Origin of the sequence: Trabulsiella odontotermitis (assembly GCF_001297775.1) — a bacterium.
GTDB lineage: Bacteria > Pseudomonadota > Gammaproteobacteria > Enterobacterales > Enterobacteriaceae > Trabulsiella > Trabulsiella odontotermitis.
Map to the genome: position 1 here is coordinate 229,502 of NZ_LIFX01000012.1, position 52,416 is coordinate 281,917.

Consider the following 52,416-nt stretch of genomic DNA (forward strand, 5'->3'; position numbering starts at 1 on the left):
TATCGCAAGCGCGATATTTCGCTGCATGACACGCTGGAAATTTTGCGATCACCGGGGATCCGCCGCGTGCTTAACGGCAACCTGCGCGCCGGGTTACATGAAATGAAGAACTCGCTGTGTAAAAGCGGTTATCTGCGTCAGGTGCAAAAGTATTGCCCCAGCCTGCGTGCCGACGATTTACAGCCCTGTCCCGCGGGCGTCAGGGCACAGGCGGTTTCACCGGACGGGAAGCTTATCGACGATTTCTTGTTCGTTACGACGCCACGCTCGATTCATACCTGTAACGCACCGTCTCCGGCTGCGACATCGGCCATTCCTATCGGCGCGCACATTGTCAGTAAAGTGCAGAGCCTGCTCGACAGCCAGCAAACCACGACGCTCGGGAGAAAAAAACATGGGACAGACAGCCTCGATCCCTTCAACCGCGTTTGACGGTTACCGGCGGCTTAAGAACGACATCATTCGCGGCGTCTGGCAGCCGGAAGAGAAGCTACGGATGAGCCTGCTGACGTCTCGTTACGAACTGGGCGTTGGGCCGCTGCGGGAGGCACTGTCGCAACTGGTGGCCGAACGACTGGTCACCGTGGTGAATCAGAAAGGCTACCGCGTGGCGCCGATGTCAGAAACGGAGTTGCTCGATATCTTCGATGCGCGCGCCAGTATGGAGGCGATGCTGGTGGGGCTGGCGATTGCACGGGGCGGGGACGCGTGGGAAGCGGAAATTCTGGCGCGGTCGCACATGCTGAACAAACTCTCCGCCAGCAAAGCCAGCGAAGGGATGCTGGAGGAGTGGGACCAGCGGCATCAGGCATTCCACACGGCGATTGTGAATGGCTGCGGATCGCAGTATCTGTTGCAGATGCGCGAGCGGCTGTTTGATCTTGCGGCGCGCTACCGGTTTATCTGGTTGCGTGAAACGGTGTTGTCGGTCGAAATGCTGGAAGACAAACACGACCAGCATCAGGAACTGGTCGAAGCGATACTGGCGCGTGACGCCAGCCTTGCCAGCGAGCGGATGCGCCAGCACTTGCTGACGCCCATTCCCATCATCCAGCAAGCGATGGTGCAGAAGCGCCAGCAGAGTGCGGTATGATTCCGGTTAGCAAATAAGCAATAGCGCAGCAGAAACGCCGGGTTGGGGGAAAAGCCATTGACTCAGCAGGCGTTGACCGTATAATTCCAGGCGTTTCACACCGCGAAGTTCCTGACTTCTCAGTGCGCCCTTAGCTCAGCTGGATAGAGCAACGGCCTTCTAAGCCGTAGGTCACAGGTTCGAATCCTGTAGGGCGTGCCATTTCCTGGTCAACGCTATTATTCCCCAGTCAAGCGGTTTCAGTTTGCCTTCAGAAAATCCCCGACGGTTTGCATACAGCGTTGTCGCTCTTCGATATGGGGCATATGGCTGGAGTTCTCAAAAATGACCCACTGCGCGCCGGTTATCTTGTCCATAAAAGGCTGCACAACTTCCGGGGTTGCCTCGTCGTAACGCCCGGAAATGAGCAGGGTTGGCACCGCAATTTTCCCGAGCCGGTCAACAATGCTCCAGTTTTTCAACGAGCCAATAATGTTAAATTCCGAGGGACCGTTCATGGCCAGATACACACCAGGGTTGGACTCCAGCGCTGCAAAGGTACGCAAGAGTTCTTCTGGCCAGGGATCAACGCGGCAAACATGGCGCTGATAAAAAACCATACTTGCCGCTTTGTATTCCTCACTGTCGAGCGTTCCCGCTTTTTCATGTTCCAGCAACGTGGCCTGCACTTCCGCTGGCAGCTCAGCGCGGAGTCTGGCGGCGGCCTCCATCCACAGCGCCATGGACGCCGGAGTGTCGGCGAGGATAAGCGCTTTCAGGCCTGATGGCTGCGTGACGGCATGTTCCGCCGCCAGCATTCCGCCCCAGGACTGACCGAGCAATGCGTAGTCGTCATCAATCTCCAGCGTCCGGAGCAGGTTAGTCAGCTCGTCAAGAAAAAGGGATGGTTGCCAGAATGTAGGATCGACATCCGGCAGATGGGTAGAACGCCCGTTTCCCAGTTGATCGTAATGGATAACGGCGCGTCCGGTTTCGGCAATATATTTAAACGCATCAACATAATCATGAGTACAACCTGGACCGCCGTGAGCTACCACCAGCGGCGTCTGCCCATTATGCAGATCACCGCAGATGCGAAACCAGGTCTGATAGCCCTGAAAGGGGGCAAAGCCTTCGCGAATGGTGTACATGGGACGTTTTCCTTTGAAGTGAACCAACTCTCAGGGTAGAACGTCCTGGGCCGCGTTGAATACTAGTAAAAATGCTAGTTCTTAACTGTCGAGCAGGCGGTAGTGCATCGCGCGTACCACAGCCTGTACGCGATTTGTGGCGCCGAGTTTTTTCGCCGCCGTGTTCAGATGTAGCGTGACCGTTGCGACCGATCGATGCAGTTTACGGGCGATCTCTTTTGCCGTCAGCCCCCTGGCGGACCACGCCAGGCACTCGCGCTCACGGTTGCTCAGTCGGATGTGGTGACAGGTACGCATTGAGGCGTCAAACAGCGGAAAAGCCGTCTCCTGAAAGTGATGTGCAAGAAACATCATCTGGGCGAGGGTATCATTGATACCAGGTGGCGGATGCTGGCTGGTTAAAATGCCTGTCAGGGTAACAAATCCGCCATTCGGTAGATGCAACGGTACGGTTGCGCCACTGGACATGTTGTTCTCGCACATGTAGCGGCTGACTTCACGCGCGTTATTGTCCAGCATATGGCGCAGCACGCTGCTTGCCGGGTATTGATATGACCAGACAAAAGGCGCGCAGCTCTGCAATGCGTAATGTTGCACCGGATCGGCCTGATAATAGCCGCGCTCGCACCATAACTGGTGCATATCGTCCGGCGCATTACGCATTTCCAGTAGCGAAGGGGTAATCAGTTCACCCTCAGGCGAACGCGGAACCGGCGTATAGTGGTAAATCACTGCATCAAAACCCAATGATTGCGTCCGGGCAAACAGCCTGGTGAACGCCTCTTTAAGCCTGGTGGAATCCGTGTTTCCAGGGCGCTTGATCTCAACTTTCATGCTTATCCCCTCACGTTGAACGGTGCCACGCCACGGGCATGGTTAGTGCAAACTCATACTGAATTATGCAATTTTGGTGCCGCTCAGGGCGCTGGTAAAAACGCGTACTTTTGCTGATTACCCGGCTCCTATTGATAATGTAAGCGTAACTGAATTCTTCCGAACCAAAGCCGATAACGGGGGGATGATGTTGCACCTTGCGGGCGCGCGCAGCGCAGCAGTCATCGCAATAGTGGCGATGATGAACTAGTTGGCGCGGAATGAGTGGGGGATAGCGGTCAGAGTGATGATAAAGACGGTAAGACCGTGTCAGCGAATCTTGTAGTGGTCACAGCTCTGAATACAGAGCTGCAACGACTCACCAATGTCGGAACAACAGAAGTCGATCCGGATATTCCAGTTTAACCTGGCACTGTTTTCAGGGATGCTTACAACAGGTTTAGGCGCACCGGTGATCTGCCAGTGTACAAGCGTTGGGACGGATATTGTGGGTAAAGGCTGATGAAACAATCCCGGCTCGGTGGCTGGGATAAATATTCAGTTACTGTTTGTTAAATGCTCGTTTCGCCTCATTTAAACTCAGAGAGTTTGCCCCGCCAGAAAAATCTGGATCAGCCGATTGTACAGGGTCATCTTCCCACCCACATACAGGGCAAATTTCATAACAACCCGGCTCATCGATTTTCTTATTTCCACAGCACGGACAAGGATAAGAGCTATTATTCATCATTGCTTGTTCCAATATTCGAGACCTTTCTCTGGTTTAAACATTGTACGTGGTACACCATTTATATCTTTTGAAGCAAAGACATTAGTCGCAGGATTATAATACAGCGAGTCTCCGTTAGGGCGAGTTTTAGTTAAAGTGCCTTGCGGTGGGGTTGTCATAAAATTATGGGCTGCATCAACATATTGCTTAGCATTCTGATACTCAGGAAACTCTTTCCCATGTTTTGTCCAGTGCCCATAGGCATTACCCACAGGTTCTGCCTTCTTGGTTTCTGTCCAAATCTGAGTATCTTTAGATTTACCACCCTTAGCTATCCCACCACCACCTTTCAGTGGATCGCCATTCTCATCAAGAACTTTGGCAGGTCGCAGTCCAGGCCGCTTTTCTTCTTCCTCGCTGAGCGAGTTATTCTCAACAACAATCCCAACTGTATGAATTGAGATTAATCGCAGATTTCAGTAACGCTGCATCAGCGTATCATGCCAATTAAACATCCGAGGTACCCAGCCCGGCTTAACCACAAAAATGGGCTGGTGAGGCCAGACCGACGAATATTGGTTAATTCCCTCATGGGTGCAAGGCCATCATTTTTGATAACAACATCCTTTGCACCATAGCGGCAATGCATTATCAGAAAGAAAATCCCAGCAATCCCTAAACCAAAATAACTTTCAGGGCTACCCCAAAAATTGGTCCGTAATTTTAAATAGGTGAGCCCCCAGATGCTCAGTAAAAAGACCATAAAAGAACATGCAGCAATATTCATATCACGTTTACTGCTCAGTCCAAAAAAGAGCGCATCAAAAAAACACATCGGGGTAAAAGGTGATTGGACGCTTCTTCCTGTCGCTTTACTAAACCGATAAAACATAACCGTTCCGACCGCAAAAGCGGAAAGTGCAATACCTAACAACACATAAATCATTTGGTTAGTCCTTTTTGATAGGCCAAGAGATTAGTTCGGTACTACCAGAGCCGTTAAGCTCTGGCTGGTTGTTACTGTTTTCACTTTGTCGGATACTCGTACCAATCCCTCCACCAACTCTGAAAGAGCCACCAATGCCGTCTTTACCAATACTCCCTTCAAGTGAAAAAATACCAGCCGATATGGCACCAGAATAATCATAGGTAGGATTGAAATCTTTAATCGGGTAAGGTCCAAAAGTCAAACCGGCAGACGCATCTGTACGCCACCCTAACACCTTCGTAACCCCACCATTAATTGCAAATTTATCCTCTGAAAGTACACCTTCCAGATACCCTCCTGCGACATAACCTCCAGCGACCTGGCCTTTTATATCTCCATGAATTTTTGCAGTATCCCCTACTGACGGGCCGATATGTGATTTGTCTACCGCTTTGATAATTTCATCGTTAGTGACCCCTTTATCGCCGAGATCAAAAGCCAGAGATGCATCCTGCTGTACGCGAGGCGGCACAAACTCAGACATTGAGTTATTCTCTGTCGAGTTTTTCCCCGCCTGAGCCCCAGTCAATGCACCGGCTGTACTGTTGCCAGCAATCCCCCCTGCAAGACCAGACGCTACGGTGCTGAGTGCCACAATCAGCTGTTTCTGTTCTTCGCTCAGCTTATCTTTCGGGATATTTGGGAAGAGCTGGTGCGCAATCAGTTCTCCGGTTACCGCTCCCGCTGCACCTGCGGCGGCACTGCCACCGTTCAACTGAGCGGTGACTGCACCCAGGATGGCATGAGCAACGGCTTTTGCTGCCTCATTATTGTCAATCCCCATGCCATGACCGATAAGGTATGCCAGCTCCGGTGCAGATGCCCCGGCCAACGCCCCGGCGATATTTCCGCCCGCCAGCCCCTGAAGCGCCGCGGTCGCTGCCTGAATACCACGCTGCAAATCACTACCGGTACCATAATCCTGCATGGCAGTCCGGCCTGCCTGGTCTGCAATTTGCTCTTGCGTCGGGTTGCTGTTACCTTCCTTCAGCAGCTTGTCTTTCGCCGCCGCCAGCGCTGCAGGATCTTTCATTGCTTTCGCTTTAGCAATCTCCCCCTGCGTCCTCGCAATGTCCATGGCCTGACTGCCAATCTCTCCAATCAGCTGAATTTCCTGCAGGCGGTTCTGTTCTTTCTCCTTGTCAAATATCGGGCTGATGCTGCCGTTGGCATGTTCCGTGTCGCGGCTCAGGTCCGCCACATCCTGTTTCTGGTTGTCCTTGTCACGGATGATGATGGTGCCGTCGCTTACTGCTGCCTGGGTGGTACCTTCTGCATGACCGCTGTTACCACCTCCAGCCAGCAGGGTGTTTGCCATGTTTCCGGCGAGCTGCTTGTCGATACCGCTACCCGTACTGAAGCCAGCCCCCTGGTGCTCGGTTTTGTAGTCGGCTTTGTTGTGAATGTCGCTGAAACCCAGCGTGTCGGTATCCAGCCGGTTTTTATCTGCCGGACCGGTGGAGGCTATCACGCCGCCATCCAGTTGGGTGTGGTTAGGTGATACCAGCGGTAAGCCCGGTTTTGATGTCGCCATTGCGGAATACCACCCACGAGCCGGTGAGGCGGTGAGTTTCGCTGTCACCAGTGGAGCGCCACGGCCAGCCGTTGTTATCAATGGTGCTGAGGTAATTGCTCCAGCTGTAGCTGTAGTCGAGCAGGCCGTAGCCGTACGGCACGCTGACGCCCGCGGCAAAATTTTGCGCGTCTTTCGAGTCTGAAAAATCGCTGCTGCGCCCGCCGCTGACGAACCATTTATCCGCCAGACCGAGCAGGTTATTGCCGGTCAGCGCGCCGCTGAACTGGCCGGTGCCGGTGCTTTTCTGCCCGCTGTTGTCGAAACTTACCGAACCACTAAGCGGAAATTCCGGGGCAGCGGTGAGATTGACAATCGACCAGCCCTGCGACTCACCCGGCTGGATTTCAATCTCCACCGGAACCTGTCGCACGCGGTTCAGTTGCTCCATACCCTGTTCGATGTCGCGCAGGTTAAGGATTTTTCCTTCCAGCCCGGGAAAAGTCATGGCGAGCGTCCGCTGCGGCACGCCTTCGAGGCGGATTTGCTGCAACCGGCCTTCCAGCACCGTGAGGTACAACACGCCGGAGGAGAGGTCCTGCTCAGTCAGAAAAGCGCGGCTGGTGATATACCCGCGGCTGATGTACCAGTCGGAGACGGCGTTAGTGACCTGCGTCAGTCGTGCCATGTCCAGGCACTGGTTCAGCCACGGGGCGGTAACGGTATCGGCGTCGCGTGAAGAGAGCAGGGTGGCGCCACGCACCTCAATACAGGAAATGGTAAAGCACGGGCCTTCTGTGGTCGGCGTCACGGCAGGCGCTGACGAGCGGGGCAGCGGGGTGCTGCGCTCCAGTTCATCACGCTGACGCTGGTTCTGCTCAAGCAACTGTTGTTGCTGCTGCTGAATAGTATCGCGGTCAGCAGGGGAAAGCGGAGCCGCCGTGGCACGAGAGAAAGCTACCGCCAGAATGGCGACACAGAAGAGGCACCTGACGCCGGAAAATCCGCGTAGTGGCTTCCCGTCCATTGCTTATCCTTAAGATTAATTTCGTATGAAATGTGGGCGCAAAATAAGACAGAAAAATATATTTGTAAATATCTGCAAAGTGACACCATTCGCATTACCAGGGACATCAACATATTGTTCGGAATATTTGACATTATTCAGGTGGCAAACGTGCTTATTAAAACCAGCGTGCGCTGAGTCCTGGCACTCGCGGCCTTGTCACTAACTCCACCTTCAGGTTAATCCTTTCCCGTCCCGGAAAAATACGTTTTACTCCGCGAGTAAACTATGATATCACACGTTAAATATGGGTGATTAATTTGTAAAATAAGCATCATGCCAACATTCAAAAATGTAGATTATTTTTTTGAAAAGCTGGAGACCCAGACCGGGCTTGATTTCATATTACGTGCCAGGGAAGGTGTGCCGGAAAAAGGGATGTATATAAAACCCCATGTTCATCTTGAACACGAAATTATGTGGTTTTATAAAGCCAGGGGCAGTTATAGCATTGGCAGGGAAAAATTTAACATCCAGAATAATACATTAATCTACGTCAGCCCATTAACGCTTCATGATATGGAACTGGAGTTCACCGGCGATCATGAGCGTTTTATTTTGCAGTATGATCACACCGTACTCAATAGTTTGCAATATCCAGTCCCGACGATGGAGCCGCATATTGGTATTGTTGCTTATCTGGAAGGGAAGGACGCTGACAGACTCCATTTTTTATTCCGCTGGTTTGCTGAGATCTATGAGACAGGGCATGCCGGGGATGAAATTAAGCCACTGATGATCCTGTTGCTTAACACCGTGCTTCAGCACGCGGCTGTCTCTGATAACGTGTCGGCGGAGACTGATCGCCAGTCCATCTTTGGCCTTATAATCAATTTTATCATTGAGATGGAAAAACGCACGTCGTTTAACATTAGCCTGAATGACGCAGCTGATTTTGTCGGGTTGTCACCGACTCATTTTTCAAGAGTATTTAAAAAAGTGATGCAGGTCAGTTTTAAGGAGTATCTGTTGAGGAAAAAAATCTCGCTGTCAATTCACCTGCTTCGCAATACCGATCTCAGCATCACCGACATTGCCTATAAATGTGAATTCACCGATGCCGCTTACTATTGCTATCAATTCAGAAGATTTATTGGTGTTACCCCGAAGAAATTCAGAGAGGGTAGCCTTACCTCAGAACAACTCAAAATGAACGAAACCTCCTCGCTGAAATAAACATGGTAGATCCCGTCAACATGATGATCTTGCTGAAAGTGTGATCGTCATACATCGCTCCGCGCAAAAAAATTATATAAACGACACGTTTACATACATTTTTTAGGGTGCGTTGTACTTATCTTTTATATTGAGGCCGGCCCCTCGTTCTTATGAACTCTTAATCCTCTTATGTAAAAGGTATTTTTATGAATAACCCAGGATTCAAAGAAAAGATCGGTTATGGATTAGGTGATGGGGCATCCAATATTATCTGGCAGACCATAATGCTGTTTATGGCCTACTTTTATACAGATGTGTATGGGTTAAGCGCGTTTCACATGGGAACCATGTTTCTCCTTGTGCGGGCTTTTGATGCTGTCGCAGATGTGTATATAGGCTATCTCGCTGATCATACGCAAACCAAGTATGGTCAGTTCAGACCGTATATTCTCTGGTTCTCCCTGCCTTTTGGCATTTTTGGTGCGTTAACTTTTTATACGCCTGATTTCGGGGAGACCGGTAAGATTATTTATGCTTATGTATCTTACACCGCGTTATCGATTTTTTACTCCCTCGTCAACGTCCCGTACTGCGCATTGATCAACAATATCTCTAATGATGCCAAAGAACGTGTATCAATGCAGTCTTATCGTTTTGCCTTTGCCGCGCTGGGGGGCATTATTGTTTCCGTCGTTGCGCTGCCACTAACGAAATTGCTGGGCGCAGGTGATCTGCAGAAAGGCTATTTTCTTGCCATGATTATCATGGGCGGGATCAGTACCATCATGTTTTTTCTTTGTTTTTCCATGACCAAAGAGCATTACACGAAAGAGGTGGATAAAAGTCGTAAGTTCCGGGGAATTTATGATGAACTGCTTATTGTGGTTAAAGATCATAACTGGCGTTGCATCTTCGCCCTTAACATTGCAAGTCTTATTGCAGGAATATTAAAAACGGGCGGCGCCATTTATTTTGTCAGCTACTACATGAAAAAGCCCGATCTGGTCAGTATGGTGCTGGTGATTATCCTGTGCACCCGATTTATCGGCGCCATGTCAACGACATTACTCTACAAGAATCTTGATCGCGTATTTGCTTATAAAGCATCGCTGGTGCTGCAGGCGATTATTCTGGTCGCCCTTTTTGCTGTCCCTTCCGAATACTCGCTGGCGATATGCGCCATTATCTGTTTAATACATTTTGTTGACTCCAGCTCCGCGCCCCTGCAATGGAGTTTACTCAGTGACATCATCGACAATGTCGAGAAAAAAGCGAATTTGTCGTTAAGTGGCCTGGTTTTCTCAACGAACCTTTTTGCTATCAAGATTGGTATTGCCGTCGGCGGTGCCATCATCGGTTGGCTGTTGACCTTCGGTGGTTATGTCGGCAATGCGGCAACGCAAACCGATCTCGCGACGCTGATTGTCAGGTTAATTTTCACCGTCATCCCTGCCGTTTTCGTTCTGATCATGTTCTTCATCATGAATCAATATCGAACCTGTGCACAGCAAACCCAGTGAAGCGCCCCCGTTATTACGCCACCAGTATGACTATTACAGGATGAGTTTTATGACCACAATCGTTAATCCCATTATCCCAGGATTTAATCCGGATCCTTCAATAATCAGAGTCGGTGATGCATGGTATCTGGCCACGTCGACCTTTGAATGGTTTCCAGGCGTCTGTCTGTATAAATCATATGATCTCAAACACTGGCGACTGATTTCCTGCCCGTTGAACCGGAAAAGTCAGTTGGATATGAGAGGAAATCCGGATTCAGGCGGGATCTATGCGCCGTGCCTGAGCTATGACGCGGGAACATTTTATCTCGTTTATACCGATGTAAAAAATGTGACCGGCCGTTTCTGGGACACAAATAACTACATCGTGACGACGGATAATATCGAAGGCGAATGGTCAGAACCGACGTATCTTAACAGCCGGGGAATTGATCCCTCTCTGTTCCATCACAGCGATGGCACGAAATGGCTGGTGAGTATGGAGATGAGCTACATGGATGGCGGGGAAGCCGGTTTCCCGAAATGGAACGGTATCATCATCCAGCAATATGACGAGCAGCAAAAGACCCTGATCGGAGAGTGCCGCAAAATCTACGCCGGAACTTCGCTGGGGATCACCGAAGGCCCGCATATTTATGAGCTCAACGGCTGGTACTATCTGCTGGTGGCGGAAGGCGGCACTTTTTATAATCACGGCGTCACGCTGGCACGTTCAAAACAGCTGTTCGGCCCTTATGAAACGGACCCCATCGGCCAAATGATGACATCCCGTTATGACTGTCGTCAGCCGTTACAGCGTGTCGGGCATGCCGATTTGTTTGAAAACGGTCTGGGGGAATGGTTTATCGTGCATTTATGCGGTCGACCGTTGCCCTCGAAAGGACGCAGTCCGATGGGGCGTGAAACCGCTATTCAACAGGTGTACTGGACCGATGATGGCTGGCTGCGGTTAATCAATAATAAAATCACACCGGATGTAAACGTCCGGACACGTCTGGAAGAGCGCCCATGGCCTGAACAACCTGCAAGGGATGATTTCGACAGTCCGGAAATACCGCTTCACTATCAGTCGTTACGCATTCCGTTAAGTGAGGCGATGTGTACGCTAAAAGAACGACACGGATGGCTGCGATTACGCGGGTATGAATCCCTGAGTTCGCGCCACTATCAGAGTCTGCTGGCGAGAAGACAAACCGATTTCACCTTCACTGCGCAAACCTGTGTGGATTTCAGCCCTCGTTCCTTCCAGCAAATGGCGGGTCTGGTCTGTTATTACGACACGACAAATTATATTTATTTAAATATCTCCTGTAATGAGCAGGGGGAAAGAACCGTCAATCTGATGATCAATGACCTTAATAAATTTTCATTGCCCACTGGGGAGGGAATACAGATACCCAGCGAAGGTCTTGTTTATCTCAGAGTCTGCGTCAAAGATGATGCCGCTAATTTCTACTATTCGCTGGATGAGGAAAAATGGTTCCCGGTCGGGGGGCATATCGAATACAGCAAACTCTCGGATGAGTATTTTAAAGAGAGAGGTATCGAACGCTTCACCGGCGCCTTTGTCGGCATGTGTTGCCAGGATTTCACCGGTGAACATATCTGCGCGGATTTCGATTACTTCGACTATTCAGCGACAGTTTCAGACCATGAACATTCTGCCCCTTTGACGCCGGGGAGTTTTAGCGCCTGATTTGACGTAGTGCAAAGATGAGCGGATAACACAGGCTGGCGTGAGCCAGCCTGAATGATGCGGAATTAAATCACCATGCTGGTCAGTAAAATAAAGATCAGCCCACAAATCGACAGCAGGGTAGACATCAGCGTCCAGGATAATAAGGTCTCTTTCGTCGTCAGCCCGAAGAAGTCTTTAATCATCCAGAAACTGGCATCGTTCACATGCGAACAAATGCATGAACCCGCGCCTGTAGCCAGGGTGATCAGCGCCAGATTGGTCGTCGGATGCGCCGCCAGAAGCGGGATCACCAGCCCTGCCGTCGAGATCGCCGCAACCGTTGCGGAACCCAGGCAAATCCTCAGGAACGCGGCCACACCCCACGCCATCAGAATCGGGTTAATATCCATGCCCGAAACCATCGTGGAAATAAACTGGCCGACACCGGAGTCGATCAACACCTGTTTGAACGCACCGCCACCGCCAATAATTAATAACAGGCCCGCGATCCCTGCAATCGCTTTACTGCACGAATCCATCAGTTCAGGGATGGTTTTTCCGCGCCCCACGCCCATGGTGTAAATGGCGAAAAGTAAAGAAATTAGCATCGCAATGGTGGAGTTGCCTAAAAACAGGAACACGTTATACAGCATGCCAGGTTCACCGGCATTCGCCGGGCGCGCCATCTGCATAATGGTCACCAGCGCCATTAATATCACCGGCAACATCGCTGTCAGGAAGCTGATACCGAAACCAGGCATTTCGCTTTCACTAAAGCTTTTGGTAGCACCAAGTGAGGCGATATTCCCTTCTTTTTTAAACGCATCCGGGATTAAACGCTGGCAGACTTTATTGAGCAATGGGCCACAGATAATAAACGTCGGAATACCTACCGCAATACCGTAAAGGAGAACGACACCGACGTCGGCACCATATTCTCTGGCAATAACGGTCGGGCCCGGATGCGGAGGCAGGAAACCATGCGCCACCAGTAAACCCGAGAGCATCGGTACGCACATATACATGGGCGAAATTTTGGCTTCACGCGCGATCGCAAATAAAATCGGTACCAGCAGAATCAAGCCGACTTCAAAAAACAGCGCGATCCCGACAATAAAAGCTGAACACACCACCGCCCAGTCCAGTTTTTTAGCGCCAAAATATTTCAGCATGGTCAGGGCAATACGCTGCGCGCCACCTGCATCGGCTAATAAGCGCCCCAGCATCACACCGAAGCCAAATATCAGGCCGATATGACCCAGTGTGCCACCCAACCCCGATTCAACAGAAGTAACTACTTTATCCAGTCTCATGCCACTGGCGATGGCGACGCCAATAGAGACGATAATTAAGGAAACAAAAGTGTTCAGTTTAATTCTTATAGTTAAAAGCAGGAGTACAGCGATACCTGCCACAACAATCAATAGCGGCATAATGTCCTCTCATTCTTCAGAAAATTATCCACCCTAATCCAGACTGAATGCGTATTATTGTTGCACTCAGTCTGAATTATTCAGGATAAAGGTGTTATTTATTTCAGGACTTTTTAATACATTGCTGTAAGGCCTGATTTATTTTGTTGACATCATATATACATCCCGCCCATGTGCCCCCACTGACCGCCTGGAGCGTGGCCCACAACCTTGTGTCATCTGGCAGGTCAGGGTCGGGCATTAAATCAGGATGTGTATCCCTGGTATTTAAAATAACGGTAGCCTCCTCTCGTGAGAGCGGTTTTTCATCGAGACTGGTTCCCAGGAAATTAACCTCACCCAGGAGTTGTTTGCAGTCAATGTTGATTTCAATAATATCGCCAGTGCGTAATTTACCAATAGCGCCGCCAGCAAGTGCTTCCGGGCCAACGTGACCAATACACGCACCTGTCGATACGCCAGAGAATCGGGCATCGGTGATTAATGAAACATGTTTGCCATACGACAGATGCTTCAGCGCGCTGGTCACCTGATAAGTTTCTTCCATCCCGGTACCGGATGGACCGGCACCCATAATAACCAGAATATCGCCCGCTTTAATTTTTTCGTGTTTGATATCGTAAATCGCCGCTTTCTCTGAAAGATAAACTTTTGCGGCGCCTTTGTGATAATAAATGCCCTCCGCATTAATCACTGACGCGTCAATGGCGGTTGATTTAATCACAGACCCTTCAGGCGCAATATTCCCGACAGGGAAGGTAATCGTCGAGGTTAAACCACGGGCGGATGCCTGCTGCGGCGACATAATAACGTCTTCCGGCTCAACGTGTTCTTGTTTACGCAGAAGATCTTTAAACATCTGCCGACGCTCAGAATGCTCCCACCAGTCGAGGTTTTCTTTCAGCGTATTGCCGGTCACGGTCATCACATCTTCATGCAACAAACCGAGATCACGCAGATGCAGCATGACTTCCGGGACACCGCCCGCCATGAACGCATTTACCGTCGGGTGATACACCGGGCCGTTGGGTAATACGCTGACCAGACGGGGCACCTGCTTGTTGATGCGGATCCAGTCATCGACGGTGGGCAGGTGGCAACCCGCCTGATGGGCAATGGCCGGGATATGCAGCAGCAGATTTGTCGATCCGCCAAAAGCGGCATGCACCATCATGGCATTCTCAATGGCTTTGTCCGTGAGGATATCTTTGGTCGTAATCCCTTTTTTGACCAGTTGTAACGCCGCACGCGCCGAGGCTCTGGCGATCTCTTTCCATACCGGTTCCCCGGAAGGGGCCAGCGCGGAATGCGGAATGGCCAATCCCAGACCTTCAGCCACCACTTGCGAGGTGCCTGCGGTGCCGAGGAACTGGCAACCGCCGCCAGACGATGCACACGCCTGGCATCCGGCGCGGCGAGCGGCCTGTAGCGATAACTCACCATTGGCAAAACGCGCGCCAATGGTCTGTACTTTGCCGTTATCCTCACCATGCTGTGCGGGCAGGGTGGCGCCGCCGGGGATGAGCACCGTGGCTTTATCATGCTGGGACGCCAGAGCCATCATGGTGGCGGGCAACCCTTTATCACAGGTGGCAACGCCGATCACCGCCCGGGCGTCCGGGAGAGAACGGATCAACCGGCGCATCACCATCGAGGCGTCGTTGCGATACGGTAAGGAATCAAACATGCCGTTTGTTCCCTGCGTGCGGCCATCGCACGGGTCAGAAACATACACGGCATACGGCAACGCTTTACTGGCGGTGATGGTTTCCGCCGCCGCTTTCATCTGGATATCCAGCTCGTAATGGCCCTGATGCAACGCCAGGGCGACAGGTTTGCCATCTGCACCACGCAACCCGCCCAGCGTGCTGAGTAGCAGAATACTGTCACGATCGAGTTCATCCGGCTTCCAGCCCATCCCCGCATTCATTGTCATACCGAAGATGTCACCGCTCGGTCGATTGATGAGCATCTCTGCGGTCAACGGGAGTTCACCTTCCGGGCCTGAGGCATGGGTTCTGACGCAATAAATATCGCGGTTATCGTCATCAAAAATATCATGAACAGACATATTGCCTCCTCAGGCGTTTACGATCCCTTGCGCGACGAGTAATGCACGGACTTTCTCTTTTGCCTCTTCTGAAGCTTCCAGTATCGGCGGCAGACAATAAGTCTCAATCGGAAGCCCGACGCATTGCATGGCATGTTTTATCAGCGAGACGAAAGGGGTTTCCAGCGCATAGATGGACGGCAGTTGCAGCAGTCGTTTATTAAGAGACGCCGCCCGTGCCAGATCGCCTTCCTGCCAGGCGTTGTAGATGCCAACAGAGAGTTCAGGGGCGAAATTCGCGCTGGCGGTAATGGCACCATCACCGCCCAGCAGCAGAGTATTCAGTAAATGGTCATCGTAGCCGCAGAAGACGGAGAATTCCGGGCGCACCGCTTTCACGGTATTGATCATCGCGCGCAGATGCCCGACGCTGTCGATCGTGTCTTTGATCCCGACAATATTTTCATTCTGCAGGACTAACCGTTTAACAATCTCCGGGCTGAGATCCTGGCCGGTAAGATCCGGGAAGTTATAAATGATGACAGGGAGTTCGACATGGCTGGCGATCTGGTGGTAATAATCGTCCAGGTTGCGGGATGCCACTTTCCAGTAATACGGGTTAATGGCGACAATACCGTCCGCACCGCAGGCCTGCGCGTGGCGCGCCAGTTTTACTGCTTCCTCGGTCGAGGGGGAACCCACGCCAATTAACACCGGGACGCGTCCGTCTACGACCGAGACCGCCGCTTCGGTAAATGCCATTCGCTGGCTGGCATTCATCTGGCTAAATTCGCCGCCGGTGCCTAAATAAAAAAGACCATCGACGCCTTTATTAATCAAAAAGTCGGCAACCTGTTTCATTGCCACTTTATCGATAGCACCGTTACGGTCGAAAGTGCTGGAGACCGGCGGAATAATCCCCCTGAATTTTTTCATTACATCAGTTTCCTTTTCTTAAAGATTCATTTCGGTACCCCAGCCCACTGGAAATTTGCCCGGCGCATTGCCTTAGCAGTTCAAGGTACTTGTCAACATTATTTCCTGAATACACTTCTGGATCCCCCGACAGGGAAATCGCATAGTTCACCCGGTGATACATATTAAAAACCGGCATACTTAAACAGACGGCGCCATGCGTGGATTCTTCATTATCAATGGCCCAGCCGCGTAAACGTGTTTTTTGTAACTCTTCCCTGAACGCTTTTTTGTCGGTAATCGTATTTTCCGTGTGTTTTTTCAGCGTCAGGACATCCATAAAATAATCGAGTTCATCCGGCGTCTTCCACGCCAGCAATGCCTTACCCAGCGCGGTAATGTGTAGCTCCAGCGTTTTACCGATCCAGCTTTTCCGTGTCGGCACAGAGTCGTGGCTTTCCACTTTATCGAGGTAGATAGCAGAATGACTCTCCATCGCCCCGAGATGGCATACCAGCCCACTTTTTAATGACAACTCATGCATTGGCCGTTTGGTGACTTCAAAAATGTTTTTCCGGTGTAGCGCCTGGCATCCGAGTTCATAATTTTTAATTCCCAGCGCGTACTGGTTATTTTCACTCTTAATTAAAAAGCCACATTCAATCATAACATTTAATAAATTTAACAAACTGCTTTTGGGATACTGGAATTCTCTGAGCAGTTCCATATAGCTCGCGACACCGACGTAAGCGATATGTGTCAGTATTTTTTCGGCACGGACTAATGAATTACACCCTCTGCTACTCATGGCGGCCTCGTGTTGAACTGGTATTGAGTTTATAAATATCGGAAGGGTGAAAATACCCTTAGTTCAACAGGCTGAACCATGTTATCGCCGAAAAGTGTGATCAGAGGCGTATTTCAGCAATGAAAGAGAGTCGGGCGGATTATTCGCAGGAAATGATATTTATGGATAATTTTCGGGTTTACTAAAAATCGAAAAAGCACCGCGTTAGTGAAAGATCATCTGAGTATTTTCATCATGTTATACTCTGCCATTCAGCCGTCATCTCTCTGTGTTATACCCGGAGCTCTCCCATTGTGATGGATGCGTTATGACTGACACTTTGTACCTCTTCGATTTAGACAACACCCTGATTGAGGGCGACAGCAGCACGTACTGGAGCGAATATCTGGTTCGCGAAGGCCTGGTCAACGATGCTGGCTATCTGCAACAGGAAGCGCAACTGATGGCCGACTATGCCGTCGGTAAAATGGACATTCATGCCTATGTGGCGCTGACGCTGGCACCGCTGGCGGCGATGACCAAAGAGGAGGTTGATCGGCGCGTCACGCAGTGGGTCACCGATACCATCATGCCCCGCGTGTACCCACAGGCGCGGGATCTGATCCAGACATTACGCGCTGAACAGCAGCAAATGATGATTATTTCCGCCTCGGTAAGCCTGCTGGTGAAACCCATCGCCCGCGCACTGGGTATCGATCACGCGACAGGGGTTGATGTTCGTATTGACGACGGTTATTACAGCAACGTGATTAGCGGTACGCCGAGCTACCAGCAGGGAAAGGTGACCCGTCTGAAGGCGTGGCTGGCGATGCATCCGCAGAGGAACGGCAGGATGGCGTTTTACACCGATTCCATCAATGACCTGCCGTTATGCCTTGTCGCTGACGAGGTGGTTCTGGTGAACCCCTGCCCACAATTACAGGCTCAGGGAGAGATTCACCAGTGGCCCGTGGTGAATTGGGCACGATGAATGAACAGGGGAGAGCAAATATTAAATATTGAATAAACTCTCCCGTCAGTTATTCCTTTTTACATGCCGCCAAAAAGAATTATTATTTCCGGGCTCCGGCATGCTATTGGTTAAGCTTCACTGATGTTACCGAATGTAATTTCAAATACATTTATACAGGTGACATTATGTTCAACGTTTATGTTGTTAATTTCTCATCGCTGAGTCATGAAAAGTCAGAAGAGTTTTTTATGTTAAGGAAGAATATTTTCAAAGATCGTCTGCAATGGGCTGTGAGTTGTTTTGATGGAAAAGAATACGATCAGTTTGATAATGAAAAGGCGGATTATTTATTCGGCGTTAAAAACGGAATGATAATCTGTGGAACACGGATTATAGATATGAAATACCATAATATGCTGGATGACACATTTTCAGTATTTTTTAATGACGTTAACATCCCGGAAGGGAATTTCCTTGAGTCCACACGTTTCTTTGTCGATAAAGACAGGGTAAGCGAATTTCTTGGAAAACGCTATCCGGTGACGCTGGTGCTGTTCCTGTCATTAATTAACTATGCGCGGCGTCATCATTATGACGGTATTCTGGCCGTGGCAAGTCATCCCATGATGCATATTATCAGGCGTTCCGGCTGGAATGTGACGGTACTGAAAACGGGAATGTCTGAAAAAGAGGAACCGGTTTATCTGCTGCTTGGACATACCGATCCGGCAAGTCAGACCGCATTAAAAGACAGAATACGCCGTCAGGATGACAGTCAGGACGAAAACAGTCTTAATGACTGGCCCCTGTCATTTGGCACTCAGTTATAATCATTCAACCGGTTTAATCAGCTGAAGCTCCGCGCCAAGACGTACAGCATGCCGGGCATTGGCGACTCCCATTTTTTTAACGATATTGGACATATGAAATTTCACCGTGCGCACGGTGATCCCAAGGATCATGCCGGTTTCCTGATAGGTTTTGCCCACGCTTGTCCAGTAAAGGATCTCATTTTCCCGGGAGGTAAACTGGCTCTGTTTTTCCGGCTTATCGGTGTTTTTCTCAGATAATGAGGTTAACGTCAGGTAGGTTTCGTGTACTGAGGCGAGTAAGAGGGAGATGTCTCCTTTATTCTGAATCAGTGTCTGCATAACTTCTGTTCTTGTTAATTCCGGCACAATAAACGATAGTGTCACAAGGTTATTATTATAATCATGAAGTACGAAGGTATATCCGTTAATCAATCCAAACTGACTGGCCTGGTTGAACAATTTGGCGAAATTATAATCTGAATGCGCCATCAGTTTTTCATCCCAGGGGAAGGGCGTTAATTTGTTCAGCGCGGTGATGACTACCGGGTCCGTATACTGCAGTCCTTTTTCCCTGTAATGGGTGACCCACTCATCCGGATAATTTGTGACACCGAAGATACATGACATATCCTTTTTAGAGAGAACCACATACGCCCAGGTTAATTCACCTAAAGTGTTCAGCGTGGCTTCAAGCTGACTTCGTATAACAATTTCTACATTTTTTTCTCTTTCCATTAACATTTCGATCTCCATGCCAGCACGAACGGCGTTTGACATAAATATAACACATCCTGGAGAGCATGCTCCCTGCCGCCATTTACTTCTGTTAATTAGGGTACAGGTCGAAGGTACAGCAAATGAACTGTACCTACAGACAGATGTTTTTTTCGAAATTTCGCACTATTATCAGTAATTAATGAACTGCAAAGCACTTATTACAATAAAAAAAACCCGAACATCAGTTTACAGATAGTTCGGGCGGCCAGCGGCCAAACACCAGGGAATATTACTCCACTAATAATCATACAAAAGTACAGACGGCACAACATAATTTGTTGTGCCTTTTTTTATATCTGTCAGCCTGCGATAGTTTAATATTATTTATTAGTGATCATGGTGAATGATATTGCTATTTGCTGAACCATATATTTACTGAGATAAAGAAGCCGGAGATCCCGGCTTCTTTGTCACTTCAGGTCAAAACGGGCGATGGTCACTTACCAGCTGTATTTCACCCCCAGCATGCCCTGGGTGTTGCTGTAGCCTTTATCACCCATCTGCACCCCTACGTTGCCCCACACGCTCAGGCGGTCGTTCAGCTTGCCTTCCACCCCGGTGCGGATTTCGCCCAGGTTGCGCGCGCCGTCACGGCTGACCCGGGTGCCGTCCATCTTCACGCCAAAGGCTTCGGTGTTGTGGATCCAGTTCACTTCCACGAACGGCTGGAACTCACGCTGTTTACCGTCATCCATTTTGTGGTGACTGTTCAGGTACGTTCTCACCCCGAGACGGGTCTGGATGTTGCCGTCGCCTTCCGTTTCGATACGGGTGCCGTCGTTCCGGGTGTGTGCGTCATCCTTCACGCCCATCCAGGTGACCTGCGCCTGTGGCTGGATATACCAGGTGTTGAGCGTGCCCTGGCTGCCGGTGAACTCTCCGGCTTTCAGGGTGTAACCGGCTTCCAGAGAGGCGGTCAGCCCTTTTGAGTGATAGCTGTCGCTCTCACGGTGTTCCGATTCCNCACGCCCAGATGCCAGCGGTCGAGGCCGTCAGTGCTCCACTGCGCGATGTCGCCGCCCAGTTGCAGCACGTAGCGGTTGCTCTGGGTTTTGAGCTGGCCGTCACCGGCAGAAGAGCGTTCATGACCGCCGGCGTGACGCATCCACATGCTGGTGGCGTTGTCGGTGTACTGCGGTTCGCCGAGGCGATCGTGCAGGCGGTGGTTAAACAGCGTGTTGGCCGCCGCGATATTGCTGATATAGCTGCCTGCTTCCGGGCGCAGGGCATCCGGGGCGGTCGGGTCAACGACAGGTGGTTTGACCGGATCGACTGGCGGTACCGGATCGTCCGGCGGTGTCACACTGCCGGTCCATTTACTGGTCAGATACCAGTTTTTCGCCGCATCCCCGGTGCCTTTGGCGAGAGTATAAACATACGCCCCGGCTTCGACAGTCCCGGTGGTCAGGGCAAAGTTACCGGCAGAATCACCGCCGACCTGAATCATTTCGATACCGTTCACTGTCTGTGCGCCGGTGCCGCCAACATTGTTTACCTCAACCCGGGTGTTGCCCGTCGTGTCGCCGTGAACCGTCAGTTTATCCGTTGATGAATCATCGCCACCCAACGCGGTGTTGAACGTCATCAGGCCATCGTTACCGGTGTAGTTGCCATTAACAGTAAGTGAGTTGCCTGGCTGCATTCCCGGGCGATTCAGCAGTACCTGACCGCTGTTGTTCAGGTTGCCGCCGACGGTGAAATCCACCTGCAGCGTACCGCCCTGCATCACGTTGATATCACCGGCCGTGCTGCCATAGCCCGACAGGGTTGCACCGTCGTGAATGTTCACTAACTGGCTTGCCATATCCACTGGTGAGGTAGTTTTATCGCCAAGGGCAATTTCCCCGCCAAGGATTTCAGTGGTGCCCGTCCAGGCGGCTGAATTTTGCGCCAGTGTCAGGACACCGCTGCCAGTTTTCGTCAGGTTACCAGCACCGCTGACCGCCGCCGTACCGAGGTTTTTCTGTTCGCTGACGGTCAGGGTGCTGCCGCTGTCGATGGTAAACAGACCGCTGAAGCCGCTGTTATCACCGGTAAGCGTGATATCTGTAGTGTTCGTCGCATCGACGTTGCCGGTACCGCTGACGTTATTAGCAAAAGTCCCGGTAACGCCGTCCAGCGTCAGGGTACCGTCATCGGTAATATCGCCGCTGCCTGCACCCTGCACATCATTAATACTCACTTGTGCGCCGCTACTGATGGTAGTGGCGACGCTCAAATCACTGTTGGTACCGTTAATCGTCAGCACACCGCCATCGATATTCAGGTTACCGGCACCAGTCAGACTGCCGTCACTGAGACCGCCATTCTGCAACGTCAGCGTACCGCCGTTAACGTTGAGGATGGAATCTGCCTGACCTGTCAGCATACCGACAGTCTGCACCGTGCCGTTAAGGTCAGTGATGGCATTGCTGCTGATGTTCAGCTCACGGGTGTTTCCCAGCGCGCCATCCGCATCGGTACGCAGAGTTCCGGCCTGTACCTGCGTGGCACCGCTGTAGTCATTCAGCCCGTTGGACAGCGAGACGAGACCGGTTGTATTTACCGCGAGGTTTCCGCTACCGGAGACTTTCGCTGACATGTCCGCATCCGCCCCGGTGGCACCCGCAAACTCAGCCAGCGTCAGTGTCTGCCCGGCATGGATATCCACTTCCTTCAGACCGTAGTTGATGTACAGACCGTCACCGGGTGCTGTGGTCATACGGATACCATACAGTCCGTCAGCGACCACCGTGCCGTTCTGTGCAATGGCGACAGTTTCGTCAGTCCCGATGACATCCCCGTTCTGGTCGGTCAGCATCAGCGAACCGCCGGAGCCGGTGACGGTATCCGCCTGTATCAGTTGAATATCCGCGCGCGTGTCATCCTGCTGCAGCAGGTTCAGACGGGTGTCCGGGTCAGCCATCAGTCCCGGGTCATTCCATGGGTCAGTCAGCGTCACCTGAACGTTACCAGTGCCGCTTGCCTGGAAATCCCGACCATTGCGGCTGAAAGTCCCGGCACCGGCAACCAGCGTCCCCGTCTGCAGAACACCATCAGACTGTGCCGCACCGGGCAGGGTGATATCCAGCGCCAGGGTGCCGCCATTAAAGGCCAGTCCGTCAGTCTGCTGAACCCCGTCGCTCACCGTGGTGGTGTTACCGGTACTGGTCATCAGCATGGCGTCTGTCAGTGCCGCGGCGTTATCGCCGGACAGGGCGAAGGTGCTGTTTTTCAGGTCAGCGACCCCGGCGAAGGCGGTGCCGGCAGACGGAGCAAAATCAAACGTGTCTGCGGCTGACGCCAGGTCCACACTCAGCAGGCCGTTACCCGTGAGCAGGTTGCTGAAGGTAAAATTGCCTGTTCCGTCAGTGGTGGCTCCCGCCACGTCCAGCGTCCCCGGCGCGGCAATGTTAACCGCGCTGGTGCCGAGACCGGTATTGCCTGTGGTGGACTGTGACGTGGTGGTGAGGGTACCGCCGTTAATTTGTGTGGTGCCGCTGTAAGTATTCTCTGTATTCAGGACCGTATGCCCCGCATCCTGCATCACCGTGCCGTTGCCGGTAATCAGCGGGGTGAACTGGTAGCCTCCCGCCGTGGTCGGGTCGGTTACGGTATGGTTGAAGACGAGGGTGCCCGTTCCTGCGCCCATGTTCACACTGTCAGCACCGGTGATAAACCCGGCACCCGCTGCCGACTCACCGTGTGCTGCACCGATGTTGAAGGTGCCGGAACTGCCCGCCTGCATCGCCAGTTCCACGGGGTTCTCTGTTTCCAGGGTACCACCATTGCTCAGGGTGAGGATGCCGGAACCTGCCATGCCCAGATAAACGACCGGGGAACGCAACAGGGAGCCAGTACCGTCGACATTAAGGGTACCGTTACCGGTCGCCGCGTTACCCAGTGTGATGGGAGCCAGCCCGCCAGAAACCCTACCGCCAGTATTGATGTTAAGGGTTCCCGTACCGGCATCACCTATTGTCAGTGTGTACTGAGAGGTGTCACCGATATTCCACTGCGCACCTGAGCTGACATTTACCGTCCCGTCGCTACCGGCAGCACTACCCAGAGAAGCGGTGAGACTCTGCAGCATCGCATCATCCGTGAGTGTCACAGTACCCTTTCCTGCATAACCCACTGTCATCGCAGCAGCATTCAGTAAGGCATCAACGCCATCCACTTTCACGGTACCCACGCCAGTTGCACCACTGCCAATGATCGTGTTTCCGGCAGTGACTGTCCCGGTGGTATTGATGTTGAGCGTGCCTGCGCCATTATTCCCCACATTCAGGTTTTGTACGGCTCCGGTCACAGTATTAACTAAATTCCATTCAGAATTGCTGCTTACATCAACCGTTCCTGTGCTTCCTGCGTTTGCGGCGACAGTCCCTGCACCACTGCTGTTCACCACACCGTTATTCGTGATGGCAAGCGTACCCTCACCGACATAACCGATTGTCATGGCAGTGGTATTCAGTACCGCACCTGCGCCGTCGACAGTCACGGTACCGGTACCGCCCGGGCCAAAAGAAGGCAGGTAAAAGCCAATATTGGTTGTCCCGGCCGTCACGCTGCTGTCTGCATGGATATTGAGCGTGCCTTCTCCGCTCCCCCCTACGAACAGGTTCTGACCAACACCGCTGTCATTTATCAGGTTCCATTGACCGCCCGTACTGACATCAACGTCACCGGTGCTGCCTGCTACATTACCCAGGATGCCTCCCCCCGTACTGTTCACAACACCACCATCAGTGATGGTGAGCGTACCCTGACCGGACGCACCTACTGTTATCGCTGCGGTATTCAGCAACGCATCAGTACCATCGATGTTCGCCGTACCCACGCCCGTAACTGCGCTGCCAATACTGACAGACCCAGCAGTCACATTGCCTGTTGTATTTATGTTGAGCGTGCCCGTACCGCTATTACCCACGGTCAATCCCTGTGCGACGCCACCAGCGTTAATAAGGTTCCACTGCCCGTCACTGCTGACATTAACTTCACCGTTGCTGTTGACGGCACCACCTACTACGCCATAGCTGACACTGTTCACGACACCGTTGTCGGTAATGTTGAGTGTCCCCTGACCGGCATTACCGACTGTCAGTTGAGCAGTACTCAGTGAAGCATCGGTGCCATCCACCTTCACGGTACCCACGCCAGTTGCGCCACTGCCAATGACCGTGTTTCCGGCAGTGACTGTCCCGGTGGTATCGATGTTGAGCGTGCCCGTACCGCTGTTACCCACGGTCAGGTTTTGTGCCACTCCACTGGCATTGGCGAGGTTCCACCGCCCGTCGCTGCTGATATCAACAGTACCCGTGCTGGATACTCTGTTGCCCAACAAGCCAGTACCGGTGCTGTTCACCTCGCCTCCATTGGCTATGGTGAGTGTACCCGTATTCGGGATATCATAGTTCCAGAGGCTGCTGCCCACGGCAAAACTGGTCGTATTCAGAACGGCATCGGTTCCATCTACTGTTAAAAAACCTGTACCTGTGTCCGTGTAATACCCGACGCCAATGCTGGTGGCTCCGGCTGTCACACTGCTGCCCTCATGGATGTTGAGCGTGCCCGTGCCGCCGCCGCCAACGTTCAGACTCTGAAGTGTGCCACTGGCATTAATGGCATTCACCGAGGCTCCGCCACTGATGTCAAATGTGCCTGTACTGCCTTTTTGTGCGCCCACCGTAATACCGCCACCGGACGTCATCACCGCACCATTGGTCAACGTCGCGGTACCAGAACCCTGAAGTCCTATGTTCGTTGCTGCGGTAGTGGTCCAGGTGGAGCCATCACCATCCACCGTAATCCTGGCGATATCGCCCAAAAACCGGCCAATGTTAATGGCATTAGAATTTAATGCCCCGCCATTTGTGACCTGAATGGTGGTAGGGTCTGTCGGGTTCACGCCCTGCATTGAAAAGGTTCCACCGGTGTTGAGCCGGGAGCCAGCACCATCGACGGTAATGAGCGCACTGGAAGTGGCATTGTTAGCCATCATCTGACCACCAGGTGCAAGGATGACAGCGCCTCCGTTTGTAATAGCTATTGTGGGGGAGGTACCGGCTGTATTCCCCATGAAGAAATTGCCATTATTGGTCCATTCGGAACCTGCGCCGTCCACTGTCACCGTGCCATTGATTACATCACCGGAACTGCCGGTGGTCACGACATTGCCTCCGCGGGTGACAGCCATTAAGCCACCCGCACCCACATTAAAATTACCGGAGGTCAGCATGGAATCAGTGCCATCGACCGTCAGCGTGGCACCACTGTTTACATTGGCAGTACCACGATTATTAGGGCTGGTTACCTGCCCCCCATCCGTAATGGAGAGGTCGCCATTTATCTGCAAGCCACCGTAACCGTATGTCAGACTGGAACCTGCACCCTCAACGGTGACTGTGCTGCCGATACCTATTGACGTGCCACCACCCGAATCATTACCGGTAATCGCTGAACCACCGCCAGTGATGAGTAACATTCCTTTGCCCACTATCATGCTATAAGTCATCAGCGCCGAACCGACACCGTCTACCGTGACGATGCCTGTGCTACCGGCTACTGACCCAATCACACTGTCAGCACCAGTGACGGAGCCGCCGTTGCTGATGGTGAGCTCACCCGTACCGCCACTGGTACTGCCCACGATAATGTCTCCTGCATCTGCGACGGGATTATCCTGAGTGATAACCATTGGGCTATTACCCAGGCTGCTGTCCACCGTCAGGTCAGCAGAAGCTATACCTGGCAGCGCCATCAGTACGAGCAGGGAAAGCAGACGGACTGGTGAAGGGAGGCGGAATGAAAGGGGGGTATTTTGTCGAGAGGGGGTCACGGGCATCGTCAGGTTTACGGCTGATCCCGGCTGTTTCCCATTCACCAATTCGGAGCAAACCTGAAAGACGCGCAGGGTGCTGTTCCAGATAACACGATAGACTTTATTCATGTTGCACACTCGTTAAATATTTGAGTCTGCCTGTCTATTTCATTGTTTTTATAAAAATATAACAGGCTTATTTTGTTAATAAATAAATGGCACTCAGCGCTTTCAGAGGGATTTTCTGAAAGGTAAGCTTTAATGGAATAAGAATTTCCACTAAATTCTGAGGAAAATTAATAAAGAGCGGGTAGACAGGATTATGTGTCCCTGTGAATATAATCCTGATGCATTCATCATATATATTGCTGACTGCAATTGACTGAAATGAGATGATGGATGGCTTTCTGTCGTCAGTTTCACACTGAGCAACAATCATTTCAATATGGCCGGGGAAAATGCGGTGGGCGGGTAGTTACGCACCTGAATTATTACCGTAAGTAAATTCTTAGGTTTATTAATTTGTCAGACTTGTTTTTTCTCGTTTTGCTCTGGACGATGGCGGGAAATTTGGGATATTTACACGTATTAATAGGAATTTTATGCATAAACGGACATGGCATAAATTTTTAATCAATGGCACAAATTGCTAAATTAAAAAAGAAGGGGGAGGTAAAAGCGGGTTATCGGGTTGAACAATAGGTTTATTTTAATCTGTAATAACCCGCCCGGTGTAGCGGCCTAATAGCACTAAATAACATGAGCCATTTAGTGCTGGTTGGTTCATATTCAACGTGAAATCATCATTCCTTTTCCGGCGAATCGCGAAGATCGGGGGTATTCGTCACCGCCATAATGAGTCCTTCAGGGCTGAGAAAGCGGGTGACGGTCTGCCCCCAGGGTTCTTCCTGCAAACGGGTGAGCAAGTGATAGCCTTCCCGTTCCAGAATGTCGGTCGCAGAGCGCATATCGGCGACTTCAATTTCAAGCCACGCCTGAGGCGCCGGTAACGTATCAGGCCATTCGCTGGTGCCGAAACACGAGAGCGCCACTTTATCCAGCGGCCAGACCGCGAAATACTTAATACCTGGAATGTGTTGCGAATGCAGGTATCCCTCATAGCCGTCAATCGTTTCAAGCGGCAGTCGTAACAGGTCTTTGTACAATCGCTCACTTTCTTTCGCATTCGTTGTGACAGGACCCAGTCCCGCCATAAATAACACTTCAATCCCTTCAGGTAGACGGGTCATATTTACCTCCTGGTACGCACATGATCACGCGCTGGTTTCGTTCCATTAATATCAGCGTCGATTGCCCGGCTGCGCTAACAGCCATAAAATATCCTCCTGGATAACAGGAAGCGTACGACACAATCCAGATTCCGCGTTGTAAAAAAGGGACGTTTCGGAGAGGCATGGACGATGAATTCTTACTCTGGCGGGCTGGAGCCCATCTCAGGCAATAGTCACAATGGCGCGACGCAGCTTTTCTTCGCGCCGTCGCTGCCATTGCGCGGCCATATCTCACATTACACGGTGCAATTGCGTAACGCCTGTGAGCTGCCGTCGGCACGCCCGCTGACGATTATCCCGGATGCCAGCGGCTGCCTGGTGTTCACCGTGAGTCACGGGCGCGTGAAACCGGTGTTTTGGGGGCCGAACAGCGAAACACATCAGGTGACGCGGGATTTCAACACCATCACGCTGCGTCTGCTGGTGGAGTTTCTGCCGGGTGGGGCATTCGGGCTTTTCGGCCGTCTCCCTTTGCATGAACTGCAAAACAGCCAGTGTCTGCTGGACGCCATTGACCCTGCGCTCGACAGGCTCTTTCGTTCAGTTGTGGAACGGCATTACGCCGCCTGGCCGGTTCTTCTGCAGGCCGTTGACGACGTGCTGGTGCGGCGCCTTGGCGCAGTCGCGGAAAAACCGCTGCTGCGCCAGGTGCTGAGTCATGCCTCCCCGCTGAACGGGAACATTCGTCTTAACACCCTGACCGGTATGACGTCATACAGCGCCCGGCATATTAACCGCTTGTGTCAGGAAAGGATTGGCGTTTCCTGGAAATCGTTTGTCCGCATTCTCAGGATTAACGAAGCGTGTCGGCGCATCCGTCACGGTGTCGTCGATTTGCGCACGCTTGCCTGTGACCTCGATTTCCATGATCAGGCCCATTTCAGTAAAGATTTCAAAGCGCTTTGTGGCGTCACGCCGTCTGACTATCAGCGGGATCTGCCTCATTTTTATGCCGAGGAGACGAAACTGTGCATGAATCTGCCGGACCGCTATGCCCGGTGACGATCACGCGCTACGAATTTCCCCACTTCTCACAGAACGCCGCCACATTGTCATCCTGAAAATCCGCCAGCCGCTCGATAATGGTCTCCAGCGGCCAGTCCCACCAGGCAATTTGCTGGAGGCGGGCGCCAAGCTGCGGTGAGAAGCGTAAGCGAATGGTTCTGGCGGGAACGCCGCCGACGATGGTGTAGGGCGCAACGTCTTTACTCACCACGGCACCGGCGGCAATCACCGCGCCATCACCGACCGTCACCCCTGGCAGCACAATCGCGCCATGACCAATCCAGACATCGTTACCGATGGTGACCACCGCGTCACGGCGGTGAGAGAAAAACGCATGATCGCGCACGGCGTTGATGGAATAGTATTCCGGGCAATAGGTGATGCGATGTTGCGACGGGCGCTCCATCGGGTGGTTTGGCGCGCCGATGCGCACATTGTTGGCAATCGCCACAAACTTACCAATGGTCGCGTCGGCCACCGTCACGTATTCCCCGATATAGGAAAAATCACCCAGCGTACTGTATTCCATCACGCTGCTGGCAAGCACTTCACACTGTAAACCGATACGGCACTCACGGATCCGGACGCTGGGGTCAATCCAGGTTTCTGCTAATTTTGCCAGCTTCATGATGATGTCTCTCAGTTGTGATGACGAAAAATGGAGGTTATGCCGCGTCCAGGCGCCAGCCATGAAGTAAGCGCACACCAACGGTTTGTTGCAGCGCCAGCGCGGCAGAATGAAATGCGCTCAGCGTCTGACCATCATCCAGACGCAGTTCCAGCAGATAGCGCTCTCCCTGATAGATACAACTTTCCACGGTGCCTTTTAGTCCGTCCGGCGATATCTGCACATGCTCCGGGCGAATCAGCACCAGGCTGCGCGCGCCTGTCTGTGTATGCCCGGCGCTCTGGTGCAACAGTCTCTGATCCAGTTGTTGAATATGCGAAGGTGTCGCCAGCGACAGGATGCTGCCCTTGCCGATAAACCGTGCCACCCAGTCATTTTGCGGGCGCTGGTACAGCGTCTCCGGCTCGCCCCATTGCATCAGTTTTCCCTGATGCATCACCGCGATGTGGCTGGCCAGTGACATCGCTTCCTGCTGGTCGTGAGTGACGTAGACAAAGGTTGCGCCGGTGCGGCGATGAAAGGTTCTGAAGGTCTGTTCCATCGTCGCGCGTAAATGGCGATCAAGGTTAGCCAGCGGTTCGTCGAGTAACACCACCTGCGGCTCCGACACCAGGCAACGGGCCAGCGCCACGCGTTGCCGTTGTCCGCCGCTCAGTTCCTGTGGCGATCGCGTGGCATACGCGCCCAGCTCCACCACCTCCAGCGCGTCGGCGACCTGTTTCTGACGCGCCGCGCCATTGACCTTGCGTAGCTTCAGCGGATAACCGACGTTCTCCGCCACTGTCATGTGCGGCCAGAGGGCGTAGGACTGAAAGACCATCCCCATATTGCGATATTCCGGCGGCACGTGCGTTTGCGCATCCGCCAGCAGACGATCCCCCAGCCACAGCCGACCGCCGCTCAGTTTTTCCAGCCCCGCCATAATCCGCAGCGTGGTGGTTTTGCCACAACCGCTCGGGCCTAAGATGGCGGTAAACGCGCCCTGCGGGATCGCCAGCGTTAAATCGCTGATCACCGTCTGGTCAGCGAACACTTTACTCAGCTGTTCCAGTCTCAGTTCTGCCATGGGATCACTCCTTTCGGTAACACCCGGCTGAGGGCGCTCAGCAACAGCATCACCACCACGACCAGCATCACCACCAGTACGGATATCGCCGACGCCTGCACTTTCTCTCCACTCTCATCGAGGTTAAAAATCACCACCCCCAGCGTCTCTTTTCCGGCGCTCCATAACAGCGCGGAGACGGTCAGTTCGTTGACCGCCGTCAGGAACACCAGCAGTCCGCCCGCGAAGGCGGCAGGGGCGAGCAGCGGCAGCACGATATGGCAGAGCCGTTGCGCGAAACGGGCACCCGCCAGGCTGGCGGCTTCCTCCATCGCCGGGTCCAGTTGCAGCATGCTGCTGTGCACCGGTTTCAGGCAGACGGTAAGAAAACGGGAAAGATAGGCGAGGAAAATAATAGTCAGCGTGCCGCTAAGGCTGATGTCCAGCAGCGGCAGCGGACGGGTGAACAGCAGAATGCAGGCAATCGCTAACACCACGCCTGGTAAGGTATAGGGAATATCAATCATACTGTGCAGCCAGTGCAACGGACGGCTGGGGTGACGCACCAGCAGCCAGGCCAGCGGCAGACTCAGTAACATTAAAACTCCCGCCGCAGAGACCGACAACAGCAGGCTGTTCGTCAGCGCCCGCCATGTGGCGCTTTGTTCGTTAAACAGCCCGCGCCAGGCATTGAGGGTGATGGTGTCAGCGTTAAGCGGAATGCCGAGCGTCGGCACCAGCGAGGTCGTCACCAGCGCCAGCAACGGCGCGACAAGGATGGTGAACAGCACCGCGCCCAGCAGCAGTTCCGCCAGTGGGCGATAACGCCCCAGCGCAAAATCGAACGTCCGGCCCGCCGTACCAATCAATGGCAGGGCAAAACGACGCTGCATATGTCCCTGGACCGCCACAATCCCAATCGCCAGCACGCCCATCAGCACGGACAGCGTGGCGACATCGTTAAGCATGGAAGGGCCGAAACTGGACAACGTCTGGTAGATATAAATGGGCAGGACAAAATACGAGACGGGAATGCCGAGCATCGCCGGGATGCCAAAATTGCCCAACGCCGAAACAAAGGCGATCGCCGCGCCTGCCCACAACGCGGTACGGCAGAGCGGCAGCATGATATCGAAGAACACCCGCCACAATGAGGCGCCGTTCAGACGCGCCGCCTCGATATGCTCTTTCGGCAAACACAATAGCTGGGTGCGAAGCGTCAGAAACACCAGCGGAGCATGCTGAATGCCGAGCAGCAGGGCGATTCCTTCGGCGGAATAGAGCGGGTTGGCGGAACCAAACGCCGGTGCGACACCGAGGCTGTTCAGCAATACGCTACCGGGGCCAAAGAGTTGCAGCCAGCTCAGGGCGGTCACCTGCGGCGGGATCATCATCGGCAACATAAACAGGAACACCCACAGCTGTTTCAGGCGGATGTCAGTTAACGCAATGCTGAAGGCAAACAGGCTTCCCAGCAGCAGCGAGAGCAGGGTGCCGAGGCCGCTGGTATAGAGGCTATGCGACAGCGCCGTCCAGGTTGCCGGGTTGCTCAGCACGCGCCACAGACTGCTGTTGCTGCCCTGTTGCCAGTCAAGCAGCGCCGACATCAACAACCGCAGGCTCGGCAACAGGCTCAGCAAAGTAATCAGGCACAACAGCAGACCGAGCACAACTCTGGAACCGCCACTCGCGTTCTGGCGCAGGGTCATACCGGTCATCAATCAGCGATTTCCAAACAGATCAGCAAAGCGCTTTTTGTTCGCTTCGGTTTCCGCCAGCGCTTTCGCTGAATCCACTGGCATCAGCCTGATGCTGTCACGCGGCGGGAAGCCTTTCGGTACCGGCAGGTTGGTATTTGCTGGCAGATAACCCTGCTCCAGCACCAGCTTTTGCCCGGCGTCCGAGAGCACGAAATCGATAAACGCTTTTGCCCCTTCCGGGTTTTTGGCGCCTTTCATCATCGCGACCGGCTCGGTGACAATGCTGACGCCTTCGCTCGGGAAGACAAACTCAATGGGCGCGCCTTTCGCTTTCTCGCGGATCGCCATGTAATCCACCAGCACGCCGTACGCTTTATTACCGGAAAGGATGGCGCTCATTACGCCGCCATTACCGCTTTGCGGCATCGCGCCGTTGTCTTTCAGCTTTTCATAATACGCCCAGCCGAGGTCAGGATTTTCCATCAGCGTCGCCTGATGAATTTGCGCCGCCCCGGAATAGAGCGGGCTTGGCAGGGTGGTCATGTTTTTCAGCTCCGGCCTGAGCAAATCCTTCCACGATGTCGGTTTCACCGGCGCTTTGCTGTGATACGCAATGCCGGTGGTAATCAGCTTGGTGCCGTAGTAATAGCCCTCTTTATCAAACAACTGCGGATCGTAGTTTACGGCGAGGGATGATTTATACGGCGCCAGCAGGTCCTGTTGTTTCAGCGCTTCCATGGAGACGCTGTCAGCAATCAACAACACGTCAGGCGCCGCGCCGCCCGCCGCCAGTTCCGCCTGCAAACGGGCGATGAGTTTTGCCGTTCCGTCACGGATCCATTTCACTTCGATGTCAGGGTGCGCTTTTTCAAACGCACTGACGGTGGACTGCGCGTCTTCGGTAGGCTGGCTGGTGTAAAGCGTCAGGGTGGATTTGGCGAAAACCGCGGTGGTGAATATCGCCAGTAATGAAGCGAGTAGCGCTAATTTTTTCATGGTGATTTCTCTTATCTTTCTGTTTCGATAATTAAAACAAGGAAATCTGACAAAAATATGACCGGTGGGTTTGCGCATTTTTCGTGATTAAACACGGCGTTCATTTTTTGTTCGTCTGTTTGTCATTAAAACGTCATCGGCAACGTTATTAATATCCCTCGAATGACATAACTCTCTGGACAGTATGATGAACAGAGCACAAGCACAAAACGTAATAATTGAACATGCCCCAACGACGCTGCCGCAGGTGAATTACCTGCGCCTGCAAAATAAGAAAGTATTGAGCGTTAAGAATCTGTACAAATCTTATAATAATCATTCACCTGTTCTCTCAGATATTAATTTCGATCTGCATGCCGGTGAAATGGTAGGGGTTATTGGCCGCTCCGGTGCCGGTAAATCAACACTTCTCCATGTCCTGAATGGCACGCATCCGGCGACGTCCGGCGAGATCCTGGATTACCCGGATGTCGGCATGCCGCGGGATGTCTCAGTGCTTAGCGGGCGTGAACTGAACCGCTGGCGCAGCAAATGCGGGATGATTTTTCAGGACTTCTGCCTGGTACCGCGGCTGGATGTGCTGACTAACGTCCTGCTCGGACGTCTCAGCCAGACATCAACGCTGAAATCGCTGTTCAAAGTCTTTTCGCAGGAAGACAGGGCGAAAGCCATCGACTTGCTGGAATGGCTGAACATGCTGCCGCATGCCCTGCAACGTGCGGAAAACCTCTCCGGCGGGCAGATGCAGCGCGTCGCGATTTGCCGGGCGCTGATCCAGAACCCTTCTATTTTGCTGGCCGATGAACCGGTCGCGTCGCTGGACCCTAAAAATACCCAGCGCATCATGCGCGTGCTGAACGATGTCAGCGAGCAGGGGATCAGCGTCATCGTCAACCTTCATTCCATCGACCTGGTGAAAGAGTATTGCACGCGTGCGATTGGCATCGCGAAGGGCGAGATTATTTTCGACGGTAATCCAGCCCTGTTAACCGATGACATTCTGCACAAACTTTATGGCGATGAAATCAGCCAGTTACATTAATTTCTTTCCTACGACTACGGACTCGCATAATGAAAAAATCGATGACTCGCGCATTTCGGATTTCCACTCTGATGGCAAGCCTGGTATTTGCCTGGCAGGTCAATGCGGCGGAACAACCTAAAGAACTTAACTTGGGTATTCTTGGCGGGCAGAATGCGACGCAGCAGATTGGTGATAACCAGTGCGTGAAGCAATTCCTCGACAAAGAATTAAATGTTGATACCAAACTGCGTAATTCTTCTGATTATTCTGGCGTTATTCAGGGGCTGCTTGGCGGTAAAGTGGATGTGGTGTTGAGTATGTCACCGTCGTCCTACGCCTCAGTATATATCAGCAACCCGAAAGCGGTCGATATCGTCGGTATTGCGGTGGACGATAAAGATCAGTCCCGTGGTTATCATTCTGTGGTAATTGTCAAAGCAGACAGCCCGTACAAAACGCTGGACGATCTGAAAGGCACCGCCTTTGGCTTTGCTGACCCGGATTCCACTTCCGGCTTCCTGATCCCGAACCAGGAATTCAAGAAAAAATACGGTGGCTCTGCGGATGACAAATACAAAAATCACTTCTCCAGCGTGACGTTCTCTGGCGGTCACGAGCAGGATATTCTCGGCGTGCTGAACAATCAGTTTGCTGGCGCGGTAACCTGGGCGTCGATGGTCGGCGATTACAACACCGGCTATACCACTGGTGCGTTCAACCGCCTGATTCGTATGGATCATCCTGATCTGATGAAGCAAATCCGGATTATCTGGCAATCGCCGCTCATCCCGAACGGCCCGATTCTGGTCAGCAACAGCCTGCCCGCAGACTTCAAAGCCAAAGTCATTGCCGCGGTGAAAAAACTGGATAAAGAAGATCATGCCTGTTTCACCAAAGCCATGGGCGGCACACAGCACATCGGCCCGGGAAGCGTCGACGATTTCAAACAGATCATCGAGATGAAACGCGAGCTGGTTACTGCCCGTTGATCTCGTCCTGCCCGCTCCCCCGGTCAACAGGCCGGGGGATTTTTTTAGTGATAACCCTGTGAGCGAACATGCGAAATACCGAATTTGAACGTTACTTTCGGGAGATAAAGCTACGCCAGACGCGGGATACTTTCACCTGGTCAATCTTATTGCTGGCGCTGTACTTCGCGGCGGGTAATATCGCGGAATTCAATCTGTTGACCGTCTGGCACTCACTGCCGAATTTTCTCGATTACATTATCGAAACCGTCCCCACGCTGCATGTGTCGGTGTTGTTTGCCGACTCGCATACCAAAGGCTCGCTGGCCTACTGGGGCTATCGGCTGCCGATTCAGTTGCCGCTGATCTGGGAAACCCTGCAACTGGCGCTGGCATCCACGCTGGCCGCCACCGGAATGGCGACGGTTTTCTCCTTTCTTGCCGCCAGCAATGCCTGGTCGCCCGCCTGGGTACGTTACAGCATCCGGGCGTTAGTCGCTTTTTTACGCACCATGCCGGAACTGGCGTGGGCGGTGATTTTCGTGATGGCGTTTGGTATCGGCGCAATTCCCGGTTTTCTGGCGCTGATGCTGCACACCATCGGTAGCCTGACCAAACTGTTTTATGAAGCCATCGAAAGTGCGCAGGACAAACCCGTGCGCGGCCTCGCCGCCTGTGGCGCCACGCCATTTCAGCGCATGCGTTTCGCGCTCTGGCCGCAGGTGAAGCCCATCTTCATCTCCTACAGCTTTATGCGCATGGAGATTAATTTCCGCTCCTCGACCATTCTCGGTCTGGTAGGGGCGGGGGGGATCGGTCAGGAACTGATGACCAACATTAAACTCGATCGTTACGATCAGGTGAGCATGACGCTGCTGTTGATCATTGTTGTGGTATCGCTGCTGGATATGCTCTCTGGCCGTCTGCGCCACTGGGTACTGGAGGGAAACAAATGAAAACCTGGCAAACTGAACCTGATCTGATGACCAGCCGCCAGCAACACGCGGCGTTGTATCGCGCGCAGCCTCGCTATTTGCGTCGTATCGGCCTGCTGGCGCTGGCGGTATTTCTCTATTACGTCTGGTTTTTCTTCCAGTTTGGCCTGCCGCTGGCGCAGGCGCTTAACGGCGTACAGGAGTTGGGGCGCTATTTTCTGCGCATGTTCGTCTGGCGGGATTTCCTCAACTGGCCGTTTCAGTATTACTTCACGCAAATCCTGGTGACCCTGGGGATTGTTTTCGCAGGCACCATGACTGCGACGATCATTGCGCTGCTGCTCTCATTCCTCGCGGCGCGCAATATTATGCAGGGCCCGGTAGCACGCATTATCGCGCTGCTGATGCGTCGTCTGTTTGACGTGCTGCGCGGTATTGATATGGCTATCTGGGGGCTGATCTTCGTGCGCGCGGTCGGGCTGGGACCACTGGCAGGCGTGATGGCAATCATCATGCAGGACACCGGCTTGCTGGGGCGCCTGTACGCGGAAGGGCACGAAGCGGTGGAACGCTCACCGGGCCGTGGCCTGATGGCGGTCGGCGCTAACGGCCTGCAAAAACATCGCTTCGGCATCTTTACGCAATCTTTCCCGACCTTTCTGGCGCTTAGCCTGTATCAGATTGAATCCAACACCCGTTCAGCAGCGGTGCTGGGGTTTGTCGGCGCAGGGGGGATCGGCCTGATCTACGCCGAGAACATGCGTTTGTGGAACTGGGATGTGGTGATGTTCATTACCCTCATTCTGGTGGCGGTGGTGATGATCATGGATACCCTTTCGGCCTGGTTGCGCCGTCGTTATATCCAGGGGACGCCGATCCCGATGTTTGACGACAGGCAAAAGTAGCGGGTTTATCGCGCCTTTTTAAACAGGAAAATTATTTCTCGCAGGCGGGAATAAACCTCCCGCCTCTTCGTCTTATAGGTTCAATGTTTGCAAGGTGAGCCTGATTATGACGACCACTTCTCTAACCACCGGCCAGAAAATCGCGCGTCTCGCGCTGGTCGGCCTTGTGCCACTGGTACTGATTGTATTGTTTTTGTGGGTCGGTGGCTGGCTGACGCCGCAGCGTCTGACCTCCGATAAGCTGATCGCGGTGTTACAGCAGTCCGGCGGCGAGCATCCGGGTTATCGCCGTAACCATGCCAAAGGTATCTGCGTAACCGGCAATTTCATTTCCAATGGCAACGCCAGCGCGATCTCGCGCGCCTCGGTGTTTGCGCCAGGCGAGACGCCGGTCACCGGGCGCTTTGCCCTTGCTGGCGGCAACCCGGCCGCGCCGGATTACGCCGTACCCGTGCGCAGCATGGCGCTGGCGTTTCAGTTGCCCGGCGGTGAACAGTGGCGCACCGGCATGAACGCCATGCCGTTCTTCCCGATCTCCACGGTAGAAGATTTCTACGAGTTGCAGGTGGCGACGCTGCCGGATCCGGCGACCGGCAAGCCGAACCCGGAAAAATTCAAGGCGTTTATCGCGAAACATCCGCAAATGTTGCCTTTCCTCGCCTGGTCAAAGCAGTATGTTCCGTCGTCGAGCTGGGCCAGCGATCGCTTCAATGGCCTGAACGCCTTTCGGTTTATTAACCAATCGGGCGAAACGCATCTGGTGCGCTGGAGCATGGTGCCGCACGCCAGTTATCAGCCAATTACCGCGGACGATAAAAATAACAGTAATTTCCTGCAAACCGATCTGCAACAGCGACTGGCGCAGGGACCACTGAAATGGGATCTGCTGATCACTGTCGCGAATGCCGGGGATGACGGCAGCGATGCGGCCAAAAGCTGGCCCGCCGATCGGCAAACCATCAACGCCGGAACACTGGTGCTGACCAGAGCCAGCGCGCAGGCGCAGGGGCCGTGCAATGACATCAACTATGATCCGCTGATTTTGCCGGACGGCATTGCCGCCTCCGACGATCCGTTACTCAATGCGCGTTCCTCGGCTTATGCCAAATCCTACAACGCGCGTACCCGTGAACAGGCAGGAGAGCATTTATGAAACAGGTTGCGTATTTTCACCCGGCGCTGCGCCTGCTGCACTGGGTAATGGCGGCGGCGATTCTGGCTATGCTGTTTATTGGTGTGGCGATGGTCGCCACGGTATCGTCGCTGCACAGTCTGCTGGTGGCTATCCACAAACCGCTGGGGCTGATGATCCTCGTGCTGGTGGTGGTGCGTCTGGTGCTGCGTTTCTCAACCGCCACACCGCCGTTGCCGGATTCGTTGCCTGGCTGGCAGCGTGTTGCCGCGCATGCTTCGCACTGGGCGCTGTATGCGATGATGCTGGCGCAGCCGCTTATCGGCTGGGCGATGCTGTCGGCGGCGGGGTATCCGATTACCCTGGGCGGGCATTTCGTGTTACCGCCGATCCTGCCGGTGAGTAACGACAGCTATGCTATCCTGCGCCCGCTGCATTCTCTGGTTGCGCTGGTGCTGTTCGCCACCGTAATGTTGCATCTGGCCGCGGCGTTACGTCATGCGCTGATACTCCGCGACGGAGTATTTCAGAGCATGGCGGGAACCCGTAAACGGTGAAGGAGCGTTATGTCACAGCTGACTGATGGCGAGATCCGCCAGGTGATGCCGCATCTGCAACGCTTTGCGCTGTGGCTGACCCGCAACCCGCACAGCGCGGAGGATCTGGTGCAAAGCTGCCTGACGAAGGCGCTCACCCGCCGACCGCAGCATGACGACGAGCACAGCCTGCGCGCCTGGCTGTTCACCATTCTTTATCGCCAGTTCATTGATGGCGAACGGCGGCGCAAGCGCTACGTGAAACTCCTCTCTTTTTTTACCGGTGAGGAGACGGTGGGGTATTCCACCGAATCGCTGGCGATGGCCGACGATACGCTGGCGCAGTTCGCCACGCTGCCGACCGACTATCGCGCCATTTTGTTGCTGGTGAGCGTTGAGGGGCTGAGTTATAAAGAGGTCGCTGAAACGCTGGATATTCCGCCCGGCACCGTAATGTCACGGCTCTCCCGGGCGCGTAAGCTGCTCCATGAGAAATTAGAAGGTAAGGTAACGCCGTTACCGCTGAGGAGACTGAAATGACTTTGCCCCCGGATGAACACGATCTGCATGCCTGGCTGGATGGCGAAGCAGATGACGCGACCTCAGCGCGCGTAGAACGTTATCTGGCTGAAAACCCCGACGCGGCAGCCCGGGTGGCAGGCTGGCGCCAGGACGCGCAGCAGTTGCGTCAGGCGATGAACCGCCAGCCGGTCACGCTGGAAAGCCCGGAGCCGCATTATCTGCGCCGTCAGGTGCGGCAGCATCGGCAGTGGCGGCTGGCAACCGCCTGCGCGCTGGTGCTGGCGCTGGGCGTTGGCGGAGTGACTGGCTGGCAGATGAGAACCTCGCAACTGTTGATGAGCCATCAGCCAATGGAAGATGCGGTTCAGGCTTATAAACTCTTCGACAACGCCGCGCTCACCCCCATGGACGTGGTGGCGACCCGGCAGACTGAACTGAGTCGCTGGGTCGCGCGCTATTTTATGAATGGCGTGCCGCCGCCGGATCTCGAACAGTACGGGTTCAAACTGCGGGGCGCACGGCTGATAGCGACCGCGCAAGGCCCGGCGGCGCTGGTGATGTATGAAGATCCGCAGGGAACCCGCGTCGGCTGGTATATCCGCCCGTTAAGCCCGGTGAAATTACCGCATGGCGAGCGCCAGGGAGAAGACGTGATGGCGCAATACTGGAGCGACGAACACTATAATTATGCGCTGGTCACGCCGCTTAACTCTGCCGGGATCAACGGGCTGCGAAAAGCGGTATCACTGGCGACCAGTTAAGGCCTCTTGCCGGGGCCTGCTGGCGCTAATATAATCATTACGCATTTCCTTTCATGCCGTAGGCGTTACCGTCATCCAACGCGCCCCGATCCCGAGGGTCTCAGCAGAGAAAACAGGGGTCATCTGGCGCGACGTCCTTACTTCATCAAAACGACATCACGCACGAGCGTGTTTCTCGTGTCGCTGCCTGCCAGGTCATTTTTCTTTAGAGGAAAACAGAATGAACATGAGCGGCAATACTCTTCTTATTACCGGTGCCACCAGCGGAATTGGCCGCGGGCTGGCGGAAGCTTTCCATGCGCGGGGCAATCAGGTCATCATCACGGGGCGTCGTCAGGCACTGCTCGATGAAATCACGGAGGCGAACCCGGGCATGGCGGGTTACCGGCTCGATCTTGCCGATGAGGCGATGCTCGCCGGGGTCGCGGCTGACGTGCGGGCGCGTTTCCCGGCGCTGAACGTGCTGATCGCCAACGCCGGGATTTCTCAGACGGAAGATCTCACTGCAGAGGGCTGGAATACTGACGTCGCGCAGGCGATTGTCGATACCAACATTCTCGGGGTGATCCGCGCCACCGCGGCGTTTCTTCCGCTGATTAAAACCCGGCCTGACGCCACGCTGATGGCAACCAGTTCGGCGCTGGCGTTTATCCCCAGAGCGGTTTTCCCGACCTACTGCGCCAGCAAAGCCTTCCTGCATTCGTGGCTGTTGTCGCTCCGTTATCAGCTTCGCGACATCCCGGTAGAAGTGCTGGAACTGGCGCCGCCGTACGTACAGACCATGATCACCGGCATTCAACAGGCGACGGATCCACGAGCCATGCCGCTGGCGGAGTATATCCACGAGGTCATGACGCTGCTTGAACGTCATGACCATCCTGGCGGGGAGATCCTGCTGGAGCGTGATAAAGCCCGCCGCTGGGCGGAAAGAGACGGAACTTACGACGCGATTTTCCGCGCCATGAATCCCGTTTAATCCGCTGTGATATTCACACCGTGGGGACAGTACCGCCGTCAATCAGGTATTCCGTCCCCGTAATCGCCCCCGCGCGATCGGAGGCCAGGAAGGCAATCAGGTTTGCCACCTCTTCCGGTTTCGCGGGGCGCCCGAGCGGGATCCCGCCCAGCGAATCCATAATGATTTTTTTACCCCCCGCATAATCCGTTCCCGCCTCTTCAGCCAGCCGCTCTGCCAGACGCACGGCGGCTTCGGTTTCTATCCATCCGGGGGAGACGCGCAGCACGCGAACACCTTTGGGCGACACCTCTTTTGACAGGCTTTTGCTGTAGGCCGAGAGCGCGGCTTTCGCGGCGGCATAGGCGGTGGTCGCTTCCGGCAGCGGCATCAGGCGCTGAATGGATGACACATGGATAACAACCCCTGCGCCCCGCGCGATCATGCCTGGCAACAGCAGCCTGTCCAGCCGCACGGCGGGCATCAGGTTGAGCGCCAGCTCCTGTTGCCACTGCTGGTCGTCCAGCGCGGCAAAGCCCCCGGCAGGCGATGACGAGCCGCCCAGCATATGCACGATGATATCCACACCGCCGAAGCGGGCGTTTACCTGCTGCGCCAGTTGCTGGCATCCGGCGTCGGTGGTTAAATCCGCGGCGACGAACAGGGCATCGTCCTGAAGCCTGTCAGGCTGATGACGCGCCACGGTCATCACCTGCGCCCCCAGTTCACGAAACAGCGCGACCGTCGCCGCCCCGGCGCCTTTGGTGCCAGAGGTGACCAGCGCGCGTTTACCTTCCAGCGACAAAAATTCCGCCATTCATTGTTCTCCCGATTCGTTGTGGTTCATTTCAGTTATCCGGTTAATGGTGCTTGTTCACTCTAGGGAAGCGAGATAATTTGGACAACGGGGATAAACATGAATGCCTTGATGAAGGAACCGGGATAATGTCGCGTGTGACGCTGAATGATTTACAGGCGGTACTGACCATCGCCCGCCGGGGAACGTTCCGGGCGGCGGCAATTGATCTGGATATGTCGACCACCGCGCTGAGCCACACCATCGCTCGCCTGGAGGCGGAGCTTGAGGTGCGATTATTTAATCGTACCACCCGCAGCGTGGCGCTGACCGAGGCCGGGCAACTGCTGGTCGAACAACTGGGGCCGTCACTGCAGGGGGTGAATGATGCGCTGGCAGCGGTGCGCGCCCGCAAGGCCACGCCGTCAGGCGTATTACGCATCAATGCGCCGCCGTTTGCCGCGCTCACCCTGTTTTCGACGTTGATCGTTGAGTTTCTGCGCCGTTACCCGCAGATGCATATCGATCTGGTCACTGAAGGGCGGCTGGTGGATATCGTGGCGGAAGGGTTTGATCTGGGCGTCCGGGTTGCCGGTCTGGTGCCGCAGGACATGATCGCGCTCTCCCTCGGCCAGCCGCAGCGTTTTGCGGTGGCGGCGTCGCCCGCTTATCTGGCGCAGTACGGCACACCGACGACGCCGGGTGATCTGCTCCGGCATGCCTGCCTTCGCGTGCGTCTGCCGGATGGCTCACTTTATCGCTGGCATCTGGAAAAACAGGGAGAGGTGGCGCACGTTGAGGTGAACGGGCCGCTGACGCTGGACGATGCCGCGCTCTCCCGCGCTGCCGTACTGGAAGGGCTCGGTATCGGTTTTTTCCTCGAACAGAATGTGCTCGACGATATTGCCGCCGGGCGCATGGTGCGCCTGCTGGATGACTGGACGCCGCCGTTTCCGGGGCTGTGCCTGTATTATCCTGGCAGACGCCACCCCTCCGCCGGGCTGGCGGCGTTTCTGGCGCTGGCGCGCGAGGTGGCGCAGCGGTGAGTTATACCCGCACGACGCCGACGGTCAGAATAATATTGGCGAAGCGTCGTGTTTCGCCGGAAGCAATCACCAGCATCGTGTCGCTCGATTTGGCCTGTGCGTAGAATGCTTCGCGCGTCAGCCAGCTAAATTCCGTCTCCGGTGATAAAAGGTGCTGATACTCTTTTTCAATCGTATTATCAAAGTCGGCAGGGGAGGCCATTAGCGTCGCGCTTTCTACATTGATATATTTCAGTAACTTCTCAAGAATAAACGGACTGTTGATCATCCCGGGCGCAAAATTCAGATAAATAATTGTCGCGTTGGGGGCAGAATTGGTGACGAAAGAATAGTTGCTGTCGGCGAGCAATATTTTCGTTTTATGACCACATTTCGCCAGGGCGCTTAACAGCTCCGGGTGAATAATCTCTGTTTTAATCATAATGATCCCTGTAAAACGTGCCAGGTCATTATTGCCCCTGGCATGTTCAGATTGACGGTTGCCACTGCTTTTCCGTCACATACGATAAATGCCGCCGTTAATATCGATCGTTGCACCAGAAATAAAGCCATCATATTCCGAGGCAAGGAAGCGAATAGTGCGTGCCACATCTTCGGCGGTGCCCGCACGGCCCAGCGGGATCGCGCTAACGGTTTCATCAGCGGATTCTTTGGTGGTGTGGACGTTATGGAAACGCGTGCCAAGGATAAGCCCAGGTGCGACGGCATTAACACGAATGCCATACTGCCCCAGCTCAGCCGCCAGCGAACGTGTCCAGGTCAGCACTGCACCTTTGGTGGTGGAATAGACCAGGGAACCGGAATGCCCGCCAGAGCGGCCTGCCAGCGAGGCGAGGTTGACAATGCTGGCGCCGTCTTTGGCCGCTTTGAGGAACGGCAGCGCGCTTTGCGTCACGTTCAGCATGGTGGTCATGTTGACGTCAATGACGGTTTTCCAGAAGGTCTGATCGATTTCTCCCATCCATTTTCTGGCAATGATCCCGCCGACGTTATTGACAAGAATATCAATGCCACCGAGGAATTCCGCCGCAAGAGAAACACATTTCGCGGCATCAACTTCATTGGTTAAATCCGCATGACCGTAAGCCGCTTTTTGCCCCAGTGAGGTTGCCAGTGCAGCCAGTTCTTTCGGACCTTCTTCTCCGCTGAAGTAATGGATATAAATATCGCATCCGGCTTCGATCAGCGCTTTCGCGGTCGCCTTGCCGATCCCCTGTTCTGCGCCAGTAATCAGCACTTTTTTTCCGGAAAGATTACCCATTTTAAGCTCCTGTATATGATTTTTGCGATTAACAAACTGCAAAGCTGAATTATTATTGTGTGGCGTTAGTTGCTTATTTAAGGCAATAACGACCCCTGGTCATGTCTGACCAATAAACTTCCCCGGTGTTGGCAGCCGTATTTACGCTGCCGCCCTTTCCTTAAAGAAAATTAAGACTCTCCATTCCCAATCACCGACTTGCGGCTAATGAGTTTGGGGATAAATAGAAACTCTTCTGGTGTCAGATCCGGATTTTCAATCCGCGCCAGCAGGCGATCGACCATCATGGTGACCATGTCGGCCAACGGCGGCATCACCGAGCTCATCGGCGGCTGCACCAGATCGGCAAGCGGGATGTTATCGATGCCGATGACTGACATATCCTGCGGGATCTGTACTCCCGCGCTGCGTAACCCGGCCATCAGACCGATGCCCATCGCGTCGTTGATGGCCACAATGCCATCCGGGCGCGGCGTTTGTTCAAGCACTTTGGCCGCCAGTGAACGCCCCAGTTCGGTCATTTCAGCATCGCCGTACGCTTCCCCGGCTTTGCCTTCAATAACGTGTGCGTTTTCCCGCAGTCCATGACGATTGACGGCGGCATAGAAGCCCTCAATTTTATGCAGACGGCTTGGCAGTTGTGTGGCTTCAGTGACGAACACCAGTTGCCGACAACCACGCTGGATCAAGTGCTCCGCCGCCAGTCGCCCGGCTTCGACGTTATCCATCGAAACACTGTCGAACGGCGGATTGCCGTCCGCCGTGTGAGTTGACATCAGGCTGTCGTAGTTCACCATCACCATGCCGTGGCGGGCGGCGTTGGCGAAGTGGGGGCGATCCATTGCCGTTGCGACAACAATCACCCCCTTCACGCCATGGGCAAACATATCTTCCAGAAACGCTTTTTCTTCGTCTTCCTGGCGATAGGTGTTACCTAACAGCACCCGATACTGATTGGCTTTGGCGACGCGATCCACTTCACGCGTCAGCATCGCAAAGCTGGGGTTCACAATCGACGGCACCAGTAAGCCAATCATTCGCGCCTGACCGGTTTTCAACTGCTGAGCCACCCGGTTAGGCAAATAATTCAGGTCACGCATGGATTGCCGGATGCGCGCGAGTGTCTCCGGACGCATCTGATTCGTGCGACCATTTAACACATTTGATACGCTGCTGACGGAAACGCCAGCGTGGTTCGCGACATCCCTGATATTAGCCATACTGCCCTCATTATTTACGCGTTTACTGACTTAATTATCTGTTATTACAATAACTCTTGCGATCAATATCCTGCCAGACCCGGTAACCAGGTGGTGATAATCGGGATCATCGCGATCAGGATAATACCGAACAGCGACACCACCAGGTATTTCACCATCGGACGAATCACGTTCTTCATCTCCACACCGCAGATGGCGCAGGTGGTGTATAACCCGAGGCCGATAGGCGGTGAGAACAGACCGAAGCCCATCGCCAGAATCATCACAATACCGTAGTGCAGGGCGTTAAAGCCAAGCTGGACGGCAATCGGCACCAGAATCGGAGCGAAGATGATAAGCGCTGGCGCACCTTCCAGAACCGCACCGAAGACAATCAGAATGACGATGGTCAACAGCAGGAAGACCCAGGCGCCTTGCGACTGGCCAATGCCGACTAACAGTTCCGCAATTTGCTGCGGGATCATCTGAATGGTCAGGACATACGACAGGCTGGTGGCGCAGGCGACGATGAACAACAGCACGCCAGACATCGCCGCGATGTCGATAAACATCTTCACGGTGGCGCGGAACGTCAGTTCACGGAAGGCCAGACGACCAATCACAATCGCATACACGACGGCAAACGCCGAGATTTCCGTTGAGGTGGCGATCCCCATCATGACCCCACGGCCAATCATGAAGATCATGGCCAGACCGACAATCGCGCCCAACCACAGTTGTAGCAGAGGACGCATCTGCGGATAAGCTTCGCGAATGTTGATCTTGCCGCCGAAACGGTTGGCCGCAATCAGCATCAGGACCAGCAGGCAGGCGGCAGGCACCAGACCGGCGATAAACAGCGCGCCGATGGAGATGTTGGCCACGAAGCCCAGCACAATCAGGTTAACGCAAGGTGGAATGGTTTCCGCCACGACTGCGGAAGCCGCGAACACGCCAGCCGCTTCTTCAGAGTCTTCTTTTGCACGGCGAACAGCAGGCATCAGCACACCACCCACAGCCGCGACGTCCGCCAGTTTCGAGCCGGAAATTCCGGAGAAGAAGGCCATCGACAGCACCGTGGTCATGTTCAGGCCGCCACGGAAACGCCCCATGCCACGCACCACCAGTTCAACCAGGCGCGTTGACATGCCGTTGATTTCCATCGCCGCACCGGCCAACAGGAAGAACGGAATTGCCAGCAGTACGAAGTGATCCACCCCGGCCACGACCTGCTGTGAGAAGAAGACGAACGGCAGGGAAGGGTCGCAGATGAAGAACGCCATCGCCGACATCCCCAGCGTAAAGGCAATCGGTACGCCCGCGATAATGCCAAGCACGAAGCAGATCAGCATCAGTCCGGCGGCGGCGGTTGCCGGGTCAGCCATCAGGGAGAGCTTCAGCCATCCCAGCAGAATTAACACCACAATGCCCGCGCCGCTTAACAGGACGACTTTCGCCCGCGCGGTCAGCGCGTGTTCCAGCGCCGCCAGCATCATCACCACGGAACCCGTCAGTACAGGAATGACCGAGATGATTTGTGGCAAGCCGGTTTCCGTGGTTTGCAGGCGCGCCGCCATCAGCAGATCGTAACTGGAGATAACCAGTCCGACCGCCACCAGGAACAGTACCCAACGGCTGGCATGCACGACATAAGGACGGACAGATTCAGGAATAAAGCGCAAAAAGAGATCGACGCCGATATGTCCGCCACGCCCGGTAGAGGTTGCCACGCCGAAAAAGACCAGCGCAATCATCATGGCGCGCGCCATTTCTTCTGCCCACTCAATAGGGGAGTGCAGGGCGTAACGCCAGATGACGGAGGCGAAAACCACCAGTACGTTAATCAGTAAAACCAACCCTCCAGCCCAGGAGGTCAGTGTTGTCAGGAATTTATTTAGCCGGGAAAGGTAAGCCAGCGGCCCCGCGGGGGTTTTGATTGCCATCGATGTGTCAGCCATATCGAACCTCGTTATAAAGCTCCCGTCGGTGGCGACCAGCAAACCGCTGGCCGCCAGGATGAATGAAAGGCGCGGGAATTACTCCGCTGCAGTCACTTCATCAACGACAGTTTTCATATTTGGATATTTTGCCAGGAACTCGTCCCAGACCGGTTTCACATCAGCGCGCAGGACATTGCGATCCACTTCACGGAACACCATGCCAAGGCCTTTCAGTTGCTCTACCGCTTTTTCTTCGATCTTGTAGGATTGCAGACGTTCGTATTCGGTTGCTTCACGCGCTGCCGCCATGAATCCAGGACGCAGTTTTTCCGGGATTTGCTCGAAGCTGTTTTTGTTCATCGCAATCATGATCGGGTTATAAATGTGCTGCGTCAGAGTCGCGTTTTTAGCGATTTCATAGAACTTGTTCGCCAGCACGGTCGCGGAGTCATGCTCCAGACCATCAATAACGCCCATCTGCAGACTGGAATACACTTCACCGCCCGGCATCGGGATGGAAACTGCGCCCATGTGGTTAATGGTGGCGATAAAGTTCGGTACCGGCAGAACGCGGATTTTCAGGTTTTTCAGATCTTCCGGCTTTTCGACCACTTTTTTGGTGTAGATATTACGTGCGCCCAGGTTGTAGGCGTAGTCGATAACCACCACGTTGGCTTTTTTCAGCATCAGATCGGAAAGCTCTTTACCGGCTTTGCCATCCAGTGATTTACCGACCTGGTTCCAGTCTTTAAACAGATAGCCCAGATCCAGTACACCGATTTCAGGTACCAGTGTTGCCCAGATAGAGGTGCCGGAAATCATCATGTTGATGGCACCAATGCGCACCTGCTGGGTGGCATCTGCTTCTTTACCCAGCATCGCGTTAGGGAAGTAGTTGAGTTTGATCTCATCCTTCAGCTGCGGATCTTTTTCAATATTGGACTGTAAGCGTTTGAACCAGATGTAGTGTGCAGAGTTGTCATCAGCCGTCAGCGACGAGTACACGCGAAACGTGACTTTCGCTTCGGCCAGGTTGGTGACAGCACCAGCTGCGAACAGCATAGAAGTCAGTAAGGTTCCAATAAGGGTCTTGCGTAAAGCGGGTTTCTGAATGTTCATCATGTTAATCCTTAATGAGAAAACATTTGTTCTATTGTTCCCGACCGATAGCACGGTCTATCAGGGCATGACTGCGACTTTCTTATTCTTCTGTAACGTTACACTAAATCGTTACAGAGGACGTTATAGCGTAAATTTCGATCAGACAAGTCCTGGGTGAAAGGAAAAATGAAATTTGTGAGCGGTGATTAAAAAATCAAAGAAACGGGAATGAAACGCGTCGGGAAAGACGAATGTACAGTCACGTTTTAGTCGCTCAGGTGGACCTGCAGGTATCGGGATCTATAGTACAGGCGACGGAAGTCTCTTTATCAGCAAAGTGTCTTAATTGCATCGTCGACATTACGTTTAATTTCCGCCGGATTTTCAGAAAATATCCCAGCTTTCCTCCCTGAATTATGCCCCGGATATCCTGAGTTGTTGATGCTTTGTTAATTTTCTAAAACAATCGCGATACTTATTTAAACCTTATTTTACTTCTCTGCCTGGAAATCGTCATTTCTGACCGTTATTTTTCACCCGGGCCGGGTTTTGAGTGTCATTTTGTCTTAATTAAATGCGCGTTCAGGCTGTGGTGTTGCTATCGTTTTTAGGAATATTTATTATCTTCTGAAGAATGTTTCAGTAAGGGAAGTTTCTGCCTTATACAAGAGGAAATAAAAACCAGGACATATTCTCAGGACTTTTTTCTTACTTTGTATTAAGGTTGGCATAAGTGGGATGGAGGATTTATTAAGTAATACCTGAGATTAACTAAGTAATGCTCTGAAATTACCTGTAGGTGTAACGGTAAATAAATGAGAAATTTTCTTGGGGAGTGTTTTTATGTGTATGAAATGCGACACTTAGCGGTACGTTTCTGTTTGCAAAGGATTGACTATCTTTATCGCCAGGGATATTCTTATGCTAGCAAGACAGAATTTGTAAAAAATATGTGGAGATAACATTTCATTATGTTATCGGCATCATTTTAAGCATTTTCAGGGAAAAGACCTGCTTCAAGAAACTCTTACTCTCATCTTAGTATCTTCAATATTTTATTGAATTCAGGTACAGAATATCTATCCCTATTGATGAGACAGTATGTATTCAGTGCCACGTTACATAGGGTTGTTTGCTTCAGAAGGCAGTGCTGCACGCCCGTTTATGTTAGCGATATGAAAAAGCCTTACGAACGCTATTGCAGGGAATGCAATGGGGCCGGGCATTTGTCGCTATCCGTATAAACCACGGCTTTTAGCATCAGTGCAAATAGGGATGATTTATGAAAGCGTTATATCTGGGTGAAAAGAATCTCGGCAGTTTGGGCATTATCAGCATCATTGAGGCCAGCTACCAGAGGGCCTCGGTCGTACTGAAAAATGTAGAAAAATTCCTTGAAGAAGGGGCAGAACAACAGTACTACAGCATCGGTATTATCGACGGTAAGGCGCTACTCACCTGTCCTCTGCACCAACTGAAGCAGATCTCTCAGCAACTGACCTGTCCTGTCCTGCTTCTGGTCGAAGACGATCAGCCCTGGCAAAAGTATCTGGAGCAGATCGGCAATGTCCATGGCGTGATTAAGCGTGAAAGCGACGTCGAGTTTTTTATAAATACAATCAATATCATACGTGACGGCGGCTATTGTTATTCCTGGGATATTCATTCTATCAAGAATAATGGTGCGGCAATGTTTAATGATGAGTATTACGCCTCTGCTGGTCTGACCCGCAGAGAGACAGAGATTCTGAAAATGTGCCTCGATGGCTCAACCAACAAGGCGATATCTATTCGGCTGTCCCGTAGTGAAAAAACGATCAGCGCGCATAAATCCAATATATTACGCAAGCTTGGCGTGAAGCGCTTTTCTGATCTCTTTTTTCACTGCCGTTGAAATATTACCTTTATACAACCACCAGCGAAGTACGGAGAGTAATATTGAGAATGATATTATTCTCCTTGCTGATCTCTCTGTATTTATGAAACGTTCATAAGGATATGGATGATTTTTGTGATCGTGATTCTATCACGGCCAATTTAAGGGATTCTTAATCTGCTAGTACATTACTTATTTTTTCTTTGTTTTTATAAGGGGCAAGCGATTTCGCCAGTTGTCCTCTCAACACCTCAGGAGCAAATTTCTATATAAAGCAATCAATTAAATGTTGTGCGAAAACCAGGAAAGATTAAGTGGCATCAGAGGCAGGTTAACAGGCAAGAATTCTGCGAGATGGTGCTCATGTTTTGACGAAATAATTGATGGTAAGTTAGCGAAAGCTCTTCCGGATAAGGATCAGTTTACCTATTCAAGAATGGAAGCGACCGGTTACATATCATGATGTCTGGAGTTTAAATGATGGAAAATAAAATTATTCTGGCTATTAACAGCGGAGAAGGGAAAACGCGCCTGTTGACCGCTGAAGCTGGCAAGGCCGTTAACGTAAAACTTGTCCCAGGTAATAAGTATCTGTTAAAGAATGTCAACGATGACTTTGCACCAGAAAATATTACACTTAAGCGTGTTGGCAAAGCGCTTCATGTTATTCAGGAGGGGGATACTGATCCGAGTATCATTATTGATGATTACTTTGATGGTGATCCCAATAACCCTGTGTTGCTCGGTATGGCAGAAGATGGCCAGCTGTATGCCTATGTTCCTCTGTCCGGAGAGAGTTACGATACAGGTTATTTAATTGCCGACGGCAATATGTCACCGGTTGCCCTGGGCGGTGAGCCTATGGGGCCAGGCAGCGGTATTTTTACGGCGCCCGGTGATGACGATGATTCCCTGTTCGGCCTGTTAGGCTTTTTGGCGGCGGCAACCGCGATGGGTATCGGTGCTGCCGTAGCAATGAATGAAGACGGCAATAATAACTCTGACCGCACCGCGCCGGAAAAACCGGCTATCGGCAGCACAGTCGATGATGTTGGTTCTATTGTCGGTCCATTGAAGAGCGGTGATTCCACCGATGACAACGCGCCGACCCTGAGCGGTCGCGGTGAACCAGGCGATACCATTCATATCTACGACAACGGCGAAGAGATTGGCTCTACCGTGGTCGGCGACGATGGCACATGGACCTACACCCCGGATAAACCGCTGGATGATGGTAAACATGACATCACCCTCACCGAAGAAGATCCTTCCGGTAACGTGAGCCCGCCTTCCGACCCTATCGTGGTCATCGTTGATACTGTCGCGCCTGACGCACCCGCCATTCAACACGTGATTGATAAGGTGGGTAATGTCGTTGGTGAAGTTAACCACAATGGCTGGACCGACGATACCCGCCCGGAAATGAGCGGCACCGGTGAACCGGGCGCCACCATCACCATTTACGATAACGGCAAAGCTATCGGTCAGACCGAAGTGAACGCCGATGGTCGCTGGTATTTCAAACCGACCGCAGACCTGGCGGATGGCAACCATGACATCACCGTCACCCAGACGGACAAAGCCGGTAACGTCAGCGATCCTTCCCCGATTCGTGACTTTAACGTCATCACTGGCGCCCCTGAAAAACCTGACCAGCCAGATGTTCTTGATAACACCGGTCCGAAGACGGGCCCGCTGGATTCAGGCGATGTGACCGACGAAACCAAACCGACCTTCAACGGTGACGGTACACCGGGCAACGTCATCATCATCAAAGATAACGATGAAGTGATTGGCTCTACCATCGTTGACGACGATGGTAAGTGGACCTTCACGCCGACTGACGATCTGGACGAAGGCGAGCATGAACTGGAAGTCAGTGAGCAGGATAAAGCGGGCAACATCAGCGATCCTTCTGACCCGATTCAGATTGTGGTAGATACCACGCCACCGGCAAAACCTGACGTAGCGAATGCGCTGGATGATAACGATCCGATCACTGGTAAGATTCAGGACGGTGGCGTCACTGACGATTCCAGACCGACCTTCAGCGGCGGCGGCGAACCGGGCGATACGGTCACCATTTATGACGGTGATGAAGTTCTCGGCACCACCGTGGTGGGGGATGACGGTAAGTGGTCATTCACTCCGGAAGAACCGCTGGATGATGGCGAACACAACATCACACTGACACACACTGACCCGGCAGGTAACACCAGCGATCCTTCTGACTCGCTGGATTTTGGCGTTGATACGACCCCGCCAAATGCTGGCGAAGATGTACTGAAAATTACAGGGGTTGCCGATAACGTTGGCGATCAGCAGGGCAACGTGGCCAGCGGTGACATTACCGACGACAGCCAGCCTGCGATTACCGGTATTGGCGAAGCGGGTAATACCGTATTTGTTTACAGCACTGACGCCGCAGGAAAACACCTGATCGGCTCAGCGGTTGTTGATGCGGATGGCAAGTGGAGCCTGACGCCGGATGCACCGCTGCTGGAAGGGCTGAACAAGCTGACCCTGGAAACCCAGGATCCGGCCGGTAACCGCAT

At 53.2% G+C, this 52,416-nt stretch carries 41 protein-coding genes, 1 tRNA gene and 5 pseudogenes (1 of these 47 running past the window's edge); 21 read left to right on the forward strand and 26 right to left on the reverse strand.

Annotated features, from left to right (window positions below; genetic code table 11):
- The 3 genes from lhgO to AOY23_RS17220 all read left to right on the forward strand — a co-directional run.
- A protein-coding gene (gene lhgO, locus AOY23_RS17210; RefSeq protein WP_054180384.1) for an L-2-hydroxyglutarate oxidase crosses the window boundary here: on the forward strand, positions 1-432 show its final stretch. Its footprint begins 834 nt before the window's first position; only the last 432 of its 1,266 coding nucleotides appear in the window; its start codon lies off the left edge, out of view; it ends in the stop codon at positions 430-432.
- Positions 395-1,093, forward strand: a complete 699-nt coding sequence (csiR, locus tag AOY23_RS17215; RefSeq protein ID WP_054180383.1) for a DNA-binding transcriptional regulator CsiR — start codon at positions 395-397, stop codon at positions 1,091-1,093. Before lhgO ends, csiR begins: the two co-directional genes overlap by 38 nt.
- 124 nt (positions 1,094-1,217) lie before the next feature.
- Positions 1,218-1,294: transfer RNA gene (locus AOY23_RS17220), tRNA-Arg, on the forward strand.
- 38 nt (positions 1,295-1,332) lie between these two features.
- Here AOY23_RS17220 and AOY23_RS17225 read toward each other — a convergent pair.
- The 7 genes and pseudogenes from AOY23_RS17225 to AOY23_RS17250 all read right to left on the reverse strand — a co-directional run.
- On the reverse strand, positions 1,333-2,223 hold the full coding sequence (locus tag AOY23_RS17225; RefSeq protein WP_054180382.1) for a proline iminopeptidase-family hydrolase: 891 nt from the start codon (positions 2,221-2,223) through the stop codon (positions 1,333-1,335).
- An 81-nt stretch (positions 2,224-2,304) separates the two neighbouring features.
- On the reverse strand, positions 2,305-3,057 hold the full coding sequence (locus tag AOY23_RS17230) for a helix-turn-helix transcriptional regulator (protein WP_054180381.1): 753 nt from the start codon (positions 3,055-3,057) through the stop codon (positions 2,305-2,307).
- A 541-nt stretch (positions 3,058-3,598) separates the two neighbouring features.
- Positions 3,599-3,784, reverse strand: coding sequence for a CPCC family cysteine-rich protein (locus AOY23_RS22000; protein WP_072171046.1), 186 nt, complete (start codon positions 3,782-3,784; stop codon positions 3,599-3,601).
- Positions 3,784-4,086: pseudogene (locus AOY23_RS23055) on the reverse strand (VENN motif pre-toxin domain-containing protein); the annotation flags it as partial. The gene AOY23_RS22000 and the pseudogene AOY23_RS23055, both read right to left, overlap by 1 nt.
- 170 nt (positions 4,087-4,256) lie before the next feature.
- Positions 4,257-4,712 (reverse strand): hypothetical protein, encoded by a 456-nt coding sequence (locus AOY23_RS17240; protein WP_054180379.1) that lies wholly within the window; start codon positions 4,710-4,712, stop codon positions 4,257-4,259.
- A gap of 4 nt (positions 4,713-4,716) precedes the next feature.
- A pseudogene (locus tag AOY23_RS23265) lies at positions 4,717-6,252 on the reverse strand (polymorphic toxin type 25 domain-containing protein); the annotation flags it as partial.
- Positions 6,251-7,294: pseudogene (locus AOY23_RS17250) on the reverse strand (ShlB/FhaC/HecB family hemolysin secretion/activation protein); the annotation flags it as partial. The pseudogenes AOY23_RS23265 and AOY23_RS17250, both read right to left, overlap by 2 nt.
- A gap of 315 nt (positions 7,295-7,609) precedes the next feature.
- Between AOY23_RS17250 and AOY23_RS17255 the strand changes: the two are divergent.
- From AOY23_RS17255 to AOY23_RS17265, 3 genes are all read left to right on the forward strand, one after another.
- Entirely contained in the window at positions 7,610-8,509 is a 900-nt protein-coding gene (locus AOY23_RS17255) for a helix-turn-helix transcriptional regulator (protein WP_054180377.1), read from the forward strand.
- 188 nt (positions 8,510-8,697) lie between these two features.
- The gene (locus AOY23_RS17260; protein WP_054180376.1) at positions 8,698-10,011 is read left to right on the forward strand and encodes a glycoside-pentoside-hexuronide (GPH):cation symporter; all 1,314 of its coding nucleotides are present in this window, start codon (positions 8,698-8,700) and stop codon (positions 10,009-10,011) included.
- Between the two features lie 49 nt (positions 10,012-10,060).
- On the forward strand, positions 10,061-11,707 hold the full coding sequence (locus AOY23_RS17265) for a glycoside hydrolase family 43 protein (protein ID WP_072171043.1): 1,647 nt from the start codon (positions 10,061-10,063) through the stop codon (positions 11,705-11,707).
- A gap of 65 nt (positions 11,708-11,772) precedes the next feature.
- Here AOY23_RS17265 and AOY23_RS17270 read toward each other — a convergent pair whose 3' ends face one another.
- The 4 genes from AOY23_RS17270 to AOY23_RS17285 form a co-directional block, all read right to left on the reverse strand.
- Positions 11,773-13,122, reverse strand: a complete 1,350-nt coding sequence (locus AOY23_RS17270; RefSeq protein ID WP_054180375.1) for a GntP family permease — start codon at positions 13,120-13,122, stop codon at positions 11,773-11,775.
- Positions 13,123-13,225: 103 nt separating this feature from the next.
- The gene (locus tag AOY23_RS17275; protein ID WP_054180374.1) at positions 13,226-15,193 is read right to left on the reverse strand and encodes a YjhG/YagF family D-xylonate dehydratase; all 1,968 of its coding nucleotides are present in this window, start codon (positions 15,191-15,193) and stop codon (positions 13,226-13,228) included.
- A 9-nt stretch (positions 15,194-15,202) separates the two neighbouring features.
- Entirely contained in the window at positions 15,203-16,108 is a 906-nt protein-coding gene (locus AOY23_RS17280) for a dihydrodipicolinate synthase family protein (RefSeq protein WP_054180373.1), read from the reverse strand.
- Positions 16,109-16,112: 4 nt separating this feature from the next.
- On the reverse strand, positions 16,113-16,895 hold the full coding sequence (locus tag AOY23_RS17285; RefSeq protein WP_054180372.1) for an IclR family transcriptional regulator: 783 nt from the start codon (positions 16,893-16,895) through the stop codon (positions 16,113-16,115).
- Between the two features lie 307 nt (positions 16,896-17,202).
- On the opposite strand from AOY23_RS17285, the gene AOY23_RS17290 reads away from it, so the two are divergent.
- On the forward strand, positions 17,203-17,865 hold the full coding sequence (locus tag AOY23_RS17290) for an HAD family hydrolase (RefSeq protein ID WP_054180371.1): 663 nt from the start codon (positions 17,203-17,205) through the stop codon (positions 17,863-17,865).
- A gap of 167 nt (positions 17,866-18,032) precedes the next feature.
- Positions 18,033-18,677, forward strand: coding sequence for an acyl-homoserine-lactone synthase (locus AOY23_RS17295; RefSeq protein ID WP_054180370.1), 645 nt, complete (start codon positions 18,033-18,035; stop codon positions 18,675-18,677).
- Here the strand turns inward: AOY23_RS17295 and AOY23_RS17300 are convergent, their stop codons facing one another.
- From AOY23_RS17300 to AOY23_RS17310, 5 genes and pseudogenes are all read right to left on the reverse strand, one after another.
- Positions 18,678-19,394 carry a helix-turn-helix transcriptional regulator gene (locus tag AOY23_RS17300; RefSeq protein ID WP_054180564.1) on the reverse strand — a complete coding sequence of 239 codons (717 nt, stop codon included), beginning with the start codon at positions 19,392-19,394 and terminating at the stop codon, positions 18,678-18,680.
- A gap of 482 nt (positions 19,395-19,876) precedes the next feature.
- Positions 19,877-20,399, reverse strand: a 523-nt coding sequence (locus tag AOY23_RS22905) for an autotransporter outer membrane beta-barrel domain-containing protein (RefSeq protein ID WP_418080600.1), incomplete at its 5' end; no start/stop codon positions are given.
- 1 nt (position 20,400) lies between these two features.
- Positions 20,401-24,813, reverse strand: a pseudogene (locus tag AOY23_RS22690) (autotransporter outer membrane beta-barrel domain-containing protein); the annotation flags it as partial.
- Between the two features lie 318 nt (positions 24,814-25,131).
- Positions 25,132-26,367, reverse strand: a pseudogene (locus tag AOY23_RS23270) (ESPR domain-containing protein); the annotation flags it as partial.
- A gap of 674 nt (positions 26,368-27,041) precedes the next feature.
- Positions 27,042-27,488 carry a VOC family protein gene (locus tag AOY23_RS17310; protein ID WP_054181176.1) on the reverse strand — a complete coding sequence of 149 codons (447 nt, stop codon included), beginning with the start codon at positions 27,486-27,488 and terminating at the stop codon, positions 27,042-27,044.
- Between the two features lie 171 nt (positions 27,489-27,659).
- Between AOY23_RS17310 and AOY23_RS23060 the strand changes: the two genes are divergently transcribed.
- Complete coding sequence (locus AOY23_RS23060; RefSeq protein ID WP_235501679.1) at positions 27,660-28,532, forward strand: helix-turn-helix domain-containing protein; 873 nt, start codon at positions 27,660-27,662, stop codon at positions 28,530-28,532.
- Positions 28,533-28,542: 10 nt separating this feature from the next.
- Here AOY23_RS23060 and AOY23_RS17320 read toward each other — a convergent pair whose 3' ends face one another.
- The 4 genes from AOY23_RS17320 to AOY23_RS17335 are packed head-to-tail and all read right to left on the reverse strand — an operon-like array spanning position 28,543 to position 32,904.
- Positions 28,543-29,163, reverse strand: coding sequence for a DapH/DapD/GlmU-related protein (locus tag AOY23_RS17320; RefSeq protein WP_054181175.1), 621 nt, complete (start codon positions 29,161-29,163; stop codon positions 28,543-28,545).
- A gap of 37 nt (positions 29,164-29,200) precedes the next feature.
- A complete protein-coding gene (locus tag AOY23_RS17325; protein WP_054181174.1) occupies positions 29,201-30,229 on the reverse strand; it encodes an ABC transporter ATP-binding protein in 1,029 nt (342 codons plus the stop codon).
- Positions 30,217-31,926, reverse strand: coding sequence for an ABC transporter permease (locus AOY23_RS17330; protein WP_235501678.1), 1,710 nt, complete (start codon positions 31,924-31,926; stop codon positions 30,217-30,219). Before AOY23_RS17330 ends, AOY23_RS17325 begins: the two co-directional genes overlap by 13 nt.
- Positions 31,927-31,929: 3 nt before the next feature.
- A complete protein-coding gene (locus tag AOY23_RS17335; protein ID WP_054181172.1) occupies positions 31,930-32,904 on the reverse strand; it encodes an ABC transporter substrate-binding protein in 975 nt (324 codons plus the stop codon).
- A 187-nt stretch (positions 32,905-33,091) separates the two neighbouring features.
- On the opposite strand from AOY23_RS17335, the gene phnC reads away from it, so the two are divergent.
- The 9 genes from phnC (at position 33,092) to AOY23_RS17380 (ending at position 40,663) form a co-directional block, all read left to right on the forward strand.
- Positions 33,092-33,946: a phosphonate ABC transporter ATP-binding protein gene (phnC, locus tag AOY23_RS17340; RefSeq protein ID WP_081005648.1), complete on the forward strand. Its 855-nt coding sequence runs from the start codon at positions 33,092-33,094 to the stop codon at positions 33,944-33,946.
- 29 nt (positions 33,947-33,975) lie between these two features.
- Positions 33,976-34,917, forward strand: a complete 942-nt coding sequence (phnD, locus tag AOY23_RS17345; RefSeq protein ID WP_054181171.1) for a phosphonate ABC transporter substrate-binding protein — start codon at positions 33,976-33,978, stop codon at positions 34,915-34,917.
- 68 nt (positions 34,918-34,985) lie between these two features.
- Positions 34,986-35,852 (forward strand): phosphonate ABC transporter, permease protein PhnE, encoded by an 867-nt coding sequence (gene phnE / locus AOY23_RS17350; RefSeq protein WP_054181170.1) that lies wholly within the window; start codon positions 34,986-34,988, stop codon positions 35,850-35,852.
- Entirely contained in the window at positions 35,849-36,736 is an 888-nt protein-coding gene (gene phnE, locus AOY23_RS17355) for a phosphonate ABC transporter, permease protein PhnE (RefSeq protein ID WP_054181169.1), read from the forward strand. The genes phnE (AOY23_RS17350) and phnE (AOY23_RS17355) overlap by 4 nt, the downstream gene beginning before the upstream one ends.
- A gap of 106 nt (positions 36,737-36,842) precedes the next feature.
- Positions 36,843-37,889, forward strand: a complete 1,047-nt coding sequence (locus AOY23_RS17360) for a catalase family peroxidase (protein WP_054181168.1) — start codon at positions 36,843-36,845, stop codon at positions 37,887-37,889.
- Positions 37,886-38,425 carry a cytochrome b gene (locus AOY23_RS17365; RefSeq protein WP_054181167.1) on the forward strand — a complete coding sequence of 180 codons (540 nt, stop codon included), beginning with the start codon at positions 37,886-37,888 and terminating at the stop codon, positions 38,423-38,425. The genes AOY23_RS17360 and AOY23_RS17365 overlap by 4 nt, the downstream gene beginning before the upstream one ends.
- 9 nt (positions 38,426-38,434) lie before the next feature.
- Positions 38,435-38,944, forward strand: a complete 510-nt coding sequence (locus AOY23_RS17370) for an RNA polymerase sigma factor (protein ID WP_054181166.1) — start codon at positions 38,435-38,437, stop codon at positions 38,942-38,944.
- The gene (locus AOY23_RS17375) at positions 38,941-39,687 is read left to right on the forward strand and encodes an anti-sigma factor family protein (RefSeq protein ID WP_054181165.1); all 747 of its coding nucleotides are present in this window, start codon (positions 38,941-38,943) and stop codon (positions 39,685-39,687) included. The genes AOY23_RS17370 and AOY23_RS17375 overlap by 4 nt, the downstream gene beginning before the upstream one ends.
- A 226-nt stretch (positions 39,688-39,913) precedes the next feature.
- The gene (locus AOY23_RS17380) at positions 39,914-40,663 is read left to right on the forward strand and encodes an SDR family oxidoreductase (RefSeq protein ID WP_235501677.1); all 750 of its coding nucleotides are present in this window, start codon (positions 39,914-39,916) and stop codon (positions 40,661-40,663) included.
- Between the two features lie 13 nt (positions 40,664-40,676).
- Here AOY23_RS17380 and AOY23_RS17385 read toward each other — a convergent pair whose 3' ends face one another.
- Complete coding sequence (locus tag AOY23_RS17385; protein WP_054181163.1) at positions 40,677-41,459, reverse strand: SDR family oxidoreductase; 783 nt, start codon at positions 41,457-41,459, stop codon at positions 40,677-40,679.
- Positions 41,460-41,587: 128 nt separating this feature from the next.
- On the opposite strand from AOY23_RS17385, the gene AOY23_RS17390 reads away from it, so the two are divergent.
- Positions 41,588-42,484 carry a LysR family transcriptional regulator gene (locus tag AOY23_RS17390; protein WP_054181162.1) on the forward strand — a complete coding sequence of 299 codons (897 nt, stop codon included), beginning with the start codon at positions 41,588-41,590 and terminating at the stop codon, positions 42,482-42,484.
- A gap of 1 nt (position 42,485) precedes the next feature.
- Here AOY23_RS17390 and AOY23_RS17395 read toward each other — a convergent pair whose 3' ends face one another.
- The 5 genes from AOY23_RS17395 to AOY23_RS17415 form a co-directional block, all read right to left on the reverse strand.
- The gene (locus tag AOY23_RS17395) at positions 42,486-42,905 is read right to left on the reverse strand and encodes an RbsD/FucU family protein (RefSeq protein ID WP_054181161.1); all 420 of its coding nucleotides are present in this window, start codon (positions 42,903-42,905) and stop codon (positions 42,486-42,488) included.
- A 75-nt stretch (positions 42,906-42,980) separates the two neighbouring features.
- On the reverse strand, positions 42,981-43,745 hold the full coding sequence (locus AOY23_RS17400) for an SDR family NAD(P)-dependent oxidoreductase (protein WP_054181160.1): 765 nt from the start codon (positions 43,743-43,745) through the stop codon (positions 42,981-42,983).
- Between the two features lie 170 nt (positions 43,746-43,915).
- Positions 43,916-44,965, reverse strand: coding sequence for a LacI family DNA-binding transcriptional regulator (locus AOY23_RS17405; RefSeq protein WP_054181159.1), 1,050 nt, complete (start codon positions 44,963-44,965; stop codon positions 43,916-43,918).
- A 62-nt stretch (positions 44,966-45,027) separates the two neighbouring features.
- Positions 45,028-46,902 (reverse strand): TRAP transporter large permease, encoded by a 1,875-nt coding sequence (locus tag AOY23_RS17410; RefSeq protein ID WP_054181158.1) that lies wholly within the window; start codon positions 46,900-46,902, stop codon positions 45,028-45,030.
- A 78-nt stretch (positions 46,903-46,980) separates the two neighbouring features.
- Positions 46,981-48,006 carry a TRAP transporter substrate-binding protein gene (locus tag AOY23_RS17415; protein WP_054181157.1) on the reverse strand — a complete coding sequence of 342 codons (1,026 nt, stop codon included), beginning with the start codon at positions 48,004-48,006 and terminating at the stop codon, positions 46,981-46,983.
- A gap of 1,261 nt (positions 48,007-49,267) precedes the next feature.
- Between AOY23_RS17415 and AOY23_RS17420 the strand changes: the two genes are divergently transcribed.
- Together AOY23_RS17420 and AOY23_RS17425 are read left to right on the forward strand one after the other, a co-directional pair.
- Positions 49,268-49,879: a helix-turn-helix transcriptional regulator gene (locus tag AOY23_RS17420; RefSeq protein WP_054181156.1), complete on the forward strand. Its 612-nt coding sequence runs from the start codon at positions 49,268-49,270 to the stop codon at positions 49,877-49,879.
- 459 nt (positions 49,880-50,338) lie between these two features.
- A partial coding sequence (locus AOY23_RS17425; protein ID WP_235503411.1) for an Ig-like domain-containing protein occupies positions 50,339-52,416 on the forward strand: 2,078 nt, incomplete at its 3' end.

What these genes read in the sequence shown, in the direction of transcription:
- AOY23_RS17330 (WP_235501678.1), bottom strand. Translation starts at nt 31,926, where the DNA reads ATGACCGGTATGACCCTGCGCCAGAACGCGAGTGGCGGTTCCAGAGTT.
- AOY23_RS17295 (WP_054180370.1), top strand. Translation starts at nt 18,033, where the DNA reads ATGTTCAACGTTTATGTTGTTAATTTCTCATCGCTGAGTCATGAAAAG.
- AOY23_RS17335 (WP_054181172.1), bottom strand. Translation starts at nt 32,904, where the DNA reads ATGAAAAAATTAGCGCTACTCGCTTCATTACTGGCGATATTCACCACC.
- AOY23_RS22000 (WP_072171046.1), bottom strand. Translation starts at nt 3,784, where the DNA reads ATGAATAATAGCTCTTATCCTTGTCCGTGCTGTGGAAATAAGAAAATC.
- AOY23_RS17240 (WP_054180379.1), bottom strand. Translation starts at nt 4,712, where the DNA reads ATGATTTATGTGTTGTTAGGTATTGCACTTTCCGCTTTTGCGGTCGGA.
- AOY23_RS23060 (WP_235501679.1), top strand. Translation starts at nt 27,660, where the DNA reads ATGAATTCTTACTCTGGCGGGCTGGAGCCCATCTCAGGCAATAGTCAC.
- AOY23_RS17410 (WP_054181158.1), bottom strand. Translation starts at nt 46,902, where the DNA reads ATGGCTGACACATCGATGGCAATCAAAACCCCCGCGGGGCCGCTGGCT.
- AOY23_RS17380 (WP_235501677.1), top strand. Translation starts at nt 39,914, where the DNA reads ATGAGCGGCAATACTCTTCTTATTACCGGTGCCACCAGCGGAATTGGC.
- AOY23_RS17310 (WP_054181176.1), bottom strand. Translation starts at nt 27,488, where the DNA reads ATGACCCGTCTACCTGAAGGGATTGAAGTGTTATTTATGGCGGGACTG.
- AOY23_RS17365 (WP_054181167.1), top strand. Translation starts at nt 37,886, where the DNA reads ATGAAACAGGTTGCGTATTTTCACCCGGCGCTGCGCCTGCTGCACTGG.
- AOY23_RS17230 (WP_054180381.1), bottom strand. Translation starts at nt 3,057, where the DNA reads ATGAAAGTTGAGATCAAGCGCCCTGGAAACACGGATTCCACCAGGCTT.
- AOY23_RS17275 (WP_054180374.1), bottom strand. Translation starts at nt 15,193, where the DNA reads ATGTCTGTTCATGATATTTTTGATGACGATAACCGCGATATTTATTGC.
- AOY23_RS17360 (WP_054181168.1), top strand. Translation starts at nt 36,843, where the DNA reads ATGACGACCACTTCTCTAACCACCGGCCAGAAAATCGCGCGTCTCGCG.
- AOY23_RS17420 (WP_054181156.1), top strand. Translation starts at nt 49,268, where the DNA reads ATGAAAGCGTTATATCTGGGTGAAAAGAATCTCGGCAGTTTGGGCATT.
- AOY23_RS17225 (WP_054180382.1), bottom strand. Translation starts at nt 2,223, where the DNA reads ATGTACACCATTCGCGAAGGCTTTGCCCCCTTTCAGGGCTATCAGACC.
- AOY23_RS17395 (WP_054181161.1), bottom strand. Translation starts at nt 42,905, where the DNA reads ATGATTAAAACAGAGATTATTCACCCGGAGCTGTTAAGCGCCCTGGCG.
- phnE (WP_054181169.1), top strand. Translation starts at nt 35,849, where the DNA reads ATGAAAACCTGGCAAACTGAACCTGATCTGATGACCAGCCGCCAGCAA.
- AOY23_RS17280 (WP_054180373.1), bottom strand. Translation starts at nt 16,108, where the DNA reads ATGAAAAAATTCAGGGGGATTATTCCGCCGGTCTCCAGCACTTTCGAC.
- AOY23_RS17390 (WP_054181162.1), top strand. Translation starts at nt 41,588, where the DNA reads ATGTCGCGTGTGACGCTGAATGATTTACAGGCGGTACTGACCATCGCC.
- AOY23_RS17405 (WP_054181159.1), bottom strand. Translation starts at nt 44,965, where the DNA reads ATGGCTAATATCAGGGATGTCGCGAACCACGCTGGCGTTTCCGTCAGC.
- AOY23_RS17320 (WP_054181175.1), bottom strand. Translation starts at nt 29,163, where the DNA reads ATGAAGCTGGCAAAATTAGCAGAAACCTGGATTGACCCCAGCGTCCGG.
- AOY23_RS17415 (WP_054181157.1), bottom strand. Translation starts at nt 48,006, where the DNA reads ATGATGAACATTCAGAAACCCGCTTTACGCAAGACCCTTATTGGAACC.
- AOY23_RS17400 (WP_054181160.1), bottom strand. Translation starts at nt 43,745, where the DNA reads ATGGGTAATCTTTCCGGAAAAAAAGTGCTGATTACTGGCGCAGAACAG.
- AOY23_RS17285 (WP_054180372.1), bottom strand. Translation starts at nt 16,895, where the DNA reads ATGAGTAGCAGAGGGTGTAATTCATTAGTCCGTGCCGAAAAAATACTG.
- AOY23_RS17300 (WP_054180564.1), bottom strand. Translation starts at nt 19,394, where the DNA reads ATGGAAAGAGAAAAAAATGTAGAAATTGTTATACGAAGTCAGCTTGAA.
- AOY23_RS17265 (WP_072171043.1), top strand. Translation starts at nt 10,061, where the DNA reads ATGACCACAATCGTTAATCCCATTATCCCAGGATTTAATCCGGATCCT.
- AOY23_RS17260 (WP_054180376.1), top strand. Translation starts at nt 8,698, where the DNA reads ATGAATAACCCAGGATTCAAAGAAAAGATCGGTTATGGATTAGGTGAT.
- phnC (WP_081005648.1), top strand. Translation starts at nt 33,092, where the DNA reads ATGAACAGAGCACAAGCACAAAACGTAATAATTGAACATGCCCCAACG.
- AOY23_RS17270 (WP_054180375.1), bottom strand. Translation starts at nt 13,122, where the DNA reads ATGCCGCTATTGATTGTTGTGGCAGGTATCGCTGTACTCCTGCTTTTA.
- AOY23_RS17370 (WP_054181166.1), top strand. Translation starts at nt 38,435, where the DNA reads ATGTCACAGCTGACTGATGGCGAGATCCGCCAGGTGATGCCGCATCTG.
- AOY23_RS17290 (WP_054180371.1), top strand. Translation starts at nt 17,203, where the DNA reads ATGACTGACACTTTGTACCTCTTCGATTTAGACAACACCCTGATTGAG.
- AOY23_RS17255 (WP_054180377.1), top strand. Translation starts at nt 7,610, where the DNA reads ATGCCAACATTCAAAAATGTAGATTATTTTTTTGAAAAGCTGGAGACC.
- phnE (WP_054181170.1), top strand. Translation starts at nt 34,986, where the DNA reads ATGCGAAATACCGAATTTGAACGTTACTTTCGGGAGATAAAGCTACGC.
- AOY23_RS17375 (WP_054181165.1), top strand. Translation starts at nt 38,941, where the DNA reads ATGACTTTGCCCCCGGATGAACACGATCTGCATGCCTGGCTGGATGGC.
- csiR (WP_054180383.1), top strand. Translation starts at nt 395, where the DNA reads ATGGGACAGACAGCCTCGATCCCTTCAACCGCGTTTGACGGTTACCGG.
- AOY23_RS17385 (WP_054181163.1), bottom strand. Translation starts at nt 41,459, where the DNA reads ATGGCGGAATTTTTGTCGCTGGAAGGTAAACGCGCGCTGGTCACCTCT.
- phnD (WP_054181171.1), top strand. Translation starts at nt 33,976, where the DNA reads ATGAAAAAATCGATGACTCGCGCATTTCGGATTTCCACTCTGATGGCA.
- AOY23_RS17325 (WP_054181174.1), bottom strand. Translation starts at nt 30,229, where the DNA reads ATGGCAGAACTGAGACTGGAACAGCTGAGTAAAGTGTTCGCTGACCAG.